The sequence below is a fragment of the Streptomyces sp. NPDC054796 genome (assembly GCF_053611545.1).
In genome coordinates this window covers 67,196-120,494 of sequence record NZ_JBSHAO010000028.1, presented here as the reverse complement: position 1 = coordinate 120,494, position 53,299 = coordinate 67,196, and the positions used below count along the sequence as shown (strand labels likewise).

General features: G+C 71.4%; 43 protein-coding genes and 1 tRNA gene. 31 read left to right on the top strand and 13 right to left on the bottom strand.

The window, feature by feature from the left end; genetic code table 11:
- The 15 genes from ACWGJ2_RS23320 to ACWGJ2_RS23250 form a co-directional block, all read left to right on the top strand.
- On the top strand, nt 1–1,212 hold a 1,212-nt coding region (locus ACWGJ2_RS23320; RefSeq protein ID WP_453348110.1), incomplete at its 5' end, for a non-ribosomal peptide synthetase.
- Nucleotides 1,213–1,345: 133 nt separating this feature from the next.
- The gene (locus tag ACWGJ2_RS23315) at nt 1,346–3,466 is read left to right on the top strand and encodes a SidA/IucD/PvdA family monooxygenase (RefSeq protein ID WP_453348109.1); all 2,121 of its coding nucleotides are present in this window, start codon (nt 1,346–1,348) and stop codon (nt 3,464–3,466) included.
- Nucleotides 3,466–3,729: an MbtH family protein gene (locus ACWGJ2_RS23310; protein ID WP_453348108.1), complete on the top strand. Its 264-nt coding sequence runs from the start codon at nt 3,466–3,468 to the stop codon at nt 3,727–3,729. The genes ACWGJ2_RS23315 and ACWGJ2_RS23310 overlap by 1 nt, the downstream gene beginning before the upstream one ends.
- 94 nt (nt 3,730–3,823) lie before the next feature.
- The gene (locus tag ACWGJ2_RS23305; RefSeq protein WP_453348107.1) at nt 3,824–6,595 is read left to right on the top strand and encodes an amino acid adenylation domain-containing protein; all 2,772 of its coding nucleotides are present in this window, start codon (nt 3,824–3,826) and stop codon (nt 6,593–6,595) included.
- Nucleotides 6,585–7,472 carry a chlorinating enzyme gene (locus ACWGJ2_RS23300; protein WP_453348106.1) on the top strand — a complete coding sequence of 296 codons (888 nt, stop codon included), beginning with the start codon at nt 6,585–6,587 and terminating at the stop codon, nt 7,470–7,472. Before ACWGJ2_RS23305 ends, ACWGJ2_RS23300 begins: the two co-directional genes overlap by 11 nt.
- The gene (locus tag ACWGJ2_RS23295; RefSeq protein ID WP_453348105.1) at nt 7,473–8,330 is read left to right on the top strand and encodes an aspartyl/asparaginyl beta-hydroxylase domain-containing protein; all 858 of its coding nucleotides are present in this window, start codon (nt 7,473–7,475) and stop codon (nt 8,328–8,330) included. It begins immediately after the preceding gene.
- A 16-nt stretch (nt 8,331–8,346) separates the two neighbouring features.
- Complete coding sequence (locus ACWGJ2_RS23290; RefSeq protein WP_453348104.1) at nt 8,347–9,057, top strand: TenA family transcriptional regulator; 711 nt, start codon at nt 8,347–8,349, stop codon at nt 9,055–9,057.
- Nucleotide 9,058: 1 nt separating this feature from the next.
- Complete coding sequence (locus ACWGJ2_RS23285) at nt 9,059–10,186, top strand: fatty acid desaturase (protein WP_453348103.1); 1,128 nt, start codon at nt 9,059–9,061, stop codon at nt 10,184–10,186.
- On the top strand, nt 10,167–10,955 hold the full coding sequence (locus ACWGJ2_RS23280; protein ID WP_453348102.1) for a PhzF family phenazine biosynthesis protein: 789 nt from the start codon (nt 10,167–10,169) through the stop codon (nt 10,953–10,955). Before ACWGJ2_RS23285 ends, ACWGJ2_RS23280 begins: the two co-directional genes overlap by 20 nt.
- Before the next feature lie 67 nt (nt 10,956–11,022).
- On the top strand, nt 11,023–12,123 hold the full coding sequence (locus ACWGJ2_RS23275; RefSeq protein WP_453348101.1) for a hypothetical protein: 1,101 nt from the start codon (nt 11,023–11,025) through the stop codon (nt 12,121–12,123).
- Nucleotides 12,124–12,211: 88 nt separating this feature from the next.
- Entirely contained in the window at nt 12,212–13,933 is a 1,722-nt protein-coding gene (locus ACWGJ2_RS23270; protein WP_453348100.1) for a carbamoyltransferase N-terminal domain-containing protein, read from the top strand.
- Nucleotides 13,930–15,012, top strand: a complete 1,083-nt coding sequence (locus ACWGJ2_RS23265) for an amidinotransferase (protein WP_453348099.1) — start codon at nt 13,930–13,932, stop codon at nt 15,010–15,012. The genes ACWGJ2_RS23270 and ACWGJ2_RS23265 overlap by 4 nt, the downstream gene beginning before the upstream one ends.
- Nucleotides 15,013–15,066: 54 nt before the next feature.
- Complete coding sequence (locus tag ACWGJ2_RS23260) at nt 15,067–15,546, top strand: GNAT family N-acetyltransferase (RefSeq protein ID WP_453348098.1); 480 nt, start codon at nt 15,067–15,069, stop codon at nt 15,544–15,546.
- A gap of 226 nt (nt 15,547–15,772) precedes the next feature.
- A complete protein-coding gene (locus ACWGJ2_RS23255; RefSeq protein ID WP_453348097.1) occupies nt 15,773–17,611 on the top strand; it encodes an ABC transporter ATP-binding protein in 1,839 nt (612 codons plus the stop codon).
- Nucleotides 17,608–19,542 carry an ABC transporter ATP-binding protein gene (locus ACWGJ2_RS23250; protein WP_453348096.1) on the top strand — a complete coding sequence of 645 codons (1,935 nt, stop codon included), beginning with the start codon at nt 17,608–17,610 and terminating at the stop codon, nt 19,540–19,542. Before ACWGJ2_RS23255 ends, ACWGJ2_RS23250 begins: the two co-directional genes overlap by 4 nt.
- Before the next feature lie 74 nt (nt 19,543–19,616).
- On the opposite strand, the gene ACWGJ2_RS23245 is transcribed toward ACWGJ2_RS23250, so the two are convergent.
- Complete coding sequence (locus ACWGJ2_RS23245) at nt 19,617–22,805, bottom strand: amidohydrolase family protein (RefSeq protein WP_453348095.1); 3,189 nt, start codon at nt 22,803–22,805, stop codon at nt 19,617–19,619.
- A 74-nt stretch (nt 22,806–22,879) separates the two neighbouring features.
- Here ACWGJ2_RS23245 and ACWGJ2_RS23240 point away from each other — a divergent pair, with 74 nt between their 5' ends.
- Both ACWGJ2_RS23240 and ACWGJ2_RS23235 read left to right on the top strand, forming a co-directional pair.
- Nucleotides 22,880–23,536 (top strand): hypothetical protein, encoded by a 657-nt coding sequence (locus tag ACWGJ2_RS23240; protein WP_453348094.1) that lies wholly within the window; start codon nt 22,880–22,882, stop codon nt 23,534–23,536.
- Nucleotides 23,537–23,593: 57 nt separating this feature from the next.
- Entirely contained in the window at nt 23,594–24,127 is a 534-nt protein-coding gene (locus ACWGJ2_RS23235) for a nitroreductase family protein (protein WP_453348117.1), read from the top strand.
- Nucleotides 24,128–24,297: 170 nt separating this feature from the next.
- Here ACWGJ2_RS23235 and ACWGJ2_RS23230 read toward each other — a convergent pair whose 3' ends face one another.
- From ACWGJ2_RS23230 to ACWGJ2_RS23200, 7 genes are all read right to left on the bottom strand, one after another.
- Nucleotides 24,298–25,098: a class II aldolase/adducin family protein gene (locus ACWGJ2_RS23230; protein WP_453348093.1), complete on the bottom strand. Its 801-nt coding sequence runs from the start codon at nt 25,096–25,098 to the stop codon at nt 24,298–24,300.
- 58 nt (nt 25,099–25,156) lie between these two features.
- Nucleotides 25,157–26,383, bottom strand: coding sequence for a cytochrome P450 (locus ACWGJ2_RS23225; RefSeq protein ID WP_453348092.1), 1,227 nt, complete (start codon nt 26,381–26,383; stop codon nt 25,157–25,159).
- A 21-nt stretch (nt 26,384–26,404) separates the two neighbouring features.
- Nucleotides 26,405–27,625: a cytochrome P450 gene (locus ACWGJ2_RS23220; RefSeq protein ID WP_453348091.1), complete on the bottom strand. Its 1,221-nt coding sequence runs from the start codon at nt 27,623–27,625 to the stop codon at nt 26,405–26,407.
- Nucleotides 27,622–28,581: an aromatic prenyltransferase gene (locus tag ACWGJ2_RS23215; RefSeq protein ID WP_453348090.1), complete on the bottom strand. Its 960-nt coding sequence runs from the start codon at nt 28,579–28,581 to the stop codon at nt 27,622–27,624. Before ACWGJ2_RS23215 ends, ACWGJ2_RS23220 begins: the two co-directional genes overlap by 4 nt.
- 13 nt (nt 28,582–28,594) lie before the next feature.
- Nucleotides 28,595–29,632: a methyltransferase gene (locus ACWGJ2_RS23210; protein WP_453348089.1), complete on the bottom strand. Its 1,038-nt coding sequence runs from the start codon at nt 29,630–29,632 to the stop codon at nt 28,595–28,597.
- Between the two features lie 286 nt (nt 29,633–29,918).
- Nucleotides 29,919–30,905 carry a hypothetical protein gene (locus ACWGJ2_RS23205; RefSeq protein ID WP_453348088.1) on the bottom strand — a complete coding sequence of 329 codons (987 nt, stop codon included), beginning with the start codon at nt 30,903–30,905 and terminating at the stop codon, nt 29,919–29,921.
- Nucleotides 30,906–30,909: 4 nt separating this feature from the next.
- A complete protein-coding gene (locus ACWGJ2_RS23200) occupies nt 30,910–31,365 on the bottom strand; it encodes a hypothetical protein (RefSeq protein WP_453348087.1) in 456 nt (151 codons plus the stop codon).
- A gap of 140 nt (nt 31,366–31,505) precedes the next feature.
- On the opposite strand from ACWGJ2_RS23200, the gene ACWGJ2_RS23195 reads away from it, so the two are divergent.
- From ACWGJ2_RS23195 to ACWGJ2_RS23180, 4 genes are all read left to right on the top strand, one after another.
- Nucleotides 31,506–34,934, top strand: a complete 3,429-nt coding sequence (locus ACWGJ2_RS23195) for a CHAT domain-containing protein (protein WP_453348086.1) — start codon at nt 31,506–31,508, stop codon at nt 34,932–34,934.
- 63 nt (nt 34,935–34,997) lie between these two features.
- Entirely contained in the window at nt 34,998–36,131 is a 1,134-nt protein-coding gene (locus ACWGJ2_RS23190) for a hypothetical protein (protein WP_453348085.1), read from the top strand.
- A 145-nt stretch (nt 36,132–36,276) separates the two neighbouring features.
- Nucleotides 36,277–36,696: a Pycsar system effector family protein gene (locus tag ACWGJ2_RS23185; RefSeq protein ID WP_453348084.1), complete on the top strand. Its 420-nt coding sequence runs from the start codon at nt 36,277–36,279 to the stop codon at nt 36,694–36,696.
- 116 nt (nt 36,697–36,812) lie between these two features.
- Nucleotides 36,813–37,673, top strand: a complete 861-nt coding sequence (locus tag ACWGJ2_RS23180; RefSeq protein WP_453348083.1) for a DUF4232 domain-containing protein — start codon at nt 36,813–36,815, stop codon at nt 37,671–37,673.
- A gap of 81 nt (nt 37,674–37,754) precedes the next feature.
- Here ACWGJ2_RS23180 and ACWGJ2_RS23175 read toward each other — a convergent pair whose 3' ends face one another.
- Complete coding sequence (locus tag ACWGJ2_RS23175) at nt 37,755–38,540, bottom strand: alpha/beta fold hydrolase (RefSeq protein ID WP_453348082.1); 786 nt, start codon at nt 38,538–38,540, stop codon at nt 37,755–37,757.
- Nucleotides 38,541–38,626: 86 nt separating this feature from the next.
- On the opposite strand from ACWGJ2_RS23175, the gene ACWGJ2_RS23170 reads away from it, so the two are divergent.
- Nucleotides 38,627–39,226: a DinB family protein gene (locus ACWGJ2_RS23170; RefSeq protein ID WP_453348081.1), complete on the top strand. Its 600-nt coding sequence runs from the start codon at nt 38,627–38,629 to the stop codon at nt 39,224–39,226.
- A gap of 104 nt (nt 39,227–39,330) precedes the next feature.
- Here the strand turns inward: ACWGJ2_RS23170 and ACWGJ2_RS23165 are convergent, their stop codons facing one another.
- Complete coding sequence (locus ACWGJ2_RS23165; RefSeq protein ID WP_453348080.1) at nt 39,331–40,839, bottom strand: oxidoreductase; 1,509 nt, start codon at nt 40,837–40,839, stop codon at nt 39,331–39,333.
- A gap of 338 nt (nt 40,840–41,177) precedes the next feature.
- On the opposite strand from ACWGJ2_RS23165, the gene ACWGJ2_RS23160 reads away from it, so the two are divergent.
- Nucleotides 41,178–41,840: a YceI family protein gene (locus ACWGJ2_RS23160; protein ID WP_453348079.1), complete on the top strand. Its 663-nt coding sequence runs from the start codon at nt 41,178–41,180 to the stop codon at nt 41,838–41,840.
- 179 nt (nt 41,841–42,019) lie between these two features.
- Nucleotides 42,020–42,092, top strand: a tRNA-Gly gene (locus tag ACWGJ2_RS23155).
- 80 nt (nt 42,093–42,172) lie between these two features.
- Here ACWGJ2_RS23155 and ACWGJ2_RS23150 read toward each other — a convergent pair.
- Nucleotides 42,173–42,949, bottom strand: coding sequence for a helix-turn-helix domain-containing protein (locus ACWGJ2_RS23150; protein WP_453348078.1), 777 nt, complete (start codon nt 42,947–42,949; stop codon nt 42,173–42,175).
- A gap of 71 nt (nt 42,950–43,020) precedes the next feature.
- Here ACWGJ2_RS23150 and ACWGJ2_RS23145 point away from each other — a divergent pair, with 71 nt between their 5' ends.
- The 4 genes from ACWGJ2_RS23145 to ACWGJ2_RS23130 all read left to right on the top strand — a co-directional run bounded on the left by ACWGJ2_RS23145 (nt 43,021) and on the right by ACWGJ2_RS23130 (nt 47,975).
- Nucleotides 43,021–44,232: an MFS transporter gene (locus ACWGJ2_RS23145; protein WP_453348077.1), complete on the top strand. Its 1,212-nt coding sequence runs from the start codon at nt 43,021–43,023 to the stop codon at nt 44,230–44,232.
- A 208-nt stretch (nt 44,233–44,440) separates the two neighbouring features.
- Nucleotides 44,441–45,640, top strand: a complete 1,200-nt coding sequence (locus ACWGJ2_RS23140) for a CaiB/BaiF CoA transferase family protein (protein WP_453348076.1) — start codon at nt 44,441–44,443, stop codon at nt 45,638–45,640.
- 40 nt (nt 45,641–45,680) lie between these two features.
- Nucleotides 45,681–46,847: an acyl-CoA dehydrogenase family protein gene (locus tag ACWGJ2_RS23135; RefSeq protein ID WP_453348075.1), complete on the top strand. Its 1,167-nt coding sequence runs from the start codon at nt 45,681–45,683 to the stop codon at nt 46,845–46,847.
- 96 nt (nt 46,848–46,943) lie between these two features.
- Nucleotides 46,944–47,975 (top strand): phosphotransferase, encoded by a 1,032-nt coding sequence (locus ACWGJ2_RS23130; protein ID WP_453348074.1) that lies wholly within the window; start codon nt 46,944–46,946, stop codon nt 47,973–47,975.
- Here ACWGJ2_RS23130 and ACWGJ2_RS23125 read toward each other — a convergent pair.
- Both ACWGJ2_RS23125 and ACWGJ2_RS23120 read right to left on the bottom strand, forming a co-directional pair.
- Nucleotides 47,958–48,935 carry a fumarylacetoacetate hydrolase family protein gene (locus ACWGJ2_RS23125; RefSeq protein WP_453348073.1) on the bottom strand — a complete coding sequence of 326 codons (978 nt, stop codon included), beginning with the start codon at nt 48,933–48,935 and terminating at the stop codon, nt 47,958–47,960. The genes ACWGJ2_RS23130 and ACWGJ2_RS23125 overlap by 18 nt on opposite strands.
- A gap of 164 nt (nt 48,936–49,099) precedes the next feature.
- Entirely contained in the window at nt 49,100–50,746 is a 1,647-nt protein-coding gene (locus tag ACWGJ2_RS23120; protein ID WP_453348072.1) for a histidine kinase, read from the bottom strand.
- Between the two features lie 111 nt (nt 50,747–50,857).
- Here ACWGJ2_RS23120 and ACWGJ2_RS23115 point away from each other — a divergent pair, with 111 nt between their 5' ends.
- Genes ACWGJ2_RS23115 through ACWGJ2_RS23105 form a run of 3 tightly spaced genes read left to right on the top strand, consistent with a single transcriptional unit; the run spans nt 50,858 to nt 53,180 of the window.
- Nucleotides 50,858–51,262, top strand: coding sequence for a GntR family transcriptional regulator (locus tag ACWGJ2_RS23115; protein WP_453348071.1), 405 nt, complete (start codon nt 50,858–50,860; stop codon nt 51,260–51,262).
- On the top strand, nt 51,259–52,251 hold the full coding sequence (locus ACWGJ2_RS23110) for an ABC transporter ATP-binding protein (protein ID WP_453348070.1): 993 nt from the start codon (nt 51,259–51,261) through the stop codon (nt 52,249–52,251). The genes ACWGJ2_RS23115 and ACWGJ2_RS23110 overlap by 4 nt, the downstream gene beginning before the upstream one ends.
- Nucleotides 52,248–53,180, top strand: a complete 933-nt coding sequence (locus ACWGJ2_RS23105; protein WP_453348069.1) for a hypothetical protein — start codon at nt 52,248–52,250, stop codon at nt 53,178–53,180. Before ACWGJ2_RS23110 ends, ACWGJ2_RS23105 begins: the two co-directional genes overlap by 4 nt.
- Nucleotides 53,181–53,299: the final 119 nt, after the last annotated feature.

Genomic DNA, 53,299 nt, shown 5'->3' with positions numbered 1-53,299 from the left:
GGTCTTTCGCGGGTTCTGGCGGGGACGTCGGTGTGTTTCGATCTGTCGGTGTTCGAGATTTTCGGGCCGTTGTGCACGGGCGGCACGGTCGTACTCGCCCGAGACGCCCTCGCCCTCACGGAAGGCGAAAGCGGCGACCCCGAACTGGTCAACACCGTCCCCTCCGCGGCCCGCGCGCTCCTCGAATCCGGTGGCATTCCCCCGTCGGTCCGTACCATCAATCTCGCCGGAGAACCCCTCCCCGCCGAACTCGCCGACCGCCTGCACCGCGCCCTGCCCGGAGTGACGGTCAACAACCTGTACGGGCCGACGGAGTACACGACGTATGCGACGTGGTGTGAGGTGGAGGCGGGTGCGTCGCGGGTGACGGTGGGGCGTCCGGTGGCGAATACGCGGGTGTATGTGCTGGACGCGTTTGGTGAGCCGGTGCCGGTGGGGGTGGCCGGTGAGGTGTTCCTGTCGGGTGTGGGCCTGGCGCGGGGGTATTGGGCGCGGCCTGGGCTGACGGCGGAGCGGTTCGTGCCCGATCCGTTCGGCGCGGCCGGGGAGCGGATGTACCGGACGGGGGACCTGGCCCGGTATCTGGCGGACGGCCGGCTGGAGTATCTGGGGCGGCTGGACGCGCAGGTGAAGGTGCGCGGGTTCCGCGTCGAGCTGGGCGAGATCGAGAGCGTCCTGCTGGAGACCCCCGGCGTGGCCCGCGCCGCCGCTGCCGCCCCTGAGAGCGCGACAGGTGACGCACAGCTCGTCGGCTACGTCGTACCCGAGACCGGGACCAGCAGCCCCGGTCCAGCGCCCGATTCGGAAGCCCTCAGAGAAGCGGTCCTCAGCCGCCTCCGGGACAAGCTGCCCAGCTACATGATCCCGCAGCGGCTCATGGTGCTGGAGGAGCTGCCGCTGACGCCGAACGGGAAGACGGACCGCAAGGCGCTGCCCGCGCCCGAGGCGGACCGCGCGGAGGTGCACACCCCGCCGTCCACGCCCACCGAGGTGGCGCTGGCCGGCATCTGGGCGGACGTTCTGCACCAGGACGGCATCGGCGTCCACGACAACTTCTTCGCCCTGGGCGGTCACTCACTCCTCGCCACCCAAGTCATCGCCCGCATCCGCAAAGAATTGGGTGTCGATGTCCGCGTGCAGAAGTTCTTCCAATCCTCGACCATTGCCGAAGTCGCGGAGTTTGTGGACAGTAGGGCAGTAGGTTTTCTGTAAGCCGCACCCGGAACAGCATCTGTGGGCACTGCGGTTCATTCTCCAGCGAGCTCGGCGGCAGCATTCTGCCTGCGCGAAGAGTGACACTTCGACGTGATGAGGGATTGAGTTGGGAACTGAGAATCGGGCTCGTGTGCCTAAAAATGCCGCTTCTGGAAACAGCCGGGAATCAGCCGGGCCGGGCTCACGGACGGGCTCACGGACAGCCCCCTACGACTTCATCGGCGTCGGCTTCGGGCCCTCCAACCTGGCCCTCGCGATAGCCGCCGAAGAACTCGACGCGACCCGCGAATGCGTGTTCTTCGAGCGCAACGCCAAGACCCAGTGGCACCCCGGCATGCTCATCGACGGCGCCCGGATGCAGATCTCCTTCCTCAAGGACCTGGTGCTGCTGCGCAACCCCGCCAGCCCCTACACCTTCCTCCAGTACACCAAGGCCAAGGAGCGCCTGGAGCGGTTCGTCAACCTCGGCGAATCACGGGTGACCCGGATCGAGTACCAGGACTACCTGGAGTGGGTCGCCGAGGCATTCGCCACCCAGGTGCGCTACGACTCCGAGGTCGTCTCCGTACACCTCGTACCGCGGAGCGCCGACGACGGCCTCCAGCTCTTCGAGGTCACCGTCCGCGATCTGCCCACCGGCGACACACGGACCGTCTTCGCGCGCAACGTCGTCCACGCGGCGGGCGGCAGGCCCCGCCTGCCCGAGCAACTGCCCGACGTGCCCACGGCCGTGCACTCCAGCCGGTTCCTGCCCCACTTCCCCGCGCAGTTCACCGACCACGACCGCGCCTACGACTTCGCCGTCGTCGGCGACGGACAGAGCGCCGGTGAGATCGTCGCCTACCTGCTGGAGCACTACCCCCGCGCCCACGTCCACCTCACCGTCTCCGGCTACTCCCTCAAGGGCACCGACAACAGCCCCTTCGTCAACGAGCTGTTCCACGAGAAGAACGCCGACGACTTCTACGACATGGACCACGAGCAGCGCGCCGCGCTCCGCTCCGAGTTGCGCCCCACCAACTACGGCGTGGTCGAGGCGGGTTTCCTCGACGACCTGTACCGCAAGGTGTACGCGGACGAGGTCAAGGGCGGCCGACGCCTGACCGTCCACGCCTGCTCCCGCCTCGAAGGTGTGCACGAGGACGGCGGACGGCTGCGCGCCGACGTCCGCGACCGCTTCAGCGGCGTGCGCGGCGGCATACCCTGCGACGGCATCGTCCTGGCCACCGGCTACGACCGCGAGCTGGACCCGCGCATCTTCGGCGATGTGCTGCCCCTCCTGTGCCGCGAGGACAGCGGCGAACTCGCCCTGACCCGCAACTACCGCGTGCGCATGGAACCGGAGGCGGAGTGCGGGCTCTACGTGCAGGGATACGGCGAGTACGCCTTCGGGCTCGGTGACACCCTGCTCTCCCTCCTCCCCTTCCGCTCCAAGCAGATCTTCACCGACATCTGCAAGCGCACACCCCCGCTCGTCGGAAGCACCGAGCGGGCCCGTACCGCAGCGGCGGACTCCGTCACCCTGCCCGCCTACCCGCCGGAGCAGTTCGTCGAAGAGGACACCGAGAAGATCTACTCGGTCATCTCACGCTTCCACTTCGCCACGGTCATCTCCACCCGCGGCCCCGACGACCCGATCGTCTCCCACATCCCGCTCACCCTGGACCGCACACGGGGCGGGAAGGGCGTCCTGTTCGGCCACATGGACCGCTCCAACCCGCACGTCCCACTGCTCGACGACCGCGACGTGATGGTGCTCTTCCACGGCCCCAACTCCTACATCTCCCCGTACGTCTACAAGAGCGACCGGCTGCCCACCTGGAACTCCATGACCGTCCACGTCCGCGGCCACGCCCGCCTCCTCACCGAGGGCTCGCGCGTGGTCGAGGGGCTGTGCGGCATCTCGGAGCACGCCGACCCGGGCGCCGAGGCGTACCGCCTGGACCCGCGGGACGAGCGGATCGGGAAGCTCATCGACTACATCGTCGGCTTCGAGATCGACATCGAGCAGCTCATCGGCCGTTTCAAGCTCTCGCAGGACATGGACGACGAGGACCGCCGCCGGGCCGCGCAGACCCTGCTCGCGACCAGCCGTCGAGGCGAGGAGCGGCTGATCGAGGACGTGGTGGGACTGGCCATGTCCCCCAAGACACCCGTACCGGCCGAGCACAACGGCAACCACGCCGAGCACAACGGCACACACGCCGAACGCAACGGCAACCACGACCCCATCGTCTCCTGGAGGGCCTGATGAGCGGCGACACCACGGCGCAGGACACCACCACAGCAGCGGGCACGGCACAGGCGGCCGACGAGCTGTTCCACGTCGTACGCAACCACGAGGAGCAGTTCTCGATCTGGCGCACCGACAAGCCCGTGCCCGACGGGTGGGAGACCGTCGGCGAGCCGATGGCCAAGGACGCGTGCCTGGAGCGGATCGGCGAGCTGTGGACCGACATGCGGCCCGCCAGCCTGCGCCGCGCCATGGAGGGCGCCGCGGCGGACACCCGCTGAGCCACCACGCCGAGCGACAGCGACCACGCTGAGCGCCACCACCCCCAGCAAGGCCACTGACCCTTCACTTGACGATTGGTGACAGCGGATCGACATGGCTCACACACAGACCGGCACCGCCACCGCGAGCGCGGGCGGCGCGGCGGCACCCTTCGTGCACGACCTCGTACGGCGGACCGCGCTGACCCACCCCGACCGCACGGCGGTCACCGACACCGACGGCTCGGCCCTCAGCTACGGCGAGCTGGCCGAGCGCACCCGGCGCCTCGCGCACGTGCTGCGCGGCCACGGCGTCGGCCCCGACGTCCCCGTACCCGTCCGGCTCACCCGCTCGGCCGACGTGGTCGTGGCCATGCTCGCCGCCTTCGAGGCCGGTGGCGCCTACGCACCCCTGGACCCGGCCTGGCCCACGGCCCGCACGGCCCTCGTCCTGGAGAAGCTCGGCGCCACCGTGTGTGTCACCGACGGGGAACCCGCGCGGGAGTACGGCGTCGACGGAGTCCTGGCCGTGCCGCCCGGCGGCCACCCGGCAGCGCCGGAAACCGACGAGGCGGCGCCCGAGGCACCGGCGCCGTCCGCGCTCCACCCCGACCACCTCGCCTACGTACTGCACACCTCCGGCAGCACCGGCACCCCCAAGAGCGTGGCCATGACGCACCGCGGCCTCTCCCGGCTGATCGGCTGGCAGACCGCGAGCGGCCCCACCGGGCTGACCACACTCAACTTCACCGCCATGGGCTTCGACGTGACCTTCCAGGAGGTCCTGTCCACACTCGCGACGGGCGGCAGGCTCTGCCTGGTGGCCGAGGAGGTGCGGCGCGACCCGGAGCGGCTGCTCGCCACCCTCGACGCGCAGTCGATCGAGCGGATCTTCCTGCCCTACGTGGCGCTGCAACAGCTCGCCAAGGCGGCCGAGCGCACAGGGCGTGTGCCCCGCTCCCTGCGTCACGTCGTCACCGCGGGCGAGCGCCTCGTGGTCACCGAGGCCATCGCCGGTCTCTTCGTGCGGCTGCCCGGCTGCCGCCTGGACAACCACTACGGGCCCACCGAGGCACACCTCGTCACCAGTCACACCCTGCGCGCCGAGGACACACCGTGGCCGGAGCTGCCCCCCATCGGCACCGCCGTCACAGGCGCCACCGCACACGTCCTCGACGCGTCCCTGACCCCGGTGCCCCCGGGCGAGGAGGGGGAGCTGTTCGTGGGCGGCCCCGCCGTGGCGCGCGGCTATCTGCGGCAGCCCGCGCTGACCGCCGAGCGCTTTCTGCCCGACCCCTTCGCCGCACACCCCGGCGCCCGCATGTACCGCACCGGGGACCTCGTGCGACGCGACGCCGACGGCACCGTCCACTTCGTGGGCCGCACCGACACCCAGATCAAGGTGCGCGGCTACCGCGTCGAACCCGCCGAGGTCGAGACGGTGCTCGCCAAGCACCCCGGTGTCCGCGAAGCCGTCGTCGGACTGCGCACCCTCGTGGACGACGTCGCGGGACTGGTCGCCTACGTCGTGCCCGAGACGTCCGAGGCATCCGGGGCGCCCTCGGTGGGCGACCTGCTCGACCACGCCCGCGGCACCCTCCCCGACTACATGGTGCCCTCCCGCTTCGTCTTCCTCCCCGCCCTGCCGCTCACCGCGACGGGCAAGGTCGACCAGCGTGCCCTGCTGGACACCGCACTGCCCGCCGGACCCGGCCAGCACACGGCGGAAGCGGCGGACGGGGACGCGGAGGGCGGCGAGGGCGGTGAGGGCGGCGAGGAGTCGCTGACGGCCACCGTGCTGCGGCTGTGGCGGCGCGTGCTCGGCCACGACGAGTTCGACGAGGACGACGACTTCTTCGACGTCGGAGGCGACTCGCTCCTCGCGACCTGGGTCGTCGCCGAACTCGGCCACACCCTCGGCCGCGAGGTCGAGCTGGCCCTGCTGCTGGAGGAGAGCACCGTCGCGGGGCTGGCCCAGGCCCTCGCACGCTCCAAGGGCGAGGGCGCCCCGAGCGTGCGGCGCACCGGCTCCGAGGTGCGCACCCTGAGCCCGGGCCCCTCCGGGCGCGCGCTGTTCCTCTTCCACGCCCTGGGCGGCGAACTCTTCGCCTACCGGGAGCTGGCCCGCGCCCTCACCTCGCCACTGCGGGTACTGGGCGTACGGCTGACGGGCGAGCGCGTACCGCTCTCCGTACCGGAGACGGCGCGCATGCACATGGAGCAGATCCGGATCGTGCAGCCGGAGGGCCCGTACCTGCTCGCGGGGTGGTCGTACGGAGGTGTGCTCGCCTTCGAGACCGCGCGGCAGTTGACGGCCGCCGGCGAGCGCGTCGAGTTCCTCGGGCTCGTGGACGCCAACCCGCTGCGCGACCCCATCACCGGGCTCACCCCAGCAGAGACACCTCACCTGCCGCTGCTCACCCGGGTCCTGGAGGGCATCGAGAAGGAGGGCGCGGGCGCGAACGGTGCTGCGGGCGGAGAGGGGGGCGGGAACGGGAACGGGGCCGGGCTCCTCGGCGTCGAGCACCTGGCCACCGAGGAGGAGTGGACCAGCCTCATGGGCACCTCGGCGGCGGCCACCGGCCTGTCGGCACGCCACCTCAAGCACCAACTGGAGACCGCGAGCGACAGCATGCGCGCCGCCATCGCCTACGCGCCCGAGTCTTACGCGGGGGACGCCGTGCTGTTCCAGGCCGAGGCCACCGGCACGGACATGCGGCGCAGGCTCGCCGCCGACCTCGGCGGGCTGATCGGCGGAATCCTCCGGGTGCTGCCCGTGCCCGGCGACCACAACGGCATGCTCACGGCCCCCGATGTGGACCGGCTCGCCGCGGCCATGGACGAGGCCATCGAACACAGCAGGGAGGAAGCCACACATGGATCTTGAGACGGACAAGAAGACCTTCGCGGAACAGGGTTTCATCGGGCCGTTCACGCTCTGGGAGCCCGAGGTCATGACCGCGTGGTGGAAGAAGCAGCGCGCCGCGCTCCTCGACCCGCGCAACAAGGAACGCGCCGCGTTCGACAACCCCGTCAACTACGACCGCCACCTCGACGTGCCAGGGCTGAGCCAGATCATCACCGAGCCGGCCATCGGCCGCCGCATGCAGGCCCTCATCGGCGACGACGTCCAGTGCTGGCGCACCGAGTTCTTCCCCAAGAGCCCGGGCGACGCGGGCACCGGCTGGCACCAGGTCGAGACGTACGCCATCGGCGAGGCGTCCGAGGGCATGCTGGAGCCCACCGCGCGCTCCGAGGGCGCCCCCATGGAGCTGACCGCCTGGGTCGCCTTCACGGAGGCCACCAAGGAGAACGGCTGCATGAAACTCATCCCCGGCAGCCACCGCCAGTGGCGGTACGACGAGACCGCGAAGATCCGCTGGGACAACACCAAGAAGGACAACACCTTCTTCGGCTACGACTACAGCGAACTGCGGCTCGACAAGGACTGGGACCCGGACGACGAGGATGTCCGGCACGTCGAGATGAAGCCCGGCGAGTTCATCATCTTCACCGCCCGCTGCATCCACGGCTCCAACCCCAACACCAGCCGCAAGCAGCGCATGGGCTTCTCCATCCGCGTGGTGCCCACCCATGTGCGGGTCTACGGCGGGATGGAGTCCTTCGACGAGTTCGGCCACCACTTCGACCTCTCCCGGCACGGGGTGGTCCAGGTGGCGGGCGAGGACGAGTTCGGCTTCAACAACGTCAAGAGGGAAAACGCCTGGGGCGAACCGTTCACCACCCTGCCGAGGAGCGCGTAAATGGCACGGACACAGCGTGTGGGACATGTGGAAATCGACGAGTCCGCCGTGCGCACGGACCTGGAGGCGGCATCCCAGCTCGTTTTCTCGGAGGCGTACAGCGACTATCTGTGCGGCGGCCCGTGGAAGAGCCTCATGGTGTGGTCGTCGGACGGGAATTCCGGCGACGGACTCATCACCAACTACGAGCACGGAAAGCGTTCGTCGGTCACGAAGTATGGCGAGCAGCTCCCCTATGTGCGTAATCTCATCGAGAGCAATTTCAACACCGAGCACCTGAACTTCGCTCGGCTCGCGGTGATGTCCGACAGCGTGACGATGCCCCACAGGGACCTGCTCGAACTGAGCGACATCCCCGAGGAGGTGCGCAACACCAACCGCGTGCACGTCCCGCTGGTCACCACGGAGGAAGCCTTCTTCACGCAGGCCAACGACGTGTACCGGATGCACGTGGGCGAGGTGTGGTTCTTTGACGCCTCGCGGGTGCACTCCGCCGGGGCGCTCTCCCCGGAGCCGCGCACCCACCTCATCCTGGACTTCTGCTGGGTGGAGGACGAGTCGGAGCTTGTCCGCTTCGACTTCCGGCCGACCGGGGGAATTCCCCGGGAGCGCATCCGCGAGCGGGCGCCCCTCACCGGGAAGGAGCGCGAGGAAATCCTCGCGCTGGCCCCGGTCATCGATGCCGACAACATCAGGGACGTGTTCGGCATCGTCATCAAGAAGCACTACCGCAAGGACGGCGGAGACAATTTCATCTGGGACACCCTGGATGAGCTGGGCCGCCGGAGCCAGGACGAAAACGTCCGGGCGAAGATTCAGGAACTGCATCGCTTCTTTCTGATGGAGCGTTCTGCCTAGAGGAGTGGACTCCGCCATGACGCAAGAACTCGCGACAAACCTGGTCGACCGTCTCAACGAAAGCCCTGTGCACCGCAAGTTCGCCGACCACGACTTCTTCGCACGGGTCACGAAGGACGACGTGACGAAGGAACAGGTCGGCACCTTCCTCGGCCAGTGGTGGTACCCGCTCCACTACTTCCCGACGTTCCTGGCCCAGTGCGTCGCCTCGCTGCCGGACATCGAGTCCAAGAGCGCCATCACCCGCATCCTCAACCAGGAGGCCGGCGGCGGCGATCCCAAGGCGGCCCACGAGGTCATCTACGCCGACAGCATGGAGAAGGCGGGCTTCGACCGCGACCTGGTCACCAACTCCGCGCCCTTCGAGGAGACCGCGGCCCTGGTCGCCGGATACGAGAAGGCGGCCAAGGAGCGCTACTCCGCGCTCGGCTTCATCTTCGCCACCGAGGTCACCGACCTGCTGATGGTCTCCAGCATCGGCTCCTCCGTGAAGCGGGTCACCGGGCGCGACGACAACGAGTGGGTCAGCATCCACGTCGAGCAGGAGCCCGACCACGTCGAGGAGGCCAACCACGCGATGCTGGAGGGCTTCGGCCCGGAGGAGCAGGAGGCCGTGCTCGCCAGCGCCGAGGAGATGTGGACGCTGTGGACGCGCTTCTTCGACCGCCTCTCCCAGGAGACCGGCGTCGGCACCCCGTACCCGGACGCCGTGAGCGTGGTGCGCTGACATGACCGACGCCGGACTGCGCGAGAGCTATCTCCGGTTTCCCGGCTGGAGCCAGCACTTTTGGACGTGGATGACGGGGAAGGCACTGCCGCACCAAAAGCCGCTGATCAGGCACACCTGGGCCTCCTATGTGACGGTGACCCTGCTCTGGTTCTTCAGCGGGCTCGCGCTGTCCTCGGCGGCGATCGCCCTCCAGTTCCACCTGTGGTACCTGGCCATGGTGGCCGGGTGGATCCTGACCTTGCAGGGCGCCCGGACCATGATCCTCGTGATCGCCCACCAGGCACTGCACCGCAAGTTCTCGGGGCACGAGAAGGCCGACTGGTTCTTCGGCGAGCTGGTCACCGTGCTCAACGTCTACCAGGACTTCCAGGAGTTCAAGGACGAGCACTTCTACGCCCACCACAGGAGGGCGATCTTCGCCTCGGTGCAGGACCCACCCGTACAGGTGCTGCTCAACCTCGGCTTCCGTCCCGGCATGACACGGGCGCAGTTGTGGCGGCGGGCCTTCGTGGTCTTCCTCTCGCCCGCCTTCTACTGGACGAGCTTCGTCGGACGCGTCAAGTGCAACCTGCTCAAGGGGAAGTGGCGGCGCGCCGGCTTCTACGCCTGGGCGGCGCTGTGGCTGTCGGTGCCGTTCTGGGTGCCCAACGGGTATCTGGTGCTGCTCCTCGGCTTCGTCCTGCCGGTCATCATCCTGTCGCAGCTCAGCGCCCTGCTGGACAAGCTGGGCGAGCACGCCTGGCTGACCCCGCCGGACCCGAAGCACGGCAACAAGTTCTACACGGTGTCGGCGACGTCGGCCCGCTTCTGCGGCAGCCGGGTACCGGCGAAGTCGCTGCCGTGGCACACCAAGCTGGTGGCCTGGCCGCGGTGGGTGGCGGTCACGCTCTTCTACCACCTGCCGTGCAGGCTGACGGTGATCGTCGGGGATCTGCCCAACCACGACTTCCACCACCGCTACCCCACCACCCCGGACTGGATGGTCGCCGCCTACGCCCGCCAGGGCGACATCGACAGCGGTGACTACGGTCCCGAGTACACCGAGGTGTGGGGCATGGCACGGGCCGTCGACCGCATGTTCACGACGCTGAGCGAGGTGCCCGCGCATGCGCGTATGGCAGGTTGACGCGTTCTCCGACGAGCGGTACCAGGGCAACCCGGCCGGTGTCATCCAGGTACCGGACGGGTTCCCCGCCACCGCGCACATGCAGGACATCGCAGCGCGGCTCGCCCTGCCCACCACGGCGTTCGTGATCCCGCTGGACGGCGGGGAGTTCCGCATCCGGTGGTTCACCCCGCGCAAGGAACTGAACGTGTGCGGGCACGCCACCATCGCCACCGCCTGGCAACTGCACGAGGAGTCCCGGATACGGGACGGCGAGTGGACCACCTTCCACACGGGCGATGGCCCCCTCTACACCCGCAGGGAACACGGCCGCATGGCCATCGACCTGCCCCGCGTGGAGGTGGCCGACTGGCCCGCGCCGCCCGGTCTTGAAGACGCGCTGGGCACCGGCATCGTCCGGTGCACCCGCGCCAGCGACGACGTCCTCATCGAGGTCAAGTCCCAGGAGGCCGTGGCCCTCCTGGAGCCCGACTTCGCACGGCTCGCCCAGATCGACTGCCGCGGCCACATCGTGACCGCGCGCGGCGACGAGCCCGGGACCGACTTCGTGTCCAGGACGTTCTTCCCCGCCCTCGGCGTCGACGAGGACCAGGTGTGCGTCTCGGCGCACTGCAAGCTCGGCCCGTACTGGCAGGCCGAACTGCACAAGGACGAGATGTCGACGAGCCAGCTCTCCGCGCGGGGCGGACGGCTGTTCGTGAAGGTCACCGAGGACCGTGTCCAGGTCTCGGGGACCGCGAAAGTACAGCGCGTGTTCGACGTCGACTGACGCGCCGTCAGCAGGGCGTATCAGTACGCCAGTTCATCCGTAGGCCGAGCAAGAGGGGGACAGCCCAGTGGACCGTGTCGTCATCGTCGAAGCCGTACGCACTCCAACGGCGCGATACGGCTCACCCCGCGCGCTCACCGCGCACCACCTCCTGGACCAGACACTCGGCGAACTCCTCGCCAGGGCCAAGCTCGAAGCGGACGCCGTCGACGGACTCGTCACCGCGGGGCGGGGCGTGCCCACCGCGCTGCGCCGGGCCACCCTCGGGCAGCCGAGAGCCGGGGGCCAGTCGCTGATGCACGACGCCGTCGAGGCCGTGGCCTCGGGCGCGCACGACCTGCTGGTCGTCGCCGCCGTGGACGCGCCCTCCGCAGCGCTGCCGCCCGCCGCGGTGCGCAGGGCCGCGGCGACGGCGGCACACGGCGGGCTGCGGCGCGCGGAACTCGACGCGTATGTGCGCCGCTCCCGCCGCCGCGCCGAAGAGGTGCACGAGAAAGGAGAGTTCAAGCCCGAGATCATCCCCCTCTCGGCGCCAGGGCCCCGCGCGGAGACGGTCCTGGACGCCGACGAACTTGCGGGCGCCGACGCCGACGGCCTGCTGGGCACGGGCGGCGGCCACCCCGGCCCGCGTACCGACCACAGCGCCCACCGGGCACGGGGCGCGGCGGCCATGGCCCTCACGACCGAGAGCCACGCACTGCGCCTTGGCCTGCGCCCCCGCGCCCGCTTCACCGCGCTGGCCCGCACAGAGGGCGACCCGGAGTGCGCGGCCACGGGCGTCATCGAGGCCACCCGCAAGGTGCTGAGCACCGGCAGCACCGACCCACACGGCCCCGACGCACACCACCCCGGCACACCTGAGCTCGACGCACACCGACTGGACGCACACCGGCTCGACCACTACGAGATCGACGAGACCTTCGCCTGCGTCCCCCTCCTGTGGCAGCGCGCGTTCGCCGCCGACTCGGACCGGCTCAACCCGCGCGGCGGCGCGCTCGCCCTCGGCCACCTGGGGGACGCCGCCGCGCTCCGCTCGACGGTGACCATGCTCGGCGCGCTCGCCGCCACCGGCGGCAGGCTCGGCCTGCTCGCCTCCGGGGACGGCGGCGCCACGGCGAGCGCGGCCGTCGTCGAGCTGCTGCCGCAGCCCGAGCCGCCCCTCTGGTGACAGCACACCGCCGCCGCCCCTCGCACGGCGTGCCCCCGACGTACTCCGACGTACCGCGACCGAAGGAAACACAGTGCTCATCTGCGGAGTGAAGGTTTCACACGACGGTGGGGTCGCCGTGCTCGACGGCAACCGCCTCGTCTTCAGCATCGAGGCGGAGAAGCTCGCCGACGGCAAGCGCTACAGCGCCCTGGGCGACCTGGACCGCATCGACGAGATCCTCCGCGCGGAGGGCATCGACCCGGCCGGCATCGACCGCTATGTGGTCGACGGCTGGTACCCGGTGGACGGCGACACCTCCACCCGTATCGCCACCGCGCACCACGGCACCCCCGTCAAGATTCCCGCCGCCTCCTACACCGGAGACGGCGCCCCGGGCGGCCCCCTGCACAGGGAACACTTCACCGGGCCCGCGGGATCGGTGCTGCACTCCGGCTACGCCAGCTACGCGCACGCCACCCACCACGTCTACTCCAGCTACTGCACCAGCCCCTTCGCTGCACGCGGCGAAGGCGCCTATGTGCTGGCCTGGGACGGCGGCATGCTGCCGCGCCTGTACCGCGTGGGCGCGGACCCGAGGGACATCACCTACCTCGGCCCGCTCTTCCCGCTCGTCGGTGACGTGTTCGTCGAGTTCTGCATGAGCTTCGACCCGTTCTGGCGCGACATCAGCGAGCTGACCCCTGACCAGCTCACCCAGCACCACCTGGAAGTCCCGGGCAAGGCCATGGCCTACGCCGCACTGGGCACCGTAAGGACCGATGTGTTCCCCGCGCTGGAGCGGCTGCTGGACGAGCTGAACACCGTCTCCGTCGACTCCACGATCGGCCAGGCCGTCGCGGCCCGCAGGGAGGAACTGTTCCCCGGGATGACGAGCGCGGACTGCATCGCGACCTTCCAGGAGTATGTCGCCCGGATGCTGGTCGACTCCCTGACCACCGCGCTCGCCCGCACCGGCGAAGCCGGCACCGCTGGCGCGGGCACCGGAGACACGGGCACCGGAGACACGGGCACCGGAGACACTGGCACCGTCGGGCTGTGCCTCGCGGGCGGCTGCGCGCTGAACATCAAGTGGAACAGCGCGCTGCGGAGCAGCGGCCTCTTCTCCGCCGTCTGGGCGCCGCCCTTCCCCAACGACTCGGGCGCGGCCATCGGCACCGCCTGCTGCGAGATGGTGGCCGAGACCGGTAACGCGGCCCTGGAGTGGGACGTCTACAGCGGCCCCCGGCTCGCCCCGCCGAGGCTGCTGCCCGGCTGGAGCGCCGCACCCTGCGACGAGCGGGAACTGGCCGCACTGCTGCACCGCGAGGGCGAGCCCGTCGTCGTCCTGGAGGGCCGCGCCGAACTGGGGCCCCGCGCCCTGGGCAACCGCAGCATCATGGCGGCGGCCACCTCCCCCGCCATGAAGAAGCGGCTCAACGACATCAAGGGCCGCGCCGACTACCGTCCCGTCGCGCCCATGTGCCTGGAGTCCCACGCCGCCGAGGTGTTCGAGCCGGGCACCACCGACCCGTACATGCTCTTCGACCACCGGCTGCGCCCCGGCTGGGCGGAGAAGATCCCCGCCGTCGTCCACCTGGACGGCTCGGCGCGACTCCAGACGATCGACCCAGCGGCGCGCGGCACCAGGGCCGGGGCGATCCTGCACGAATACACCAAGCTCAGCGGCATCCCCGTGCTGTGCAACACCAGCGCGAACCTCTCGGGCCACGGACTCTTCTCCGGCGTGGCGTCGGCCATGGCATGGGGCCGCACCCCGTATGTCTGGTCCGAAGGAACCCTCTACACCAACCAAAGGAACGCGTCTTGAGCGAGCTGATGAGTGCCCCCGACTGCCCGGTCAGCGCCCACAACGAGTGGGACCCGCTGGAGGAAGTGATCGTCGGCATTGTCGACCACTCCTACTTCCCGCCCCGGCACATCGCCCAGGACGCGCCCCTGTCCCCGGACCAGCGCACCGTCTTCCACGCGAACGCGGGTCTGCCCTTCCCGCCCGAGCGGGTCGCCGCCGCTGCCGCCGAACTGGACGCGCTGGCCGCCGTGCTGGAGGCCGAGGGTGTCAGGGTGCGCAGGCCCGAGCCGCGCGACCACGCGCAGTCCTATGGCGCGCCTGGCTGGACCAGCACCGGGCTGTACGACGCGATGCCGCGCGACGTGCTGCTGGTCTTCGGCGACCAGATCCTGGAGTGCCCCATGGCCTGGCGCTCCCGCTACTACGCCACCTCGTCGTTCCGGCCGCTGCTCAAGGAGTATTTCCGGGCCGGAGCACGCTGGAGCGCGGCACCCAAGCCGGAACTGCCCGACGAGCTGTACGAGGCGGACTGGACCGACCAGCCGGACGGTGAGCCCTTCCGCTCCGTGATCGGCGAGTTCGAGCCGACCTTCGACGCGGCCGACTTCATCCGCTGCGGGCGCGACATCTTCGCCCAGCGCAGCCACGTCACCAACACCATCGGCATCGAGTGGGTGCAGCGCCACCTGGGCGACGGGTACCGGGTGCACACTCTCGACCTCGCCGACGACCACCCGATGCACATCGACGCGAGCCTGATGCCGCTGGCCCCGGGCAAGCTCCTGATCCATCCGGACCGGGTGCCGGAGGTGCCGAAGATGTTCAAGGGCTGGGACGTCCTGGTGGCGCCGAAACCGGTCATTCCCGATGGACATCCCCTATACATGACGAGCAAGTGGATTAACATGAACGTCCTCATGCTCGACGAGGAACGCGTGGTCGTCGAGCGTCAGGACGAGCCGATGATCAAGGCCATGAAGGACTGGGGCATGACACCGGTCCCTTGTGACTTCCGGAACTTCAACAGCTTCGGCGGCTCTTTCCACTGCGCCACTCTCGATGTCCGTCGTCGTGGCACGCTGGAGTCCTATTTCTGACCGGACCGGACCGCGTCGAAGTGGTCAAGTGGTGAAGTGGTGGAGGGTGATCGCGTGGCTTCCGTAGTCGTTCTGCGTGACGCGGAGGAGAGCGATGTTCCGCTGTTCTTCCAGCATCAGTCCGATGCGGACGCACGCCACATGGCCGCCTTCACCGCCAAGGACCCGGCGGACCGCGAGGCGTTCGAGAAGAAGTGGAAGAAGATCCTCGGCAAGGACGACTGGACGAAGAAGACCATCCTCGTCGACGGCGAGATCGCAGGTCATGTCGTGACCTACGAGCAGGAGGGTGACCTGGAGGTCACCTACTGGATCGGCAAGGAGCACTGGGGCCGCGGCATCGCGGGCCAGGCCCTCGCCGCGCTGCTGCGGGAGGTCACCACCCGGCCCCTGTTCGGCAGGACGGTCTCCGACAACATCGCCTCCCAGCGCGTCCTGGAGCGCAACGGTTTCGTGCGCGTGGGCGAGGAGGAGTCCTTCGCCAATTCCCGTGGCGAGGACGTGCGGGAAATCATCTTCCGCCTCGACGCGTGAGACCGGGGCACCTCGACCGTATCTCTCCATACCTCGCCCTACCCCTTCATGCCCTGCGGAAAGGGGCGCCCGGAAGGCAGTGAAGGCTGCCTCCGGGCGTTTCCCATTTCCCCTCCCGGTTCCCCTCACCTTTCCCTCCCCTGGAATTCGGTGCCCATTTCGCGCAGGGCCGGGAAAACCCGTCCAGGGCCCGCGTCGAACAGCACGCCTTCACTATTCTGGGGCGATGTCCGATACTGAATCCGGCGGTCGTATGATGCGCCGCGGAGCCCGGCTGGTGCTGGCGGTGATCCGGCTGCACCCCCGGCCGTTCGCCCTCGCGCTGCTCGGCTCGGCGGCCTACGGCGTCGCGGTCGTGGCCTCCTCCTACGCCCTGGGCGAGGTCGTCGACCGCGTGGTGGTCCCGCGCTTCGCGCACGAGGAACTGTCCACGGCCGCCATGGTGGCCGGAGCGCTGGCACTGCTGGCGGTGGGCGTCGTCAAGACGGCCTCGACGGTGCTGCGCCGCTGCATGTCGGCCGTCGTCAAGGCCCGCTCCGACGCCTCACTGCGGGAGCAGGTCGTCACCCGCTACCAGGCACTGCCGTACCTCTACCACCAACGTCGGCCCACCGGAACGCTGTTGGCGCACGCGAACGCCGACACCGAGGCCGCCGTCGAAGTGCCCTCCAAGATCCCCCTGGCGGGCGGACTGGTCCTCCTCTTCGTCACGGCGGGCGTGTGGATCTTCGTCACCGATCCGGTGCTCGCCGCCGTCGGCGTGCTGATCGTGCCCGCGCTCGTCGTGCTCAACGCCGTCTACCAGCGGCGCATCGAACCGCCCTCCACCCTCGCCCAGCAGCGCATCGGCGAGCTGTCGGCCGTCGCGCACGAGAGCTTCGACGGTGCGTTCACCGTGAAGGTCCTCGGCGGCGAGGAGACCGAGCGGGCCCGCTTCGAGAAGGTCGCCCAGCGGCTGCGGGAGGCCAAGACCGAGATCGCCAAGCGCGACGCCACCTTCGACGTGCTGCTGGAGTCGGTGCCGGCGCTCACCGTCGTCGCGCTCGTCGTGGCCGGAGCCTGGCGGGTCAACAGCGGCGAGATCACCGTCGGCACCCTCGTCAGCTTCATCAACCTCTTCACGCTGCTGACCTTCCCACTGCGCATCATCGGCTACGTACTCGGCGACGTCCCCCGCTCCGTCGCCGGTTACGAACGGGTCCGCGGCGTCCTGGACGAACCCCTGCACCCCTCGCCCGGCACCCGCACACTGCCCGCGGGGCCGCTGTCGATCGAGGCCGAGGGCCTCGCCTTCGGCCATGCCGCGAACGACACGAACGACACGAACGACACGAACGACGGGGACGATGGGGGCGACAGCAAGGACGGGCCCCGGATCGTCGACGGAGTCGGCTTCACCGTGCCCCCCGGCTCCACCCTGGCAGTGGTGGGCCCCACGGGCAGCGGCAAGAGCACCCTCCTGCTGCTGCTCGCGCGGCTGCTGCCCCTGGACGGGGGAACGCTGCGCATCGGCGGCACCCCCGTCGGCGACATCTCGGCCGCGAGCCTCGCCGCCTCCTGCGCCACCGTCTTCCAGGAACCGTTCCTCTTCGCCGCCAGCCTGGAGGAGAACATCCTCCTCGGACACGAGGCCGACGCGGCACAACTCCGCGAAGCGCTGAGGCTCTCCGGCGCCGACGAGTTCGTCGACGCGCTCCCGCAGGGCCTGGCCACCGTCGTCGGCGAACGCGGCGTCACCCTCTCCGGCGGACAGCGCCAGCGCGTGGCACTGGCCCGCGCGCTCGTACGGCGCCCGGGACTGCTGCTGCTCGACGACGCCACCTCCGCCGTCGACCCCACCACAGAGGCCCGCATCCTCGGCTCCCTCGCGAGCGAGCGCGCCGACCTGACGACGGTCATCGTCGCCAACCGGCCCGCCACCCTCGCCCTCGCCGACCAGGTGCTCTACCTGGACCGGGCCCGTACGCCCCGCGTGGGCACCCACCAGCACCTGCTGGCGACGGCACCCGGCTACGAAGACCTCGTGACCGCCTACGAGACCGAGCGGGCCGGAGGAGTGCGATGACCACGGCGCAGACGAACGACGCGACAGCGGAGGCCCCCGGACCCGGCACACCACCCGAAGGGCACCCCCCGGAAGCCGGGGGACAGGACAGCACCGCGTCCGGGCACGGCACCACCCCCTCACCCGGCACGGGACCGCACACCACGGAGCCCGAGGCCGCACGTCCCGGCGCCGTCGGCATCCTGTGCCGGGGCATCGCCGCCAGCCCCGAACTGCTGCGCGGCATCCGGCTCACCCTCCTGCTGGCCCTGCTCGGCGGCGTGGGCCGCGTGGTCGTGCCCGTACTCGTCCAGCAGGTACTGGACAAGGGCCTCGCGGACGGCAAGGTGGACATGGGCACCGTCTACCGGCTCGCGATGATCGGGGTGGTGGCCGTCGGCGCAACGGCGGTGGTCACCCGCACCACCCAGAAGCGGCTGGCCATGGCCAGCGAGCGCGCACTGTGCCAGTTGCGTGTGAAGGCGTTCGCACACGTGCACCGGCTCAGCGTCGCCGAACAGTCCACCCGGCAGCGCGGCGCCCTCGTCTCCCGCGTCAGCGCGGACGTGGAGGCCCTGGGCATCTTCCTGCAATGGGGCGGCATCGCCTGGATCGTCAACGGCGCCATCATGACCGCCACCCTCGTCACCATGGCCGTCTACGACTGGCGGCTGACGCTCGTCGTGGTGCTCATCGTCGTCCCGCTCGTGCTCATGCTCCGCGCACTGCAACGCCGCCTCGGCGCCGCACACGACCGCGTCCGCACCGATGTGAGCGGGCTGCTGACCGTCGTCTCCGAGACGGTGCAGGGCGCCGGCGTCATCCGCGGCTACGGCATCCAGCGGCGCACCACCGCACGCACGTTCCGCGCCATCCACCGGTGGCGGGACTCGAAGATCAGGGCCGGGCTCTTCGCCGCACTGGTGTTCACCTCAGGGGAGTTCTTCGGCACCCTCACCGTGGTCGGCGTCGTCGCCGTGGGCATCGCCCTCGGCCCCCTGGCGGGGCTGACGGCGGGCACCCTCGTGGCGTTCCTGCTCCTGGTGAACCTGTTCCTGGAACCCGTCACCGAACTGACCGAGGTCATCGACCACACCCAGACCGCCGTCGCCGGATGGCGCAAGGTGCTCGACCTCCTCGACACACCCATCGAGGTCCCAGCGCCCCGCGACGGTGTCGTACTGCCGCGCCAAGCACACGCGCTGGAGGTGCGGGAACTCTCCTACGCCTACCAGGAGGGCGCCGAGCCCGTGCTGGCCGACGTCAGCCTGAGCGTGGCGGCGGGTGCCCGTGTCGCCGTCGTCGGCGCCACGGGCGCGGGCAAGACGACCCTGGCCAAGCTGCTGGCGCGCCTCGCCGACCCGACGAGCGGCCGGATACTGCTCGGCGGCACCGACGTGCGCGACCTCGCGCCCGCCTCGCTGCGCTCGCGGGTGGTGATGGTGCCCCAGGACTGCTTCCTCTTCGACTCGACCGTCGCCGAAAATGTGCGCTTCGGGAAGCCCGGGGCCACGGACGAGGAGATCACGGAGGCTTTCGGGTATCTCGGCCTCGGCGACTGGCTCGCCGCGCTGCCTGACGGACCGCACACCAGGACGGGGCAGCGCGGGGAGAACCTGTCGCTGGGGGAGCGACAGTTGGTGGCACTCGCCCGCGCCCATGTGGCCGACCCGGGGCTGCTCATCCTCGACGAGGCCACCTCCTCCGTCGACCCGGCCACCGACACCCGTCTCACCTACGCGCTGGAGAACCTCTCCGCAGGGCGCACCTCCCTCACCATCGCGCACCGCCTGGCGACCGCCGAACGCGCCGACGAGATCCTCGTGTTCGCGCACGGACGCCTCGCCGAGCGCGGTGCGCACGGTGACCTGCTGCGGCGCGGGGGTGTGTACGCGGGGCTGTACGCCAGTTGGCTCGACGTCACCGCGGGCGCTCCGGGCGGCGCCGGCTGACCCCGCCGCACCCCGGCTCGCGGGGTGCGCGGAACGTGTGGGCCCCGGGGACGTGTCCCCGGGGCCCACTGGCGTCAGCGGCAGCAGCCCCGTGTGCGCCACTCGGGTCCGTGCCAGTAGTGCTCCTTGTCGCGGGCCGCGGTAGGTGCCTCGGCCCGCACCTCGTTGCGCACCGAGCGCTCCCGCTTCTTCCGCGTCTCCCGCTCCCGGAAGGGTGTGAGCAGTTCGGGCACGGTGAAGGACCGGCCGCCGACCATCACCTCGCGTACGGCAGCGGCGGTGTCGATGTCCCGCAGCGGATCGCCCTCGACGAAGGCCAGGTCGGCGAGGTGCCCGGGCGCCACCGCGCCGAGCTGGTCCGCCACCCCCAGACAGCGCGCGGCGTTGACCGTCGCGGTGCGCAGCGCCTCGCGCGGTGTGAAGCCGTACTTCACCATCACACGCAGGTTCTGGTGGATGCTGATGCCGATGTCGTCCAGCGCCGCGTCGGTGCCCGCCACCACGAGGCCGCCCGCGCGCTGCACCCGCAGCAGCATGTCCACATCGCCCACGGTCCACTCGTGGTACAGCTCTGCCGGCGGGCCGCCCTTCGCGTCCTCGGCCTTCTGCCTCAGCCGCTCGTACTCCCAGGCCGGGAAGAGCACCCGCGTGCGCTCGTCCTCGATGAGCGAGCGGTCGTCGACGAACAGCTCCATGGCGAACAGCGTCGTCGTCGAGATCCACATGCCACTGGCCGCGAGCAGCGCGACGGAGTCGGAGAACGCCCGCCCCGCGGCGAAACTGAGGGTGCGTGAGTAGCCGAGCCGGTTGCCGCCGCCTGTGTGCTCCATCCCGTCGAACCCGGTCCGCACGGCCGGGTACAGATAGTGCGAGGTGGCGGGCACACCGTGCGCGTGCGCGCGGGCCACCGCGTGCCGCTCGTAGGAGACGGGCAGCCGGATGTAGGACTTCAGCACGTTGTAGCCGAGCGCGAAGGCACGGTCCAGGTCGCGGTCGAGCTGCTCACGGGAGAAGACGGGCCGCATCACCCGGTGGTACGCGCGCGTCCCCTCCATGCCCTCGCCCGTGCCGAGATAGCGCGGGCCCACCCTGCTGCCCGAGGCGAGGGCCTCCCTGTTCTCCACCATCTGATACGCCGGGTCGCCCGGAGACCTGCTCGTCGTGACGCCGTACGCCAGCCACGCGCGCCCCTGCCGGTCACCCCACTGGGGCCCGCGCCAGTGCCAGTGGTTGTGCGTGTCGATCAGGCCCGGCATGACGGTGAGCCCCGAGGCGTCCACGACGCGGTCACCGCGCGCGGCCCCGCGCCCCGCCACCTCCACGATGCGCCCGCCGTCCACGACGACGTCCACGTCCTGACGCAGCTCCGACGCCTCGCCGTCCCACACGGCCCCCGCCCTGATGACCGTGCGCCCGGCAGGGGCCGGTCTGTGACGCCACGTCAGCCGCGTGGGGACGGTGCGCGGTGTGCCGCCGTCGAGGCCGACGGTGCGCAGGCGCCCGCCGGAGAGGTAGAGCAGGGTGCCGCTGTCCGCCGAGACGGACAGGGAGTCGGTGACCTCGTCGGTGATCTGCCGGGGCTCGCCCGTGATCCGGCCCCCTGCGTCCACGGGCACCCGCCACGCCAGGCTCTCCATGCCGACGACGAAGTGCTTGCCGTCCCGCGTCCATACCGGGCCGTCGCCGCTGCGCGTGGAGACGGAGCGCTCTGGTGCGACGGGCTGGTAGACCACCTCGTCCGTCTCCAGGTTCACCGTCAGCACCTGGTTGTGGCCCGAGCTGCCGCGCTTGGAATACGGCACCACAGCGGCCATCGCCAGCACCTTGCCGTCGGGCGACCAGGAGGGCGGACCCGGCTGGTAGAGCGGGGTCAGCACCTTGGTGACGGTGCCGTCGGCGACCCTCAGCACCCAGGTGGCCCCGCTCTCGTCCTGGTACGCGATGCGCGAGCCGTCCGGCGACCAGCGGGGGGACAACTGCCCGTCGGGCAGGCCCGTCAGTTGCCGGGACGTGCCGGCCGCCACATCGTAGGACCACAGATTCGGTACACCTGCGCGGTCGCTTACGTAGACCAGGGTGCGGCCGTCGGGGGACCAGTCGGGCGCGGCGTTGAAATAGCCGTCGTCCACGATCTTCCGGGGCCTGCCGCCGACCGGCAGCAGCCAGAGCGCGTTGAGCGCCCGGAAGGCGACCTTACGGCCGTCGGGGGAGAGGACGGGATCGGCGATGCCGAGCACATCGTGCGTGCGGTCCGAGGTCAGCTCGGGGGCACGGCGCCGGTACGCGGCACGCGCGACGCTCACCGTCACGCTGAACGGGACATCCTCGTGCGTGTCCTTCGTGTCCTTCGCGCTCTTCGCGCTCGTGGTGGCCGCGCGGCGGCGTATGCGGCCGTCGGCGGTGTAGAGCAGCTCCTCGCCGGAGACCCAGACGGGCGCGAGCGGGAACACGTCCTCCCCGTCCGTCAACGCCTCCTCGTCCAGCATGAGTTGGGCACGCGGGCCTGTGGTGCGCACATAGGCGAGCCGGGTGCCGTCCGGGCTGAAGGCGGGGCCGTGCAGGGTGGCACCCTCCGGCGCGGCGAACAGCCGCCGCGTCGCACCCGAGGACACCTCGACCTCCTCCATGGTGCCGCCGTCGGCCACATACGCGACCCGGCGCCCGTCGGGTGACCAGGCGGGCATGCCGCACATCCGGTCGCCCTCGGTGAGCGCGCGCAGCGCCCCGCTCCCGGTGTCCAGCAGCCAGATGCGGCCCGCGTTGCCACGGTCGGAACCGAAGACGATGTGACGGCCGTCGGGCGAGAAGCGGGGCTCCTGGTCGTAGCCGTGGCCGCTGGTGAGACGGTGCAGATCCGAGCCGTCGGCGCCGATCCGCCACAGGTCGTAGGTGCCCTCACGGTAGGACTGGAAGACCAGGCTACGGGCGTCCGGTGACCAGTGCGGCTGCGACGCGTCCTGCTCGTCGTCCGTCAGCCTGCGCGCGGTACCACCGCGCGCGGGCAGCAGCCAGATCGCGTTGAGCGCGTCGATGGCCAGCGTCCGGCCGTCGGGCGAGAGGGCGACGGCGAGGTTCGCGCTCTCGTGCACCTCCACCGTGTCCTCGTCCGCCGCCGAGGGGCGCGGCGCGGCCGAGGCGGCGCCCGCAGCGGCCTGGGAGAGCCAGAGCGCCCCGCCCGCGGCGCCCGTACGCCGGAGCACGGAACGCCGGGAGAGCCCGCCCGCATTCTCCCCGGAAAGGGAACCGGAATCCTTTGTTGCCACAGTGAGCCTTCCTGTGTACGGGGACGGGCAACGAACACCTATCCCTTTCGAACCGGTCTGTGTACGCTGAGTTCATGCAGCTTCTCGAATGTAGCCCGGAATTGCTGCCGAATGAACAGCTTTCCCGGCTGGGGAATGCCGTCGGACGGGCAACTGATCCCGCGAACATGAATGGCGTCAGCCCTTACCATCAGACTTTCTGGTACGAGTTGGGGAAAGACCCCTGCAATCTCGTCGAAGAAGCTGTCCAAAAGTATTTCCTACCCGAAATCGACGCCACCGTCCGCGAACGCGCGGTGGGCGTCGAGTGGTGGCTCGGACGGCTCACCGCGCCCTATGCGGAGAACTTCGAGTTCGGCGTGCACCGCGATTTCGGGGAGAACCCACAGACAGGGGCCCTGGAATCCCCCATGCTGAGCAGCGTTTTCTTCCTCACGACGGCACCTGACGGGCTGCTCACGGTCTTCCCCGGGCAGCCCGACCTCCAGTCCAAGGAGAAGGTGCATGTATTCCCCTCGGCAAACACCTATGCCCGCTTCCCCGGGAACCTTTGGCACGCAGTGCTCAGTCGTAAAGAAGTCCTCGGCGAACCCGGACCGGCCTCGGGTGCACCGCGCGTGACCATTCTCGTCAACTGGTGGCCCTACCGCCCGAGCAGCGAGGCCACGGCCCCGATGAGGCTCGTCGCCGCCGATTACGACGGCACCGTTTACGAAGAACTCCGCATCTGATCAGCCCGTGCGCGACCGTTTCCCCCTCGTCATACGAAGGAGGGCCTCGTGGAGGTCATGGAGGCAGTACGGACCCGGCGCAGCGCGCCACGGCTGACCGGCCCGGCGCCGGACGACAGCGAACTCCTGGAACTGATCCAGGCGGCCTCGACCGCACCCGACCACGGTGCGCTCAAGCCCTGGCGGCTCGTCACCGTCAGGGGTGAGGCCCGCGAACGCCTCGGCAAGGCGCTCGCACAGGCAGCCCCACCGGAACGCGTGGAGCGCGCCCTCGCCGCGCCTCTGCGTGCGCCGCTGCTCCTGTCCCTCGTGTTCTGTCCGGTTCCCGATCACCCCAAGGTGCCGGAGTGGGAGCAGCTGGCCGCTGCCGTCTCGGTGGTCGGCACCCTCCAGCTCCTCCTGCACAGCAGGGGGTGGGGCACGATGTGGCGCACCGGTCTGACCGTCGAGTCCCCGTGGGTACGTGACTGCGTCGGCGTCGCCCCGCAGGAGAAACTGCTCGGCTGGCTCTACACGGGCTCGGCCCCGGATCCGCGGCCGAGCCCCCCGCGCCGCCCCTTCGACGCGACGACGCACGTCTCCCACATGTAAGAAGCTGAGATGAAACCCCGCGATTTGATCTCATACGGGGCAATGGGCGGTTTCGTTGGTGTGCGGGTCAGGACGGGGCTGCTTCGGACGGCCAGGGACAGGGTTGCGGTACGGACCGGGGAGTTTCCGGTCGTCCGTGGTGCTGGCTGCGAAAGTCCTGGAAGACCCGTTCACCCGCCAGGCCCTCGGCTGTCGTGGAGGGTTTCGTGCGCGACCGCGAGGAGGGGCTGGGCGCTGTTGTAGCCGATGAGGTGTGTGCCGATCTGGTCTCGGGTCGCGCGGGCTTCCTGGTCCGGGATGGGGATGGGTCGGCCTGCGGCATGGGCGAGGAGGCTGATCTCGCAGGCCTTGTCCATGAGGGTGAACCACCAGACGGCCGCGTCGAGGGTCTGGGCCGCGGTGAGCAGGCCGTGGTTGCGCAGGATGATGGCCTTATTCGGTCCCAGGGCGGTGGCGATGCGTTTTCCCTCTGTCCGGTCCAGGACGATGCCGTTGTAGTCGTTGAAGACGGTGTGGTCTTCAAAGAACGGGCAGTGGTCCTGGGTGAGGGGTGCGAGTGGTTCACCGAGTGCGGACCAGGCGCGCCCGTGGGTGGAGTGCAGGTGGACAACGGCTTGGACGTCGGGCCGGGCGGCGTGGATTTCGGCGTGGATGTAGAAGGCGCCGATGTTGACGACGTGGCTGCCTTCGACGGTACGCGCGGTGTCTCCGTCGACCCGGACCAGGTTCTGCGGGGTGATGTGGGGGAAGGGGATGCCCAGCGGGTTGGCCCAGAAGGTCCCGGTGTGCTCGGGGTCTTGGGCGGTGATGTGTCCCGCTATACCCTCGTCGAAGCCGAGTCGGCCGAAGTGGCGGAACGCCGCCGTCAGGCGCTGCTTGAGATGGCTGCGGTGTTCTTCGTGGCTGGGGAAGGCCGGAGGGTGCAGGAAGAAGCTGTCGGGTGGCATTTCGCCTGGCTTGTTGATCGTCACTGGATTCTCCCTTCGGTCTTGGGCATGGACTGCAAACCGTCGAGCACAAGGTGGCGGGTCACGCGAGCCGTGCCCAGAGGTGGTCCAGGGTGCGCTGTGTGGTTTCCCGGGCGTATTCGGCGGTCAGAGCTGGGGCGAGAGGACCGAGGTAGCGGTGGAAGGCCGGCAGCAGGATCGTCATTTCCAGCATGACCAGCGGCACTCCGATGCAGCGGTGGATGCCGAAGAAGAAGCTGGTGTGTGTCTGGGCGTTGTGCCGCCGGGGGAGGAAGGTGTCCGGGTCGTCGTACTGCTCGGGGTCACGGTTGAGGGCGCCGGGCAAGAAGTGAACGCCGACTCCTTCGGGGATGTGCACCCCGCCGATGTCGATGTCCTTGACAGCGCCGATGCGTGAGCCGTTGAACATGAGCGGCGCCTCGTAGCGCAGACCCTCATGGATGTAGTTCGGGAGGGCTTCCGGCACCATGACCAGGTCAGCGTGCTGGGGGTGGGCGACGTAGGTCATGAGTGCCTGGTCCAGAGCGGCGATGGACGATTCATGGGCCGCCATCCACACCACCCACAGCAGGTTCTGCCGTTCCTCTTCGGTGATGTGATGACGGTCCAGAACGTCGGGCGCGCTCAGGACGCTCAGCGCACTGCCGGGTGGGAGCTCTGTGGACTTCATGAGGTCGGCGTAGTACGCGTACAGGTTCGAGGTGGCCTGGTCCGCCTCCCGGTCGACGGCCTCGGTGGCAGCGGGGTGGAAGGCGGTAAAAGCGGTGTGCACGTACTGCTGCAAGAGATTCCGGTCGGGCTCGGGGATGCCGACGTGAGCACCGGCGGCGTCGGCGGCGAGGGGGCAGGTCAACTCGGTGTGCAGGTCGACGGTCTGCCCTTCGAGCAGCCGCTGCCTGATCCCGAGGATGCGCCGCTCGAAGTTCGCGGAGATCTGCGGGCGCAGCCGCTCCACCGCGTCCGGCGTGTACAGCGGGGCGAGGAGCTTGCGCAGCCGTGTGTGATCGGGCCGGCTCTTGTTGACGAAGGAGTCCAGCACGATGCGCAGGGTGCGGGATGTGGCGTAGCGGGGATTCGCCTTGGCCAGCCGGTCCCGATCCATGCCTCGCAGGGCCGGGTCTTTCAGCACGTGCGCGTGGCGCCAGGCGCTGATCAGGGCGATATTGCCCGTGGGGTTGAGGTAGACGGGATGGTTCTCCCGTAGCCAGGTGTACAGCGGGTAGGGGTTTTCCCGTATCTCGCGCCGCGACATGAGTTGCAGGACATCAACGGGTTGGGTCCAGCGCACGGGGGCCTCCTGGAACTGGGGTCAGTCTGCGCGCCTGCGGGAGATGTGCAGCGGCAGTCGGGCGGGGCCTTGCAGCGAATGCGGGGGCCTCCACACCGCAGGCCGCGCGGGTGTGAGTTCCGTGATGCGTGCGGTGAGCGCGGCGAGAGCTTCGTGGATTTCGGCGCGGCCCAAGGCGTTTCCGAGGCAGAAGTGTGCGCCGCCGCCGAAGGACAGGTGCGCTTGGGCGTTGGGGCGCGCGAGGTCGATGCGGTCCGGATCGGGAAAGACGTCGGGATCGCGGTTCATGACGGGGATGGCGAGCGTGACGACGGTGCCCTCCGGGATGACGAGCCCGCCGAGGTCGACGTCCGCGATGGCGGTTCTGCGCAGGAGGCTCGCCACGGGAGTGAGGCGGATGATCTCTTCCACGGTGGCCGGGATCTGGGAGGGATCGTCGCGCAGCGCCTGCCAGCGTTCGGAGTGGTGGGAGAGGTGTTCGATGATGCTGGCGAGCTGCACGCGGGTAGTGTCGGTGCCTGCCACGATGAGCGCCGAGAGCAACTCGATGAGGGTCTGCGGCTCCCACGCATCGCCCGCCGTCTCCTGCGCCAGGAGCTCGCTGATGAGATCACGACCCGGGCGGGCCCGGCGCTCGTCGATCAGACGCGCGGAATAGGCGTCGATGGCTTGATGGGCGTCCAGGGCCTCGGGGACGGCGGCGGGATCGAAGAAGGCACGGGTCCACGCGTCGGCCACTCGGGAGAACAGAGCCGTGTCGCTGGCGGGGACACCGAGAGCGGCACAGATGACGGGGATGGTGTACGGGTGGGAGAGGCTGGTGACCGCGTCGCAGATTCCCGTGGGCGGGACCGCGTCGATCAGCCCGTGCATGACCTCGCGCATCAGCGGCCGCAGGCGATCGGCGAACACGGGACGCAAGGCCGGCCCTGCCAGACGCCGTTGCCGGGCGTGCTCCGGACCGTCGAGTTGGTTGAGCGACCTTTGCCGCCGGGCGACGAAGCACGGTTCGACAGGGGTGCCATCGGCCGCCTCAAGGCCGGCGAGCAGCCCCTGCCGGAAGGACCGGCAGGCCAGCACTGCTTTCCCGTCCGCGTGGCGCAGCAGCAGCACGGTGTTGCCCAGACCAGCCGTACGGAGGTCGGAAGGCACCTGTTCGAGTTGCTGCCACAGGGGCGCGTTGCGGCGTGGATCGAGCAGTTCGTCGACCCGGGGCAGGTTGTCGTGGATGACTGGCGTCATGAGCGTACGAGGCCGCCGCGATGACTGGGAACGTCCGAGTTCCTCAGGTCGTGATCGATTCCCTCGTCGCCGTGGAAGAGGCAGTTCCATCCGGCGAGGAGCTCGGCCATACCGCCGCTGCGTGAGTGCTCGGCCTTGACGTAGGGGCCGGATCGGCCGAAGGACCATCCGACGACGTTGCACTCCTCGGCATCGTAGTTCGGGGTTGCGTCGAAGAAGCGGCGAATCCGCTCGGGCAGCGGCGGCAACTGGTGTCGGGGGATCCGCAGCGCGTAGAAGCAGACGCGCTCGATCACTCCGGTGTCCGGCTTGATGGTGACCGCGACGCAGTAGTCCTCGGGGACCGCCCCGAGCACAGTGTCGGCCAGCGCGGGCTCGACCTGGCGGGCCTCGGCCAGGCCGACGATGCGGCCGAAGTGTTGAGGGGTGAGCGGTCCGCGCGCCCGGAAGTAGATGTTGATTGTTGAGTGACGCCAGTCGCAGGCGACGAAGCGCACGTAGTCGAAACCCAGATCAGTGAACGCATCCAGGTGCCGCGTGAGCGCGACGGGGATGCCGCGGCCGGTGAGGATCTCACGCGCGGGATGCAGGCCGCCCAGCCACAACCAGGTCTTGGCCAGGCCCCGGCCCGCGTCGAAGTCACATGACTGGACCGGGGTGCCCCCGTACCTGCCCGACCAGGCATTGACCGCATCGATCAGTGGATGCTCCTTGTGGAGCAGACCGGCGTCGAGCGCGAGAGCCACCGTGTCGCTCTTCAACCGGGAGAAAACCCGGTAGGAGAGCTGTGCACCGGGCTGATCCGTGGTCTTCCACAGCACGGCTCCACGAGAGAAGTGCTCCTCGAAGGTGTCCAGGACCGTACGTGTGGCGCCGTGGTCGACCGGAGCGTTCAGCGCGCGGGCCGCACGCATGAGGTCTTCGGTGAAGGTCTGCTTGTCGAATTGGTCAGTCATTGTGGACCTCCGTTCACGGTTTCCGGGCCAAGAGCACGCCGTTGGCGCCGGCCGCCTGGAACGAGTGGAGTTCCACCCCGGTGAACCCGGCGTCGGCGAGCCATGCGGCGTAGTCGGTGTGGGAGTAGTTGTCGCCCTTCAGCGTCTCCACGAGCATCGTCAGCCCCATCAGTGCGGCCTCGGGCGGGCCGGTGCGTTCCTCGTTGAGGAAGAACTCGCAGATCATGAGCGTGCCGCCGCGGGGCAGGGCCTCGAAGCACTTGGCCAGGATCAGACGGTCGGTGTCCGGGTCCCAGTCGTGCATGATCATCGAAAGGACGATGGTGTCGTACCCGCCGGGCAGGGCCGCGTCGGTGATGAAGTCACCGGGACGGGTTTCTACCCGGTCCTCGAGTCCGGCGTCCCGGATGAAGCTCTTGGACAGCTCGCACACGTGGGGCAGGTCGAACACCGCCCCGGTCAGGTGGGTGTGTGTCCGGCAGATCTCGATGGGGAAGGCCCCGGAACCTCCGCCGACGTCCAGCAGGCGCCGCGAGCCGGAGAAGTCGATCTGCCGCGCGAGTCGGCGGGCCGTATCACTGGACAGGGCGTGCGTGGCCTTCCAGAAGAGCGCGTTCATGAGGTCGTCGCCGGGATCGAACAGCGTCTCCCTGTGCTCCGAATCCCAGGTGGTGGGCCTGTCGTTCCGCAACGCCTCGGTGAGCCTGTGCCAGCCGAGATAGGTGTGCTCGGAGAGGAATCCGATGAGCCCGCCGAAATAGTCCGGCTCGCTGGAGACCAGGTACGTCCGTGACAAGGCGTTGAGGGAGTATCGCTGATCAGGCTTGTCCAGCAGGCCCAGTGAAGCGCACGCCGCAAGAATCATACGCGCGGGCCTGTCCGCGAGCTTCAGATGGCTCGCGGTCTCGCTGATGGTCGCGGGCCCGTGGCGGTGCAGGAAGTCGAACAGGCCCACCTCGATCGAGGCCGCCAGAGTCTGAGAAGCCCAAAACCCCGTAGCCAACTGCATGACCTGGCTCGCGGACTGCGGAGAGGTCTCCGACTCGCGCATGTTCGCTCTCCTCACTCCCGTCTGCGCTCCCGTATCTCTGAGCGGACCCAACGGGGCTGTAAGTGCACTCGTCGCATGCTCTGGCGGATGGGCAACGAGTCGGGGAGTGGGCTGCTCCCGAGTCGGGGCAGGCCGCACAGGCTCCAGGAGACCTGGCACATGGCAGCGGCGGAATGCCATCTCGCTACGGGATGTGTAAACACGTTGAAAGCTTGCGCGGTTGTGAAAGTCGCACCACCCCGTGAAGGGGCGACCCCCTTTCCTTCCGCACCCCGCGAAGGGGCCGTCAGCGCGAGCCCCCAGGCGGCTCCCCCTCGGCGGGAAGGCGCAGTGAAGCCGCCGGCGCCTGGCCGCTGGCGAGGTAGGCCGTCAGGGCCGTGCCCGCCTCCTTGGTGAGGGGCCCCGCGTGGCCGATGGCCAGGGCACGGGCCAGCTCGTGAGCGTGGAGCCGCACGGCCGCACCGGTCAGCAGCGCGTACTCGTCCGTCGCGGTGCGGAACCGGCGCCACCCCGCCCCCACCACCCCGGCCGCCACCAACAGCCCCGGCCACCACATCACGCCCACGCCCACATAAAGCAGCCCCCACCCGGCCAGCGCCGCCGCCCGGACCATCGCCCCGCGCGCGGCCGTCACCTCGACCCGAGTGCTCTCGGGCACGTACAGCCACAAGTGCGGCCAGACCACGCCCAGTTCAAGGCCGAGGCTCTCGCGGAGCGCGGTCTCCACCGCGCGCATCCGGTCACCCGCCCAGGTCGGCCGCCCGGGATACCCTGGCGAGACGCGGCGCAGCCGCTCCCGGGCGACGGCCACATCGTCCTCGTCGGCCAGCGGCCCCCCGGCAGCCGTCGCGAGCCTGGCCTCGGCCGTGACCCGCGCGAGGCCCGCGCGCCGCCGCTCGTAGCGGGCGCGGCGCCGACGCGTCAGTGCCCGGACCGGGCGCCGCGCCACGGAGGGCCACCCGGACCAGCCGGGCGCCAGCCAGCACCGTTCCAGAACAGAGCCCAGCGCCTGCGCGGCCACCCCGCAAGCGGCCGAGGCGAGCAGAAAGGTGACGAGGAAGAGAACTGTCGCGGCGGCGGGCGCGGCCGGAGACGTCAGGTGGTCGGCGTGCCGCGCGAGCCGTCCGGGCAGCCCGCCCGCCGCGTACCACCGCTCGTGCCCCAGCTCCCGCGCGACGCCCAGCGCCGCCAAGTACAGCGCACCCGGCAGCACGAGCAGCGACAGCCACCGCTCGGCGAGCTTCTTGCCGAGTTCCGTCAGCAGGCCGCCCACGGTGTCAGATGCCCACGGAGGGCGCGGTCAGCGGCAGCGGTGTGCCGTCGACCGCGCAGACGGGCGGCGCGCCGGAGACCTCCGACGCCCAGTGGTAGCGGGTGCAGCGCCGGTGGGGGCACACATGGAGCCGCTCGCCCGGCTCTTCGTCCATGGCGGAGGAGACGCCCGCGATCCTGCCACCCGTGCCGCCCGGCCCGGCCGCACCACCCGCGCCGCCCGTGCCGCGCACGTGACCGTAGAGCCCCCGCGCGTCCCCGTCGCTCCGCAGCCGCTCGTGCAGCCGGTTCAGCGCCTCCTCACCGTCATCGCGGCGGCGCACGGCATCCAGCACCTCGTCCAGCGGGTCCCGCTCGGCGCCCCCGGCGCCGAGTGCGTCGCGGATCTCGTCCGCGTGCGCGCAGGCGTAGGCCAGCGCGTCGGCCGTGCGCCTGGCCTTCCTGGTGGCCCGGTCGGTCAAGGTCGTTCCTCCGGTGTGGCTGACGGTCGCCGCGTCGCGCCGCACGGGGCGGACGGGGCGGACGGGGCGGACGGGGGCGCCGTCGACGGATTTCCGCAACCTTACTGCGACGCACGTCACGTGAGATATCGTCACGCAGCGTGAACGAGGAACTTCGGAGGCGTGAGAGGGACGAGCGGCTCGCGGCGGCCAGGGCCACACTGCGCCGCGTCAAGGCCCTCGACGACTTCTCCCTCGCGGCAACACCGGACGCGCGTGCCTCAGCCGCTGAACTCGCGGCGCTCCTGCGGCAACATCCCGAGGACACCGAGGCCGCCTACCGGCTCGGCTGGCTGGAACTGTTCCGGGCGCTGTCCCAGCCGTGGGACGACACGCGGACGCGGAACGAACTGCGTGCGGTCGCGCGGATGTTCGCACCCTGTCTCACCGCGGGCACGACCGATCTGCCGCCGCAGTTGCTCCCCCATATCGCCGACGCCGCGGAGCCGCACGTCATCCAGCGGCTGAGGCACGCGCTGAACTCCGTCGAGACCGGGCCGCTCGACACCGTCGTACGGGAGTACCGCCGTGTGCTCGACGCCACCGACCCCGGCCACCCCGCCCTGCCGCAGCGCCTCGCGAACCTCGGCACCGCGCTGCACGCCCGCTTCGAACGCCGCGCCGGGGGCACCGACCTGGACGAAGCGCTCGCCGCGCTGCGCGCCGCCGTCGAGGCGACCTCGGAGGACGACCCCGATCTGCCGCCGCGCCTGAACGGCCTGGCGGGCACGCTACGGGCCCGCTACGAGCGCGACGGCAACCTCGCGGACCTGGACGCCGCCATCGCGACGAACGAGCGCGCGCTCAAGGCCACCGAGACCACCGAAACCACGGAGACCACGGAGACCACGGAGACCACGGAGACCACGGAGACCACAGGGTCGGCCCCGGCCCACCACCCGTACCGTGCCATGACACACTCCAACCTCGGCCTCGCGTACCGCACCCGCTACGAACGGACGACCGACCAGGCCGACCTGGACGCTGCCATCGACGCGGGACGCGCGGCACTGAGCGCCACCAGCGCACACGAACCCCAGCGGCCGACACGCCTGGTCAACCTCGGCGGAGCGCTGATCCACCGTCACCTGCGCACCGGGAGCACATCGGACCTGGACGCGGGCGTCACCGCGCTGCGGGAGGCCGCCGCGACCGCCCCGCACGGCCACCCCGTCAGGGGGACGGCGCTCACCAGCCTCGGCCAGGCCCTGCTGCTGCGCGCGGCGCGTACGCGGCGGCCCGCCGACCTGGAAGCGGCCGTACGCGTCCAGACGGAGGCCGCCGAGGCCACCCCGGCCGGGAGCACCGACCGGTGGCTGGTGCTGTGCAACCTGGGTACGGTGCTGCGCGGCCAGCGGCTGCACGCACTCCTGCGCGGCGAACCGGCAGAGGACTGGGGGCCGGTCGTCGCGGTGTTCCGCGAGGCCGTGGCACACACCCCTCCGGGCCACGCGCAGCGGGAGCGCTGCCTGGCCAACCTCGGTGGCGCGCTCCACGACCGCTTCCGGTCGGGCGGATCGGGCGGATCGGGCGGGTCGGGCGGGGGCACACCGGCCGACCTGGACGAGGCCGTCGCACTGTGCGCGGAGGCCGCCACGGCCACCCCTTCGGCACACGCGGACCGCGCGCTGCGGCTGACGGTGTGGGGCGACACGCTGCTGACGCGGTACCGGCTGACCGGGGACGCGGCGGACAGGGAAGCCGCCGTCTCGGCCTACGCGCGGGCCGCCGCGACGGACTCGGCGCCGCCCTCGGCCCGCGTGCGCGCGGCCAGGACGGCCGCCGGGCTCCTGGCACCGGCACCAGCACCGGCACCGGCATCTGGCGGCGGCCGGGGGAGCGCCGAGAACCTGCGCCGTGCGGCCGGGCTGCTGGCGGACGCCGTACGGCTGCTGCCCTCCGTCGCGCCACGCCAACTGGCGCGCACCGACCAGCAGTACGCGCTCGGCGGCTTCGCCGGTCTCGCGGGCGACGCGGCGGCGCTGGCCCTCGCCGCCCCCGACGACACGGGCGAGGCACCCGCGACGCGCGCCCTGCGGCTGCTGGAGGCGGGGCGCGCGGTGCTCCTCGCCCAGGCGTTGGAGACACGCGACGAGCTGACCGAACTCCGCGCCCGGCACCCCGAGTTGGCGGCGCGGTTCGTCGCCGCACGCGACGCCCTGGACCGGCCCTCCGACGACGACACGCCCCTGCCCGACATGGGCGCGGGCGATCCGCTCGCCCCCGACCGGGACGAGCAGGCCCGGGCCTTCGCCGCGCTCCTGGCGGAGATCCGCTCCCGCGAGGGGTTCGCCTCCTTCGGCCTGCCACCCTCACTCCGGGAACTGTGCGCCCAGGCGCGGTCGGGCCACCTCGTCCTCGTCAACGTCAGCCGCTACCGCTGCGACGCGCTGCTGGTCGGCGCCGACGGTGTCACCGCGCTCGCCCTGCCCGAGCTGACCCACGACGGGGTCGCCCGCACCGTCGGCACCTTCCAGCGGGCGGTGCGCGACGCGGCCTCGCACGAGGACGCACGGCGACGGCGTGAGGCGCAGGGCGAGCTGCGGCGGACGCTGGCCTGGCTGTGGGACGCCGTCGCCGGACCCGTGCTGGAAGCACTCGGTCACCACGCGCCGGTTCCGCCCGGTGCCGCGTGGCCACGAGTGTGGTGGGTGCCCTGCGGGACGCTCGGCGCGCTGCCGCTGCACGCGGCGGGCCACCACGGCGAACGGGACGCGCCCGACCCCGCACGGCGCGCCGTCATGGACCGGGTCGTCTCCTCCTACGTCCCCACGGTGCGTGCGCTGCGCCACGCCCGTCAGCGCACGACGGACCACACGGCCAACCTGGCGGCAACGGGCCCGGCTCCGGCCAGGGAGGCGGGGGAGGCGGGGGAGCGGGGACTGATCGTCGCGATGCCCACGACGCCCGGCCTGGACGGCGCTGAGCTGAGCCATGTGCACATGGAGTACGAGACGGTCGGGGAACATGTGCCGGAACATGTCCTGCTCCTGGAACCGGACCCGACGGACCCGACGGGCGCGCCGGACCGCACCCCCGCCCCCGCCCTTCCGACCAGGGAGAACGTCCTCGCCCACCTCCCCCGCACCCGGATCGCGCACTTCGCGTGCCACGGCGAGAGCGACCCCGTCGACCCCTCCCGCAGCCGCCTGCTGCTGCACGACCACGCCACGGCCCCGCTCACCGTCGCGGCGCTGGCCCCGGTCGCGCTCGACCGGGTGCGGCTCGCCTACCTCTCCGCCTGCCGGACGGCCGCAGCCGACGCCGCCGAGCTGGCGGACGAGGCCATCCACCTCACCTCGGCCTTCCAGCTCGCCGGATTCCCGCACGTCATCGGCACCCTGTGGGAGACCGTCGACGACACCGCCGTCGGAGTCGCCGACGCCTTCTACACCGGCCTGAGAACCCCGTACGACGTGCTCGACACCAGCCGCGCGGCACACGCGCTGCACACCGCGGTCAGGGCCGAGCGCGACAGATACCCCGTCACACCGTCGCTGTGGGCGGCACACCTCCATGTCGGTGCCTGACGACACACCCCCACTCCGCTTCCGTACTCCCTCACGTCGCAGGACAGAACAGGACCGCACCGGATGAACCGCACTCCTCTCGCTCCCCACGCACTCACCCGCACCCCGCACAACCAGGTCTTCGCCGCGCTCTCCCTCGCCGTCTTCGTCGCCGTCGGACTCACTCTCGGCGCCGGTGCGGTGGGTGTCGTCATCGTGCTGTGGCTGGCCGGGCTGCTGGGCTACGGATACCGGCACGGGAAGCGCCAGTTGGACGCCGTCGAGCGGGACCGCGCCCGCGCCGCCGCGACGCACGCCGGGCTCCTGGCCGAGCGCGAGCGTTTCGCACAGCGCGAGGGCATGGAGTACGAGGCGGCCTCGGCGCGGCTCGCGGAGGGGTTCGGCAGGATCGAGCAGGAGATCCCCGACGACCTCGAAGCGAGCGAACGGCGCTCGGGGAGCGGCCAGGGTGTCTCCTTCAAGGAGACCGCCAGGGAGGCGGCACGGCTGCCGCTGGCCGGTGAGATCGCACGGCACGCGGCAGGGCTCGTCGCGCAGGGCGTGGTGCGTACGCGGGTGGAGGGCTTCCCCGTCACTGTCTTCGACCTGGAAGTCCTCGACCACTTCGACCTGGAGGAGCTGCGCGGGAAGCGCAAGCCCGCGCAGGCCGTCGAGCTGTCCAAGGACTATCTGACGGTGTGGAGCGTCGGCCTGCCCCTCGCACTGCCCTACGTCTCCTCCGCCTACGCCTGGCACGACGCCCACGGAGAGGCCGGCCTCCTGGGGGAACTGGCCGGCCCCGAACTACGCGCCGAGGACGCCGACTTCGCCGCGTTCCTGATGTCGGTGCCCGCCGTACGGAGCGCCGCGCTCGCGGCCGAGGCACGGCCGTGGTGTGTCGACGGGGCCCGGCTGCTGACCAGTGTGCGGACGAACTCGGGGACGGTTCCGGAGGCGGTACGGGCCGTCGCCGCCGAACTGGCCGCCGTGGCCGCCGCGTTCCCCTGGCGGGAACTGGAGCGGTTCCGCGTCGAGGAGGCCGGGGACGACGAGCGCTCCCGGGCGGCACGTGTGCTGTGGACCCACCGCTGGGACGGGGCGCCGGGCGCACCCGTCGTCGGCCGGTGGGAGGACACCAGGATCACCCGCGGCGGCCTGCGGGCCTTCCTGCCCGCAATCCTCGGTTCGACGTGGGCCACACCGGCGCCGGACGCGTGAGACCGGCGGGCCCGCGCCGAGTGCCCGCCCAGAGCACCGCATCCCTACGACGAAGCGGGAGACCGCACCCATGCCCACCACCCCTCCACCCGGCCCTCCATCCGGTCCGCCATCCGACGCGCGGAGCGACACGGCGCAGTCTCGTATGGCCGCCGTTGTCGCGACGCTCCAGGCGGACCTGACCCGCTCGGACACCAAGGCGAGCCTGCTGCTGGCGCTGTCCGGCGGGGCGCTGGTGGCGCTGGCCTCGACCGCGCGGGAACTGGCCCCGGACGCACCGGCCGCCGTGGCCCTGTCCCTGGGCGCCGCCGCGCTGCTGGCCGCGACGGTCCTTCTGCTGGTGGCGGTGCGCCCTGATCTGCGGGGGCGCGGCTGGACGAGCTGGCCAGGACTCGCACCCGACCAGCTCCGCGCCTGGCTGGAGACGGGCTACGAGCCCGGCCATCTCGGGTTCATGGCGGAACTCGCGACGCGCAAGTTCCGCCTCATACGGGTGGCCGTCGACTGCATGCTCGCGGGGCTCGGCCTCCTGGCACTCGGAGCCGTCCTCCACGTCGCGTCCTGAGCGTCCGTCTCGTGGGGTGTGTCTCCGGCCGCCGTGAACTTTTCCGGTGGTACGGCCATCGAAATCTGTGTCCGGCCCGACAGCGGGGGACGACGACAGCGAGATGTGAGGCGGTCATGGCGCGCCAGGCGGACACGAAGACGGAACGGGGCGAGTGCGGAGCCACCGGTGCCGAGGCCGGTACCGAGACCGGTGCGGGGGCCGGTCTGGGCGCGGGGCGGGGGCGTGCGTTCCGGCAGGTGAGGGTCGCGGCGTCGGTCGCCGCCGCCGTGGCGGCGGGCGCCCTGCTGGCGGGCTGCGCCGGGGGAGCGGACGGGGGAGCGCAGCCGCGCTCGGCGGGGGGCGACGCGGTGCCCGCGGGCTCCGCGTCGAAGAGCGAGCAGCAGGGCGTCACCGGTACTGGTACCGGTACGACGGGCGGCGGCAGCGAGGGCGGCACGGGCGGCTCATCCGGCACCGTGACCTCCGAGAGCAGCACGGGCGGCAGCACCAGTGGCGGTACGGGCGGGAGCACGAGCGGCGGCAGGACCACCACACAGAGCGGCTCCGGCGACGGCTCCGGTTCCTGCGCCACGTCCGACCTGAAGGCGTCCATCGGCCCCAACCACCCGGGCGCGGGCCAGGAGAACTTCGCCCTCGTCTTCACCAACGACTCCGGCGAGTCCTGCACCGTCCGCGGCTTCCCGGGACTCGCCTTCCTCAACGCCGACGGTGAGCAGGTCTCCTTCGACCCGCAGCGCGAGGGAAGCGCGGGCAAGGCCGTCACCCTCGCCCCCGGCAAGAGCGCCTGGGCACCGCTGTCGTTCAGCAACCCGGAGATGACCGGCGTGCCGACCGTCACCCCGGACAGTGTGCTGCTCACCCCGCCCGACCAGCGGACCTCGCTCAAGGTCGACTGGTCGGGCGGCCCGGTCACCGCGACGGGCAAGGCGTCCGTGCCGAAGATCGGCGCACTCTCCGCCGGTACCGGGGCCTGAGCCGGGGCCGGGGGCGGCGCTGGCCCCCTCCGGTGCGTCGCACCCGTACCCCGTACCGCGCACCGCGCACCCGCCGCCCCGTCAGGACGGCCGGGCCAGGAAGTCCACGACGGCGGGGGCGAATTCCGGATGGCCCACCACGGAGAGATGGTCCCCCGGCAGGCCCAGCAGCTTCGCGTCCGGGATCGCCGCGCTGAGCGTTCCGGGCCGGACGGCCAGCGGGTCGTCGTCCCCGGCGATCAGGAGCGTCGGCGCGGTGATGGCGCCGACGTCGATGTGACCGCTGTGGACGGCGGCGGCCTGAGCGGCGAGCGACGGCAGGTCCGCGCCCGTGGCCTCGGCGAACTGGCGGAAGGCCGCGCCGGGGCCCGTGAGCGAGGACGGGTCCGTGGCGCTGAGCGCGGCGGCCAGCCCTTCACCGCCGGTGGCCCGGGTATCGACCCCGCCCAGCTCGACGACGGCCGCGCCGACCCCGCCCACGACGAGCCTGCGGACACGGGAGTCGTGGCTCGCGGTGAGGAGGGAGATGACCGCACCCATCGAGTAGCCCACCAGGTCGACCTGGTCCAGGCCGAGGTGGTCGAAGAGCGCCAGGTGGTCGCGCGACATGTTCCGCTCGCCGAAGAAGGACGGGTCGCTGCCCTTCTGCGACCTCCCGTGACCGCGGGCGTCCACACCGATCACGTCCCGGCCCGCCGCGTTCAGCGCCGCCACGACGCCGGTGTGCACCCAGTTCGACTCCGTGCTGGCGGCGAAGCCGTGTTGCAGCACCACGGGCGGAAGCGCGGCGTCGTCGGGCCTGCCGGAGCGCCACGTGTGATAGCTGATCGCGGCCCCGTCGAAAGACGTCAACGACTCGGTGTCCATGGCAGGTGAGCGTATCCCCGCCGACGGAACACCGGCAGCGCGTAATCAGGTACCGCCTCCCCGCCCATGGTGGTTGGCTGTCCCGCATGACTGGACCAGACCCGAAGGCGCAGCTCCACCGCTATCTGCGGACCGGCCGCGAAGCCCTGCTGTGGAAGCTCGACGGCCTGTCGGAGTACGACATCCGACGCCCCCTCACCCCGACCGGCACCAACCTGCTGGGACTAGTGAAGCACCTGGCGGGCTGCGAACTGGGCTATTTCGGCGACACCTTCGGCCGCCCGGTTCCCGGACTGCTGCCCTGGCTGAGGGAGGAGGCCGAGCACAACGTGGACATGTGGGCCACCGCTGACGAGTCGCGGGAGGAGATCGTCGGCCTCTACGCGCGGGTGAACGCGCACGCGGACGCGACGATCGAGACCCTGACGCTGGACGCGACGGGACACGTAGCGCACTGGCCCGCCGACAGGAGCGAGGTGACGCTGCACGGCATCCTGGTGCACATGATCGCCGAGACCCATCGGCACGCGGGGCACGCCGACATCGTCAGGGAACTCATCGACGGTGCCACCGGGATGCGCAAGGGCAACGACAACATGCCCTCGGGCGACGAGGCGTGGTGGGAGGAGTACCGGAACAGGCTGGAGGACGTGGCGCGGCAGGCGGACCAGAGCCGGAGGGCCTGAGCGGGACCGAGGAGCAGCCCGAGCAGCGATACGGGGGCGCCGCGCCGACAGCGCTCCCGCCCACTCGCCCACTCGCCCCGTCGCCCCGTCGCCCCGTCGTCCCGTCAGTTCCGGTTGAGCACCCGGGTCACGCCCGCGACGACGGCGGTCGTCAGCAGCCACCCCGCGGCGACGAGCGCGTACGCGAGCCACTGCACCGGCCCCGCCTCCCAGTACCAGGAGTTCCGCTGACCCAGGCCGCCGAAGGGGATCAGCAGATCCAGGGTGTAGACGAGGGGACTGAAGGGCGCCCCCTCGCCCGGCTTGACGGGCCTGGGGCCGGCGGCGCCGAAAGCCGCCGTGCCCAGCAGGGTGAGCGCCGTCAGCCAGAGCCCGGCCAGCCATGGCCGGTACCCGTGGCCGACCGTCGCGTCGAGGAGCAGGCCCCAGGCGCGCCCGGCCGGCCGCAGGGTGCCGCGGCGGTAGCGCTGCCGTGCCAGCAGCACGCGGCGCGCCTCGTCGTCGTGGCCGACGGACCGGCAGACGGCGGCCAGTTGCTGGTAGGGCTGCGGCCGGTATCCGTCGGGATCGCGCCGCAGGGTCGCGAGACGGTGCGCCACGGGCGCCACCGGTTCCCAGGCGCGGTAGACGAGCCCGTCCAGGCGCAGCGGAGACACGTCGGGCACCTCGGGCGCACCGTTCGCGGTGCGCAGCACGTCGAGCCGCGCGTGACGCAGATCGACGGTGCCTTCCGTACGCGCGGTCTCCAGGTGCGCCTCGGACGCCTGCACGCGCGAGCAGGCTATGGCGTCACCGGCCGGGTTCCGTACGGTGCCGCCCTCGAAGCTGACGGTTCCTTCGACGACGGCGCCGGTCAGGACGACCGCGCCGTCGGCGTGAAACCCCTGGCCGCAGTCGACGCGGGCGGCCTGGAGGCCCTCGGCGAACAGGGCGTCGCCGCCCGGGTGGTGCAGTCGGGCACCGTCCAGGAGCAGACCCCCGTGCGCGCGTGCCCCCGGCAGGCGGACCTCCCCTTCGGCGCGGAACCCGTCCCGGCCGACGATGCCGCTGCCGACCTCCAGCCGCGACCCGTCGAGCGCGATCCCGTCGGTCCTGGTGCCGGTTCTGGGCCCGGCCCCGGAAAGCCGCGCGCCCTGCAACAGCAGGCTGCCCGCGATGTGAGCACCCGTCAGCGTCACCGTGCCCGCGACACGGGCGTGCATCAGGTCCAGGTTTCCCCCGACGCTGACGCTGTTGGCCCCCAGTCCCGGCAGCCACGAGCCGCCGAACCCGGTGACGTGCAACCGTGCCCCGTACAGCTGCGGCGCCTGCTCGAACCAGCACTCCTCCAGCCGCAGCACGCAGCACGCCTCGGCGAAGACGAGGCGCAGCTTTCCCGACACCCGGGCCCCTACGAGGTGGACGACCGGTGTCTCACCCGGCACGGTGTCGGCACCGCCGAGCACCAGCGAGCGGATGACGGACGCACGCACCGTCCGCTCGGGCCCCCAGCCGGAACCCTCCTCCGCCGTGGGCCCCTCCGCCGTCCCGGCCGGACGCAGATCGACCTTGTCGCCCCGCGCGAACGCGTCCCACAACCGCCGCTCCGGCTCACTGAGCCCGTCCGCCCGCATGCATCCCACGCCCCTCTCGCCTGCGGACTCCCGCGGACCGCTGAACTCTAACCGCCGTGTGTCCCCGGCACAGCCCCGCAGGGCATTTGTCCGGCAGCTCCGTCTGGCGGCTCGGGGAGGCCGGTGGCCAACGTGTGCAGGTTCGGGGAGGATCTGACGGCAAATTCGCGCCCCGTGGTGCCGAATGCCGCGCGATGCATCATGGTGGCTCAGTCGGCGGGCGGTTCCGCGGCCTGACGTGCGTCTGTGAGGCGGCGTCAACTGGCGCGTGGGTACACGAGTTCCGGCACCGGATCAGGACTTGCGACGAAACTTACCTTGAAGTAACAACGTGCCCCATGAACTTGTTCAGCCGTAGCTCTTCCCTCCGCCGCTCGGCGGTCGCCACAGCACCGGAGGCCCCGGAGCACGCCGGACCGGCCGGGTCCGCCGTCCTCACGGATGACCCTGGTCTGGAGGCCCTCACCGGCGAGTGGATCATCGATCAGGCTCACAGCAGGATCGGTTTCTCCGTCCGGCACGCCATGGTGACCACGGTCCGCGGCGCGTTCACCGAGTTCGAGAGCCGCCTCTACTTCGACGGCCGCGATCCGGCCCGCTCCCGAGCCGAGATCTCGCTGTCCACCGCCAGCGTCCAGACGGGCGTGGAACAGCGCGACGCGCACCTCATCGGCCGCGACTTCCTGGACGCCGCTACATATCCGCACATGAGCTTCACCAGCACCGCGGTGCGGCTCGTGGGCGTCGACGTCTACCGCATGACCGGTGACCTCACCATCCGGAACGTCACCCGCCCCGTCGACCTGGAACTCACCTACATCGGCTACGTCACCGACCCGTTCGGCTACCAGCGCGCCGGGTTCGACGGCACCACCACCATCAACCGTTCCGACTGGGGCCTGACGTACAACGCCAAGCTGGCGCAGGGCGGTGCCATGGTCTCCGAGAAAGTCCGCCTCCAGTTCGACATCGCCGCCATCCGCACCGCGCCTGCGGGGTGACCGCTTCCGCGGCGTGAAGGAACGTTTCTCGAAACGTCGCGGGGAGGGCCGGGGGTGGCTCGGAGAGGGGCCGCCCCCGTCGACGGCCGCGTGGTCCGCGTGGTCCGCGCGGGGTGTCCGATGGGGTACTGTGGATCTTGAACGCGCCGCCGGAAACGGAACACCTGGTGGTGTGTCAGGCGTCGGTGGTCCAAGGAAAGACGCCCCGCTTCCTGCGGGGAGATGCAGGTGCGAGGCCTGCCCGGCGCTCCACACGGCCCCACCCCTCATGAGGGGTGGGGCTTTTTGCAGTCGGCGGAGAGGGGCGCCCCTCGCCAGTACCGACCGCCCCGTCACTCGTCGGAGAAGTAGGCCGAGGGTGTGGTGCCGAGCGTGCGGTGGAACATCGCGGTGAGCGCGCTGGGGGTGCCGTAACCGACGGCGGTGGCGATGGTGGTGACCGGTGTGCCTCTGGCGAGCAGGTTGACTGCGTGCAGCAGCCGGGCCTGCTGCACCCAGCGCGCCGGGCTCATCCCCGTCGCGGCGAGGAACCTGCGCTGGAGGCTGCGCGGGCTCAGATGGGCGTGGGCGGCGGCGCGCGCGGTCGTCCACGGCTCCGCCGGGTGGCGGCGGACCGCCGCGCACAGGTCCTCCAGCCGGGGGTCCTCCGGGGCGGGCAGGTGCAGCGCGGGGACGGGGCGCGGCGTCAGGTCCAGGAGGAGGAGTTCCATGACCTTCCCCTCCCTGCCCTCCAGGTCGTACTCCACCGGCAGCCGCGTCGCCTCGTCGATCAGCTCGCGCAGCAGCGGGGGCACCGAGACGACGGTCGGCCGCGCGGGAAGCTGCCGGGCCGCCGCGGGATCGACGTACAGGGTGCGCATGGCCACCGCTCCCGCGCAGGTCATCGCATGCGGGAGACCGGCGGGGATCCAGACGCCGCGCGTCGCGGGAGCCACCCATGTGCCGAGTCCCGTGACGACGGTGATGGCTCCGGTCGTGCCGTAGATGAGCTGGGCGCGTGGATGCTGGTGGGTGGGGATGTGGTGCCCGTCGGACAGGTCCCTGGCCATCGCCGCGACCGGCCGGGGCACATGCTGATAGTCCTCGCGCTGCTCACTCTTCCCGTACATGGCGCATTCTCGACAGACGATGGCGTGACAGCGAAAGTATGCCACCCGGGGGGCACCTAGCGTCGGATCATGTGAACGCACCACATGTCCTCCCTGACCACCGCTCCGCCCGCCGGCTGACGGGCGTACTGGCCGCCACCAGCGCCGTCACCGCGGCCAACGTCTATCTCAGCCAGCCCCTGCTGGGCGCCATGGCCGCCTCGCTGGGCGCGGGTCCCGCGCTCGCGGGGGCCGTGGCGACCTCGGCCCAGCTCGGCTACGCGGCGGGCATCCTGCTGCTGGTCCCGCTCGGCGACAGCGGCGACCGGCGCCGGCTGATCCTCCGCCTCACGGCCGCCTCCGCCGTCGCGCTGGCCGCCTGCGCGCTGTCGCCCACCCTGTGGTGGCTGCTCGCGGCGAGCTTCGCGCTGGGCCTGTTCTCCCCCCTGCCCCAGCTCGTCACCCCGCTCGCGGTGGCGCTCGCCGACGCGCGTGAGGGCAGCGGCCGGGTGGTGGGCACCGTGCAGGCGGGGCTCCTCGTCGGTGTCCTCGCCTCCCGCGCCTACTCCGGCGCCTTCGCCGAGCTGACGGGATGGCGCGGTGTGTACGTCTGCTCGTGCGCGCTCACCCTCCTGCTGGCACTCGTGCTGCGACGGCATCTGCCGCACCTCCCCGCCGCCGGCACCACCACCTACCGCGCCCTGCTCGCCTCACTCCCGCGCCTGGCCTCGCACCCGCTGGTGTGGCGGGTCGTGTCGTCCGGGCTGCTGGTCGGGATCGCCTTCGGCGCCTTCTGGACGGCCCTGAGTTTCCTGCTGGAGCGCCACTACCACTACGGCCCGGCCGGGATCGGACTCTTCGGGCTGGTCGCGGCGGCCAGCGCCCTCGCCTCGCCCTGGGCGGGGCGGACAGCGGACAGGCTGGGGCGACGTGGTGCCCTGGCCGCGCTGATCGGCGTGATCCTGGCGGGGTGGCTGCTCCTGCTGCCGGGCGGCACCGGCCTGTGGTGGCTGATCGCGGGGGTCGTGGTGGTGGACGTGGGGGTGTGGGGCAGCCAGGCCGTGAACCAGACCCTGCTGTTCACCCTCGACCCCGCACTCCACAACCGCCTGAACACCCTCTACTTCACCCTCCGCTTCGCCGGTATCGCCACCGGCTCACTGATCGGCCCGCTGGTGTGGAGCGGCAGCGGGTGGGCCGCGGTGGTCGGCACGGGGGTGGTCTTCACCCTGGGCGGACTGCTCCTCGGGGTCCTGCCCGTCCGCGCGGGCGCGGGGCGGGGGTTCGCGGAGACCCGGCGATGACCTCGCCCGCCGCCCAGGACCCCGCCCAGGACCCCGCTCAGCCGAACGTCACCCGCGCGGTCGCGTGCCGTGCCTCCCGGTGTGGTGGCCTCGGGGAAGGCGGTGTGGTCGGGAGCGGGGGCACGTAACGCTGTTTCAGCGGTGCGGTTGTGAGCGATCATGAGGGTATTCCCGGCACCGGGCCCCGCACGCTCCTGGAGGTCGCCGTATGACCGAGCTACCCGACGCACCCCCGTTGACCGGTATCACCGTCGTCAGCGTCGAACAGGCCGTGGCGGCGCCCTTCGCCACCCGTCAGCTCGCCGATCTGGGCGCCCGGGTCATCAAGGTGGAGCGCCCCGGCGGGGGCGACTTCGCCCGCCGCTACGACACCACCGTGCACGGAGAGTCCAGCTACTTCGTGTGGCTCAACAGGTCGAAGGAGTCCGTGACGCTGGACCTGAAGTCGGAGCGCGGACGCCACGTACTGGAACAACTGCTCGCGGACGCCGACGTGTTCGTCCAGAACCTGGCGCCGGGCGCGGCGGACCGCATGGGCCTCGGCCCCGAAGCCCTCGCCGAGCGCTTCCCCTCCCTCATCCCGTGCGCGATATCCGGCTACGGCACGAGCGGGCCCTGGGCGGACCGCAAGGCGTACGACCTGCTGGTGCAGTGCCAGACGGGCCTCGTCTCGCTGACGGGCAACGAGCACGGCACCGCACGCGCCGGGGTCTCGGTCGCCGACATCGCCGCGGGCATGTACGCGTACTCGGGCATCCTCACCGCCCTGTTCCAGCGGGCCACCACGGGGGTGGCCCGCGCCGTGGAGGTCTCGCTGTTCGAGGCGCTCGCTGAGTGGGTGAGCCAGCCCGCGTACTACACCCGCTACGGCGGCAGCCAGCCACCCCGCATCGGCACCCAGCACGCGACCATCGCCCCGTACGGCACCTACACCGCCGCCGACGGCAAGGACGTCCTCCTCTCCATCCAGAACGAGCGGGAGTGGTCGGCCCTGTGCCAGCGGTTCCTGCGCCGTCCGGAACTCGTGGCCGACCCGCGCTTCGCCACCGGCTCCGCGCGCGTGGCACACCGTCAGGAGCTGAACGCCATCGTGGCCGCGCGGTTCGCCGAGTCGGACAGCGGCGAGGTGATGCGGCAGCTCGACGAGGCGGGCATCGCCAACGCGGGAGTCAACGACATCGAGGAGTTCCTCGCCCACCCCGTCCTCAGCGCCCGCGACCGCTGGCGGGACGTGCCGGTCCCCGGCGGGGCCACGGTGCGGGCACTGCGGCCCCCGGCGGATCTGGCGGGCACGGCGCCGCGCATGGACGCCGTGCCCTCGGCCGGGGAGCACACCGGGGCCGTCCTGGCGGCCCTCGGCTACGGCCGGGAGGAGATCGACGCGATGCACGCCGACCACGTCATCTGAGGCGGCGCGGGCCACATCCGGACCAGCAAGGGACGTGAGCATGAGCACCCTCGACATCCTGACCGAGGACGAGCGCTTCGTCGTCCGCACGGTGCGCGACTTCGTGGACAAGGAGGTGAAGCCCGTCGTAAGGGAACTGGAGCACAGCGACACCTACCCCGAGGCCCTGATCGGGACGATGAAACAGCTGGGGGTGTTCGGGCTCGCCGTCCCGGAGGAGTACGGCGGCACACCGGTCTCCACACCCTGCTACGTGCTGGTCGCGGAGGAGCTGGCGCGCGGCTGGATGAGCCTGGCCGGTGCGATGGGCGGCCACACGGTGGTCGCCAAGCTGCTGCTGCACTTCGGCACCGAGGAGCAGAAGCGCCGCTACCTCCCCCGCATGGCCACCGGCGAGGTACGGGCCACCATGGCGCTGACCGAACCGGGCGGCGGCTCCGACCTCCAGGCCATGCGCACCGTCGCCCGCAAGGACGCCGACGGCTATGTCGTCGACGGGACGAAGACATGGATCACCAACTCGCGCCGCTCCCGGCTCATCGCGCTGCTGTGCAAGACCGACCCCGACGCCACCCCGGCCCACAGCGGCATCTCCGTGCTCCTGGCCGAGCACGGGCCCGGACTGACGGTCTCCCGCGATCTGCCCAAGCTCGGCTACAAGGGGGTCGAGAGCTGCGAGCTGTCCTTCGACGGATACCGCGCACCGGCCGACGCCGTGCTCGGCGGCGTCGAGGGAAGGGGCTTCGCGCAGATGATGAAGGGGCTGGAGACCGGCCGTCTGCAAGTGGCGGCGCGTGCGCTGGGCGTCGGCAGGGCGGCCCTGGAGGACGCGCTCGCCTACGCGCGGGAGCGGGAGTCCTTCGGAAAGCCGATCTGGCGGCACCAGTCGATCGGCAACCTCCTCGCCGACATGGCCACCTCACTCACCGCGGCCCGCCAGCTCACCCTGTACGCGGCACGCGAGGCGGAGGCGGGGCGGCGTGTGGACATGGAGGCGGGCATGGCCAAGCTCTTCGCGTCGGAGACCGCCATGGAGATCGCCCTCAACGCCGTCCGCATTCACGGGGGTTACGGCTACTCGACGGAGTTCGACGTCGAGCGGTACTTCCGCGACGCGCCGCTGATGATCGTCGGCGAGGGCACCAACGAGATCCAGCGCAACGTCATCGCGAACCAGCTCGTCAAGCGAGGGGGTCTCGACGTGTGACCGGCCCCGGCCCCGGCCCCCGGCCCCCGGCCCCCGGCTCCCTGCGCCCTGACAATCCGTTAGCCCGCCGCGCGACCAGGTGTCTAGGCTGCGCGCATGGTGTCGAGACTGCCGCTGCGGGACGAACTGCGCACACTGCTGGGCGAGCCCGCGAAATCCCGTCGGCTGAGCAGCAGTCCGCGATCCCGCGTCTGGCGCGCGGAACTCGGCGGCACCCTGGCGGTCGTCAAGCAGTTCGTCGACGGGCCGGACGCCGACGAGCGGTACGCACGCGAGGTGGCCGCGCTACGGATCGCCGCCAGGGTCGAACCACCCGTGGTGCCGCGACTGCTCGGCACCGATCCGGGCGAGCGCGTGCTGGTACTGGAACATCTGGGGCACCGCCGTCCCGCCCGTGACTGGGTGGTCGGCTACGCCACCTCCCTGGCCCGCCTGCACGCGTCCACCGGGCGGCAGGACGTCGGCGCCCTGCCCGCGTGGACGGGCCCTACCGGCGACGACATCACTTCGTTCCTCGCCCTCGCCGAGGAAATGGCGGCCCCGGTCCCGCCCCGTGTGCACACCGAGCTGGAAGCGTTGGTGGGCCGGCTCACCCGGACACCGGGACACAGCCTGCTCCACGGCGACCCGTGCCCCGGCAACGACCTGCACGCCCCCGACGGCGTCCGGTTCATCGACTTCGAGCAGGCGTCACTGGGCCACGGCACCGTGGAACTGGTCTATCCGCGCATCGGGTTCCCGACCTGCTGGTGTGTCACCGCGCCACCCGAAGCCCTCCTGGAGGAAGCCGAGACGGCCTATCGCACCACCTGGCGCGCCGAGACCGGCACCGAGGTGACGGGAGACCTCGCCGACGCGTGCGCGGGCTGGCTCATCCGTGGCGACGCACTGGTCGAGCGGGCCCACCGGGGCACCGTCGACCACCTCGCCCGCGTCCCGGACCACGACTGGACGTGGGGCACGGTGACCGCGCGCCAGCGGCTCGCGCACCGGCTCGGCGTCGTCGCGCGGATGACCGCAGAGCACGACGCACTCGGCGCGCTGAGCCGCCTGAGCACGGAGCTGCGCGAGCGCCTCCTCACCCGGTGGCCCGCGCTCACACCCCCGCCGTCACGACGACCTCGGTAGCCGCTCCCGGCGCCGTCCGGTGGGCAGGGGCACGGGCTTCTGGCCCGGCACCACGGTGTTGGAGACGGTGCCGATGCCTTCGACGGTGAGGGTGACGGTGTCACCGGGGCGCAGGGGCGGGGGAGTGTGCTCGCCCCGCAGGCCCCACAGCTCGGCGAGACAGCCACCGTTGCCGCAGGTGCCGGAGCCCAGGACATCGCCGGGCACGACGCGCGTACCGCGCGAGGCGTAGGCCGTCATCTCCTCGAAGGTCCAGCTCATGTGCGACAGCAGGTCCTCGCCCACCGTCTCGCCGTTGACCTGCGCGGTGAGCGCGAGGCGCAGGAACCCCTCGTCGTCGCGGTACGGCTCCAGCTCGTCGGCCGTGACCAGATACGGGCCCAGTGTGGTGGCGGTGTCCTTGCCCTTGCAGGGGCCGAGGCCGACCCTCATCTCGGCGGACTGGAGGTCGCGCGCCGACCAGTCGTTGAAGACGGTGTAGCCGACGATGTGCTCGCGTGCCCGCTCGGGGGTGAGGTCGCGGCCCTCACGTCCGATGACGGCGGCCACCTCCAGCTCGAAGTCGAGCACGGCCGAGCCCGGGGGCACCGGTATGTCGTCGTGTGCGCCGAAGACGGCGTGGGGGTTGGTGAAGTAGAAGGTGGGCGCCTCGTACCACTGCTCCGGCACGCCGGCGGAACCGTCGACCGAGCGGCGTACGCCCTCGACGTGTTCCTCGAAGGTGACGAAGTCCCGTACGGAAGCGGGCTGGAGGGGCGGCAGCAGCCGCACCTCGGAGACGTGCGGGCCGGGCGGCGCTTCGAGTGCGGCGGCACCACTGGCGAGCAGCGCATCGGGGCCGTCCCCCGAGGCGAGGAGCCCGGTGAGCGAGTGGGCGCCGGGTACGGGGTGCAGGAAGCCGTCGTCGTCGACGGCGGCGAACCGGTCCTGTCGCTGGTGGTGGTAGGAGGCGAATCGCATGCGGGCTCCGGGTGGTGCGGGAAACGCGAGGCGGGTGCGGTGACCAATCTGGACCAGACGCACCGGATCCGGGAAATCGATCCTGTGGATGCGGGACATCCACGATACCTATCCCCGCTGGTCACCTGGGACGCGCGGGCCGAGTTCGTGGGCGTCGCTTCGCGTCAGCGTGCGGCCCGTCCGACACGGGACGCGGTGGCGAGGACGCCGTCGGCGAAGCACAGGCGGTAGGCGTCCGACGAGTTGAGGCCGGTGCTGTAGTACACACAGCGCTGCCCACGCGGGACGGGCGGTGCGTCGTCGGGCGGGTCGTCCCGGGTGAACATGGGCATCCGTGCCTCCACGGCCGCCCGCGAGGTGCCGGGGCGCAGTTGCTCGTAGTCGGCCCGCTCCAGCACCGACAGGGAGGAGCTGACCAGGCCGACCGGGGCCATCAGCAACACGATCCCGGCGACCGCCGCCGGCGGTGCGAGGACGGTGTGTGCCAGGCTGCGGCGCACACGCCGCCTGACCCGTTCCAGCTCCCGTGACGAGGCGGTGGGCGCGCCGCGCGGGTGGCGGCGCGTCGTCGCGGCCAGCGCGGTGTCCTCACCACCGGCCGGCAACTCGCCACCGGCCAACATCGCGCCGTCGACGGGCAGTTCGGCGGTGACCTCGAACCCGCCCTCCGCCGTGCCGCCCGCGCCGAGGGTGCCACCCGCGAGGCGGACACGTTCGTCCAGGCCGACGAGCCCGGCCCCACCCGAGACGACCGTGAGCGGGGTGGCGGTGTGCGCGGCGGACGGCCGGTGCGGTTCCGCCGAACGGCGGTCCGGCGCGGGGCCGTTGGTGACGGTGACCACGCGGGCGTCCGCGCCGCCGGTCACCCGTGCGCGCACACGTACGCGCACCTCCGCACCCGGCGCGTGCTTGGCGGCGTTGGTGAGGGACTCCTGCACCACGCGGTGTGCGGCGCGCGCGGCCGTCCCGGTGAGCGCCCGCGCCTCGTGGCCGCCCTCCAGCGTGACGGTGAGACCCGCGTCGCACGCGCCCCTGACCAGGTCCTCGACCGACTCCTCCGGGCGACCGGCCGCGGGCTCCTCCGGAGAACCCGCCGCGTGCTCCCCGTCATCCTCCGCGCGCAGCACGCCGACGATGTCCCGCAGCCGCTCCGTCGCCGCTGCCGCCGCCTCCCTCAGCTCCGCCGCGGCGGCCCGCTGGCGCGTCCCGAGCGCCGGATCGACCTGGAGTGCCCCGGCGCGGATGGCCAGCAGCGTCAGGTCGTGTCCGAGCGAGTCGTGCATGTCGCCCGCGATCCTGGCGCGTTCCCGCAGCCGCGCCCGCTCGGCGGCGGCCCGCTGCTGGTGCTCCAACTGCTCGGCCAGCTGCCAGCCGGTGCTGGTCAGCTCCGCGTACTGCCGCCGGTAGCGCCCCAGCAGCCATGGCATCACCACGGCGAGCAGCAGCGCCAGGAGCTGCGTAGGCCAGGCCCACAACTCCCGCTCGACGAACGCGCACAGCGGCAGCCCCACGGCGGCCACGCCTCCGAAGAACCCCAGCGCCGGCCGCCCCGACGGCATGCGTCGGCCCGCCAGGAAACCGAAGAGCACCAGCGCGGGCCAGTACGCGGGGGCCAGCAGCTCGACGTTCGTCGCGAGGCCCATCGCCACCGGCACGGCCGTCGCTGCCAGCGGCCACCGCCCGTACACCTTCGCCGCGACGGCCAGCAACGGCACGGACATCGCCGCGGTCACCGCCTCCTGACCGTGGGAGGTCACGGCCATGGTGGCGGGCGCGGCGCAGACCGCGAGAAGGAGGACGAGGGTGCGCATGCGCCAAGCATCACCGACACACCCGGGCTCCGCCCTCACCTCGTGGAAGTTGACATCCGCGACCCCCGTGGCACACCCTTTCACTACTTGCCTAGTGAAAGGGGGAAGCTTGTGGCCGCGTCGGGAACCATCGAGTTCCGTATCGACCGCCGCAGTGGCGTCGCCACCTACCTCCAGATCGTCCAGCAGACCAGACGGGCTCTGCGCCTCGGCCTGCTGGAACCCGGTGACAAGCTGCCCACGGCCCGCGAGGTCGTCGAGGCGACCGCGATCAACCCGAACACCGTCCTGAAGGCGTACCGCGAGCTGGAACGCGAGGGACTGGTCGAGGCCCGCCGGGGCCTGGGCACCTTCATACGGAAGACGCTCGGCGCCTCCCCTGCGGCGGATTCCCCCTACCGCCAGGGCCTGGCGGACTGGGTGGCGAGCGCGTCCGAGGGGGGCCTGGACCGGGAGGACATGGCGGCCCTCTTCGACTCCGTGCTGAACGATCATTTTCCCCAGGAGAACCCATGAACAGCGCCGCGCCCGCCCTTGAGGCGACCGGACTCGGCATGTCCTACTCGCGGTACCCGCGCCGGAAACAGGACGTCCTCACCGACTGCTCCTTCCGGCTCCCGCAGGGCCGGGTGTGCGCCGTGGTCGGCCCGAACGGGGCGGGCAAGTCCACCCTTTTCGGCCTGGCCGCCGGGCTGCTGCGCCCCACCACCGGATCCCTGGCCGTCCTGGGAGGGACACCCGCCGAGGCTCGTGACCGTATGGCGTACGCCGCCCAGGACAAGCCGCTGCACCCGCACCTCACCGTCGCCGAGACGCTCCGCTTCGGCGCCGCGCTCAACCGCTCCACCGGCAGGTGGGACCAGCGGACGGCCGAACGGATCGCGTACGGCGAGGGCGGGCCCGGACCCGAAGCGAAGGTGCGGACGCTCTCCGGCGGCCAGCGCAGCCGCGTCGCGCTCGCCCTCGCCCTCGGCAAGCGGGCCGAGCTGCTGCTGCTCGACGAGCCGATGTCCGACCTCGATCCGCTGGTCCGCCAGGAGCTGACCGGGGCACTCATGGCAGAGGCGGCCGAGCACGGCACCACCATCGTGATGTCGTCACACGTCATCACCGAACTGGAGGGTGCCTGCGACTACCTTCTGCTGCTGGGCGGTGGCCGCATCCGGCTCGGCGGCGAGACCGACGAGATCACGGCGGCCCACACTCTGCTCACCGTGCCCGCCACGGCCGACCTCGGCGGGCACACCGTCATCGAGGAACGCCCGGCGGGCCGTGGCCGCACCGCGCTGGTACGCACGCACCCGTACGGCGAAGAAAGAGACGACGGCGCACACGGGGACATCGGCGGTGACTGGATTGCCGAAGACCCCTCCCTGGAGGAAGTCATCCTGGCCCACCTGCGCCACCCGCAGGCCCCCGCCCTCCTCACCGAGAGCGCCACACCCACCACGCCCACCACCTCCCCGCACACACAGTCCGCACCCTCGCAGGAGACCCCCGCATGAGCACCACCAAGACACCCGCGTCAGCGCCGGGCGGCACGGACACGGCACGCCCCGGCCGCCTGTGGGCGATACTCCGGCTGCACTGCACAGCACTGTGGATCTGGACCGCCTTCGTCGTCATCGCGGCGGGTGCCCTCCTCTGGCTGCGCCTGGGCCCGGACGCGACGGCCGCCGTGCAGATGCAGGCGGGCTGCGGCACCCCCGGCCACCGCGCCTGCAACCTGATTCCCGCGAGCAGAGAGGACTTCTACACCTTCCAGCGCAACCTCATGGGGGTGGGCTCGCTCCTGCGCAACCTCGCGCCCGTCGTGGCCGCCTGGGCGGGCGCCGCGCTGATCGGCCGCGAGCTGGAGAACGGCACCGCCGGGCTGGCCTGGTCCCAGTCCGTCCGCCCCGTCAGGTGGCTCGCGGAGAAGCTCGCCGTCCCCGCCGTCCTCCTGACCGTGGGTACCGGCCTCCTCGTCGTCCTGTACCGGGGGCTCCTCGACTGGGCCGCCGGCCACCACCTGCTCACCGCCGGCTACGAGGCCAACGACCTCTACTTCGCCGTCGGCCCGGCGCTCGTCGCCTATACGCTGCTCGGCCTGGCCCTCGGCGCGCTCGCCGGTCTGCTGGTGCGCAGGGCACTGGGCGCGCTGGCCGTCGGCGCCGTGGCCGCCTGGGCCGTCGCCTGGCTGATCGGCCCGTGGCGCACCCGGATCTGGCCCGCCGTCACCTCCGTGGGCAAGGGGGAGGGCCCCTGGGGTTACACGGTGAGGCCGTGCGAGTGGAACCAGTCCGAGTTCCGGTACTCCGTCGACGCCTGCCTCGGCGCCCGCCCCGCCTCCCACTACTGGCCCGCGCAGCTCGCCGAGACCGGCTTCCTCCTCGCCCTGGCCGCCGTTGCCACGGTGGCCGCCTTCTGGCTGCTCCGCCGCCGTACGCCGTAACCGACCCGTACGCCGTCTCCGTCGAAGACGCCCGCCGGCGGTCCCCCCCCCAGGACGCCGGGGCGCCCGCGGGCCCGTTGCACACTTGGGGGCGGTACCAGTTTAGCGAAACAAGGGCC

Coding starts and splice junctions, on each gene's coding strand:
- ACWGJ2_RS23235 (WP_453348117.1), top strand. CDS start 23,594: ATGGAGGCAGTACGGACCCGGCGCAGCGCGCCACGGCTGACCGGCCCG.
- ACWGJ2_RS23255 (WP_453348097.1), top strand. CDS start 15,773: ATGTCCGATACTGAATCCGGCGGTCGTATGATGCGCCGCGGAGCCCGG.
- ACWGJ2_RS23280 (WP_453348102.1), top strand. CDS start 10,167: ATGCGCGTATGGCAGGTTGACGCGTTCTCCGACGAGCGGTACCAGGGC.
- ACWGJ2_RS23170 (WP_453348081.1), top strand. CDS start 38,627: ATGACTGGACCAGACCCGAAGGCGCAGCTCCACCGCTATCTGCGGACC.
- ACWGJ2_RS23175 (WP_453348082.1), bottom strand. CDS start 38,540: ATGGACACCGAGTCGTTGACGTCTTTCGACGGGGCCGCGATCAGCTAT.
- ACWGJ2_RS23180 (WP_453348083.1), top strand. CDS start 36,813: ATGGCGCGCCAGGCGGACACGAAGACGGAACGGGGCGAGTGCGGAGCC.
- ACWGJ2_RS23110 (WP_453348070.1), top strand. CDS start 51,259: ATGAACAGCGCCGCGCCCGCCCTTGAGGCGACCGGACTCGGCATGTCC.
- ACWGJ2_RS23190 (WP_453348085.1), top strand. CDS start 34,998: ATGAACCGCACTCCTCTCGCTCCCCACGCACTCACCCGCACCCCGCAC.
- ACWGJ2_RS23185 (WP_453348084.1), top strand. CDS start 36,277: ATGGCCGCCGTTGTCGCGACGCTCCAGGCGGACCTGACCCGCTCGGAC.
- ACWGJ2_RS23135 (WP_453348075.1), top strand. CDS start 45,681: ATGAGCACCCTCGACATCCTGACCGAGGACGAGCGCTTCGTCGTCCGC.
- ACWGJ2_RS23220 (WP_453348091.1), bottom strand. CDS start 27,625: ATGACGCCAGTCATCCACGACAACCTGCCCCGGGTCGACGAACTGCTC.
- ACWGJ2_RS23215 (WP_453348090.1), bottom strand. CDS start 28,581: ATGACTGACCAATTCGACAAGCAGACCTTCACCGAAGACCTCATGCGT.
- ACWGJ2_RS23160 (WP_453348079.1), top strand. CDS start 41,178: ATGAACTTGTTCAGCCGTAGCTCTTCCCTCCGCCGCTCGGCGGTCGCC.
- ACWGJ2_RS23130 (WP_453348074.1), top strand. CDS start 46,944: ATGGTGTCGAGACTGCCGCTGCGGGACGAACTGCGCACACTGCTGGGC.
- ACWGJ2_RS23300 (WP_453348106.1), top strand. CDS start 6,585: ATGGATCTTGAGACGGACAAGAAGACCTTCGCGGAACAGGGTTTCATC.
- ACWGJ2_RS23120 (WP_453348072.1), bottom strand. CDS start 50,746: ATGCGCACCCTCGTCCTCCTTCTCGCGGTCTGCGCCGCGCCCGCCACC.
- ACWGJ2_RS23210 (WP_453348089.1), bottom strand. CDS start 29,632: ATGCGCGAGTCGGAGACCTCTCCGCAGTCCGCGAGCCAGGTCATGCAG.
- ACWGJ2_RS23305 (WP_453348107.1), top strand. CDS start 3,824: ATGGCTCACACACAGACCGGCACCGCCACCGCGAGCGCGGGCGGCGCG.
- ACWGJ2_RS23140 (WP_453348076.1), top strand. CDS start 44,441: ATGACCGAGCTACCCGACGCACCCCCGTTGACCGGTATCACCGTCGTC.
- ACWGJ2_RS23285 (WP_453348103.1), top strand. CDS start 9,059: ATGACCGACGCCGGACTGCGCGAGAGCTATCTCCGGTTTCCCGGCTGG.
- ACWGJ2_RS23105 (WP_453348069.1), top strand. CDS start 52,248: ATGAGCACCACCAAGACACCCGCGTCAGCGCCGGGCGGCACGGACACG.
- ACWGJ2_RS23310 (WP_453348108.1), top strand. CDS start 3,466: ATGAGCGGCGACACCACGGCGCAGGACACCACCACAGCAGCGGGCACG.
- ACWGJ2_RS23165 (WP_453348080.1), bottom strand. CDS start 40,839: ATGCGGGCGGACGGGCTCAGTGAGCCGGAGCGGCGGTTGTGGGACGCG.
- ACWGJ2_RS23150 (WP_453348078.1), bottom strand. CDS start 42,949: ATGTACGGGAAGAGTGAGCAGCGCGAGGACTATCAGCATGTGCCCCGG.
- ACWGJ2_RS23125 (WP_453348073.1), bottom strand. CDS start 48,935: ATGCGATTCGCCTCCTACCACCACCAGCGACAGGACCGGTTCGCCGCC.
- ACWGJ2_RS23290 (WP_453348104.1), top strand. CDS start 8,347: ATGACGCAAGAACTCGCGACAAACCTGGTCGACCGTCTCAACGAAAGC.
- ACWGJ2_RS23295 (WP_453348105.1), top strand. CDS start 7,473: ATGGCACGGACACAGCGTGTGGGACATGTGGAAATCGACGAGTCCGCC.
- ACWGJ2_RS23250 (WP_453348096.1), top strand. CDS start 17,608: ATGACCACGGCGCAGACGAACGACGCGACAGCGGAGGCCCCCGGACCC.
- ACWGJ2_RS23240 (WP_453348094.1), top strand. CDS start 22,880: ATGCAGCTTCTCGAATGTAGCCCGGAATTGCTGCCGAATGAACAGCTT.